The sequence below is a fragment of the Siculibacillus lacustris genome (genome assembly GCF_004328075.1).
GTDB classification, from domain to species: domain Bacteria; phylum Pseudomonadota; class Alphaproteobacteria; order Rhizobiales; family Ancalomicrobiaceae; genus Siculibacillus; species Siculibacillus lacustris.
The window spans coordinates 1-56,115 of record NZ_SJFN01000024.1 but is presented as its reverse complement, the minus strand read 5'-3'; the positions used below and the strand labels follow the sequence as shown (position 1 = coordinate 56,115).

The window sequence follows — 56,115 nt, the reverse complement described above, 5'->3', positions numbered from 1 at the left end:
CTTGGCGGTCATCGACGTCCGCCTCGCCGGCGGCGGGCTCGGCATCGACATTCCCGAGCGCTGGGCCGATCTCGATCGGATCGGCATCCTCTATGCCACCGGCAATCCGATCTTCCTCATGCAGTCCGGCGCGGTCGGCGACGCCTGCCTGACCAAACCCTACAACGGCGCCGATCTTCAGCGCAGCCTCGCGATCGTCACGGCGCTGGTCGCCGGCGGCACCGCGACCGCACCCTTTCCCCGCGGCTTCCAACTGCTGCACGGCGAGGCCCGCGCGAACGCCGCGCACGGCGGCTGACACGCCGTCGCGCGTCGCCGGACCCGGGTGCGACCGCGGCGGCACCGCTCAGGCGGCCGCCGAGCGGATCGGAAAGCGGATCGTCCACAGCGTTCCGGGCGTGAAGTCGACGGTCACCGATCCGCCGAGCTGTTCGACCAGGCGCCGGACCAGACCGAGCCCGTGGCGTCTGCCCTCCGGATCGACGGTGAAGCCCGGGCCGTCGTCGCGCACCGTCAGGATCCCGGTCTCCGGATCGCCCGGCACTTCGTGCACCGCGACCGCGATCGTGCCCCGGCCGCCGGGATAGGCGTGATCGAAACTGTTGGCGGCCAGCTCGGTGACGATCAGGCCCAGCGCCGTCACCGCATCGAGATCGATGAGGATCGTCTCGCTTTCGCAGGTCAGGGCGATCGACCCGCCCGTCGTCGCCTGGATCTCCCCCAGGCTGACACAGAGCGACGTCACATAGGCGCCGAAGTCGGTGGTTCGGGTCATTTCGCTGCCGAGCAGATGATCGTAGACCTGCGCCAGCGTCGAGACCCGGCGGGCGATCGCCTTCAGCCCGCGCCGGCCGTCGACGTCTTGCGTGTCGTAGAGCTGTTTGTACAACATCCCATAGATCAGCTGGAGATTGTTGCGCACCCTGTGCTGCAATTCCTCCGCCAGAACGTTCTTCTGATCGAGCAACCGGTCCTTCTCGTCGACCGCCGTGGTCATCACCGCGAGGGTCGAGCGCAACAGATCGGTGCGCGCCGAGGTCGCCACCGCCTCGGCGATGACGTTGGCGAAACCGGTGAGAAAGTCGATGTCGTGCTGGTCGTAGTCGGACTGGTGGTCGTTGTCGATTTCGAGCACGCCGAAGGGTTCGCCGTTGCCCTTGATGATCACGTCGACCGTCGAGATGACGCCGTGCTCGGCGTAGAATCCCGGGAGGACGAACTCGCCGTCGGCGCGCAGATCGCGGCAGATCGACGGTCGGCCGGTGCTGAACGCCCGGCCTTGCGGCGAACTGGCGTCGGCGCGCGACACCACGTTGCCGATGACGCCGTTCTTCCATCCGTATCCGGCTTCGACCAGCAGATCGTTTTCGTCCGGACGGTAGCGGCAGACCTTGGAGAAGGGCACGTCCATGCAGTGCGCGCACACTTCGGCGGCTTCGGTCAGGACCTTCAACAGATCGCTCTGCCGCAGGGCGAAACTGCCGAATCCCGCCAGCGCCGCCTGTTGTCGCCGGAGTTTGCGCACCGTCGCTTCGGAATCGTCCATGGCCGGGTTCCCTTCGGTCGTCGTATCGCGGGCCGCGATCGGATCCGACGGGACCGCAGATCGAACGCACTCCACCGCGCTCGACTGCGGCCGCACGAAAGAGAACCGCGCATCAGCCTAGCCCCCCCACCGGCGAGCGAAAGCTTCGGATTCTACCCAGATGCACTCGATGGTCCGACGCCACCGATGGCACGGCACACGCCAAGAGCCCCCCGTCGATTCTGCGGGAGAACAGCAACGCTTTGATTTAATTGATGAAATGGTGCCGCGGAAGGGATTCGAACCCCCGACCCTCGCATTACGAATGCGATGCTCTACCAGCTGAGCTACCGCGGCACGCCTGCGTTCTCGCGTCGGGCGGGGCGCGACGACGCGCCGGCCCGCGGCGCGATCACGCCGGAACGCACGCTGGATACCGACATTCCCGCGCGATGGCAAGCGTCACGGCCCTTTCACTGCGGCCCCAACTGTTCTAAATGACCCGTCTCTCTTCCCTCGTCGACCAAGGACGCACCGATGGCCCCGCGTACGCTCTACGACAAGATCTGGGACGATCATCTCGTCGCCACTCAGCCCGACGGGACCTGCCTCCTCTACATCGACCGTCATCTCGTCCACGAGGTCACCAGCCCCCAGGCCTTCGAAGGCCTGCGGCTCGCCCACCGCGCGGTCCGGGCGCCGGGCAAGACCCTGCTGGTCGTCGATCACAACGTTCAGACCACCGATCGCTCGGTCGGCATCGCCGATCCCGAATCGGCGCTGCAGGTCGCCACCCTCGCCCGCAACGCCGCCGATTTCGGCCTCGAATATTACAATGAACACGACAAGCGCCAGGGCGTGGTCCACGTCATCGGCCCCGAGCAGGGCTTCACCTTGCCCGGCACCACCATCGTCTGCGGCGACAGCCACACCTCGACCCACGGCGCCTTCGGGGCGCTGGCCCACGGCATCGGCACCTCGGAAGTCGAGCACGTGCTCGCCACCCAGACCCTGGTCCAGTCCAAGGCCAAGAACATGCGGGTGGTGGTCGACGGCGAACTGCCCGACGGCGTCACCGCCAAGGACGTCGTGCTGGCGATCATCGGCGAGCTCGGCACCGCCGGCGGCACCGGCTACGTCATCGAATACACCGGCTCGGCGATCCGCGCCCTGTCGATCGAAGGCCGCATGACGGTGTGCAACATGTCGATCGAAGCCGGCGCCCGCGCCGGTCTGATCGCCCCCGACGACAAGACCATCGCCTATTTCCAGGGCCGCCCCAAGGCGCCGACCGGCGCCGCCTGGGACGCCGCGGTGGCCTATTGGCAGACCCTGCGCTCCGACGACGACGCCCATTTCGACGCCGAGGTCCGTCTCGACGCCGCCCGCCTGACGCCGATCGTCACCTGGGGCACCAGCCCCGAGGACGTCGTCGCGGTGACCGGCGTGGTCCCCGACCCCGACCTGATCGCCGACGAGGGCAAGCGCGCCTCCAAGTGGCGGGCGCTCGACTACATGGGGCTGAAGCCCGGCCAGAAGATCACCGACATCGCCATCGATACGGTGTTCATCGGCTCCTGCACCAACGGCCGCATCGAGGACTTCCGCGCCGCCGCCAAGGTGGTCGAGGGCCGCACCGTCAAGGCGGGCGTGCGCGCCCTCGCCGTGCCCGGTTCGGGTCTGGTCAAGGACCAGGCGGAAGCCGAAGGCCTCGACAAGATCTTCGTCGCCGCCGGCTTCGAATGGCGCGAGCCCGGCTGTTCGATGTGCCTGGCGATGAACGCCGACCGGCTGTCGCCCGGCGAACGCTCGGCCTCGACCTCGAACCGCAACTTCGAAGGTCGTCAGGGCTTCAAGGGCCGCACCCATCTGGTCAGCCCGGCCATGGCCGCCGCCGCCGCGATCGCCGGCCATTTCGTCGACATCCGCGACCTCGTCTGAGGCCGGCGTCGCCGTCCCTCGTCCGACCGAACGACGAGCCGGGGTGCATCGCACTCCGGCTCTTTCGTCGATGCCGGCCCGCGGCAGGCCCTACCGGGCCAGACGCCGGCGTGTCGCTCACACGGCTCGGGTCTTCCCTCGGGGAATCGGCACGCCCGTCGCGCTGAATCGAACCGGAGACGTCTCGGTTCGGCCAGGAACGAAGAGTATCCGCTCGAATGCCCCGTCAGATACTTCGAAGCCTGGTTTTTGAGGGTCCCATCATCGTCATAAAACGTAGTGACCTTGCGTCAATACATGTAATGTCAGCCGATCGTAACGATTGATTAACAGATTCGCATTCTCCTTGCGTCACGAAAAACGAGAACAGCTCTCGTTCGGATTCGCGAGGACGGGACATGCGCATCAGCGATCTGAAGATCAAGACCAAGCTGCTGTTGATCATCGTCTGTATGAGTTGTGTGACGGCCATCGTCGCCGCCGTCGGCGTTTCGCGCCTCAAATCGATCTCCGCGGATCTCGCGACCATCGACGAACTGGGCGACGTCTCGTTGCTCGGCGCCCGCATGAACCAGAACCTGATCATCCTCAATCGTTCCGAATACCGCGTCGCCGCCGATCCCTCGCCCGAAAACGTTCGCGGCGCCCGCGAGGTCTGGCAGACCAACGCCAAGACCTTCGAAGACCGCTTGGCCAAATCGCGCGCGCTCGCCTTGCCGGAAGACCGGGCGACGCTCGATCGGATCGAGGCCGATTACCGGACCTATGCCGACAGCATTCGCAAGACCTACGAAGTCGCCGAGCGCACCGGCGCGTCGATCGAGTTGCAGAAGGCGCAGCACGACATCTACGCCACCGTCGTCGCCAGCCGCGCGATCGCCGACAAGCTCCAGGCGACGGTCAAGGACTATGTCGACGCGCTCGACAAGAAGGGCCAGACGATCAGCGACGGCTCGAAGGACGCCGCCGCCTTCGCCGTCACTCTGATGATCGCGGTCGCCGCCGCCGGCACGGTCCTGGGCATGATCTTCGGCTGGCTGTTCGCCACCTATGCGGTGTCGAAGCCGCTCGGCCGCTCGGTCGACGAGCTGAACCGTCTGGCCGCCGGCGATCTCGGCTTCGCGGTCACCGGCGCGACCCGCGGCGACGAATGCGGCGACGTCGCCAAGGGCCTCGCGGTGTTCAAGGAGAATGCCCTGAACACCCGTCGCCTCGAGGCGGAAGCCTCGGAAGCCAAGACCCGCGCCGAGGCCGAACGGCGCCGCGCCATGCTCGGTCTCGCCGACCAGCTCGAACGGGCGGTCGGCGGCATCGTCGACACCCTGGCGGCGTCCGCCACCCAGTTGCAGTCCGCCGCCCAGACCACCAGCGCCGCGGCCGAGGAGACCTCGCGCCAGTCGGTCGCCGTCGCCGCGGCCTCCGAACAGGCCTCCGGCAACGTCCAGACCGTCGCCGCGGCGTCCGAAGAACTGTCGGCGTCGATCGTCGAGATCGCCCGCCAAGTGTCGCAGTCGACCGACATGGCCGACAAGGCCACCCGCGACGCCGAGACCTCGTCGACCACCGTCGGCCGGCTCGCCGTCGCCGCCGAAAAGATCGGCTCGATCGTCGGGTTGATCAACGACATCGCCGGCCAGACCAACCTTCTCGCCCTCAACGCCACCATCGAGGCGGCGCGGGCGGGGGAAGCCGGCCGCGGCTTCGCGGTGGTCGCCGCCGAGGTCAAGAACCTCGCCGAGCAGACCTCCAAGGCGACCCAGGAGATCTCCTCGCACATCTCCGACATCCAGGGCGCCACCCATGCCTCGACCGAGGCGATCGGCGAGATCGCCGACACCATCACCCGGATGAGCGGCCTGTCCGGGGCGATCGCCGCCGCCGTCGAAGAACAGGGCGCGGCGACCACCGAAATCGCCCGCAACGTCCAGCAGGCGGCGCGCGGCACGTCGGAAGTCTCGGCCAACATCAACGGCGTCACTCACGCCGCCCACGACTCCAGCGAAGCCTCCAACGAGATCATGTCCCACGCCTCCGAACTGGCGCGCCAGTCGAACCAGCTGCGCAGCGAGATGCGCGACTTCCTGCGCACCATCCGCGCCGCCTGAGGCCGTCGGCCGCGACGATCGGTTCGGCGTCGGGTTCCCCGGCCTGGGGCAACCGCCGTCGCTCGCGATGGATCGCACATATATCGTCAGCCCGGCCGTAGCCGATGCCATCCCTAACTGAGCATAAAGCAAAAGGACGCTGCACTCTCAAGGCATCGAGTATGAAAATATGACGCAAAAATTGAAACCGAGAATATTCATAACGTTAGAAAGTTGCCTAGGCATGACATTTAGTCACGCACCACTCGGCGTAGATCTGTATCGAAGGTATAATACTTCGTTCCTCTTCTTATCCCACGAGTCTTCAACTCCGAATTAATCATCATTGACTTTATAATTGACTGAACGATCGCTTTATCTTCATTTATGCTATCAGCAATTTCTCCGAGACGAAGACCAGGCGTTTCGATTAGGGATTGAAGAATACGTTCTTTTCCGCGAGCGTAAGCGGATTCGGATTTCTCAGTCTCTGCGGGAAGTTCTTGCTTAATAAGTAGCATTAACTTCGACTCTAGCTCGCTGTTTGATGCATATTGGATTCGGTCCAGACCGCGAATATCAGACGGCGCATCTTTATTGCCGTCCATTCTAGGATTAAATAGGATAAAATATTTCTTTCCAAGACCAACAGCAATGCCGAGCTCCAATGCGACATTTGGATTCCAACCAGTTATGTCAAATAGAGAAAATTCATTATCTCTGATGTAATTCGATACTTTCACCAAAATATGGTTATTAGTTATACGTTCATCGGCAAATCGGAAATCCACCGGATATGCTTTAGAAACGGTCTCGTAAACCTTTCTATAGTCATCCTGCGGGATCGATAAATACGGGCACGCAACGAAAACACTCAGGCGAGCCATGTCTGATTTCCCCCAGAACCCATTGATCGCGTTAGTGTAGCCCAACGGTATCACAACGCTAGGGCAAACCTCTCGCCTCTTGAAACGTTGGGCATATTCCCCGATATCACGGTCAGCTCGGCGGACGGCGGCGCGCCGCCGCCTCGTCCCCGAACGACCACCCCGGTGAGATTCCCGATGACCGACACGCTCGATCGCCCGACCGAAACCCATGCCTTCCAGGCCGAGGTCTCGCGCCTCCTGCATCTCATGGTGCATTCGGTCTATTCCAACCGCGACATCTTCCTGCGCGAACTGATCTCCAACGCCGCCGACGCCTGCGAGAAGCTGCGCTATCTGGCGCTGGAGACCCCGGCACTGCTCGGCGACGACGGCAATCTCGCCATCACGCTCGCCGCCGACCCCGCCGCCAAGACCCTCACCGTCGCCGACAACGGCATCGGCATGACCCGCGACGAGCTGATCGAGAACCTCGGCACCATCGCCAAGTCGGGCACCAAGGCCTTCCTCAAGGCGGTCGGCGAGGGCGCCAAGTCGTCGAACCTGATCGGCCAGTTCGGCGTCGGCTTCTATTCGGCCTTCATGGTGGCGAGCCGCGTCGTCGTCACCTCGCGCCGCGCCGGCTCCGACCAGGCCTGGACCTGGATCTCCGACGGCATCAACGGCTACGACATCCGCCCGGCCGAAGGCGACGAAGCGCCGGCCCGCGGCACCGTCATCCGCCTCGAGCTCAACGACGAGAGCACCACCTACGCCGACGAGGCGACGGTGGAGCGGATCGTCGAGACCTATTCGGCCCATGTCCCGGTGCCGGTGACCTTCGTCAAGGCCGGCGAGGACGCCAAGGCGCTGTCCGACGGCTCGGCGTTGTGGGCCAAGCCGAAGTCGGAGATCACCAAGGAAGCCTACAAGGAGTTCTACGGCAACGTCTCCGGCCAGTGGGACGAGCCGGCGATGACCATCCACTACAAGGCCGAAGGCCGCCACGAGTACAGCGTGCTGCTGTTCGTGCCGTCGATGAAGCCGTTCGATCTGTTCGATCCGGCGCGCAAAGGCCATCTCAAGCTCTACGTCCGCCGGGTGTTCATCGCCGACGACGTCGATCTTCTGCCCCATTGGCTGCGCTTCGCCCGCGGCGTCGTCGACAGCGAAGATCTGCCGCTCAACCTGTCGCGCGAAATGCTGCAGCACAATCCGGTGCTGGAGGCGATCCGCAAGAACGTCACCTCGCGGCTCTTGTCCGAACTCGCCAAGCTCGCCGAATCCGATGCCGCCAAGTTCGCCGAGATTTGGGAGGCCTTCGGCCCGGTGCTCAAGGAAGGCCTCTACGAGGACGCCGAGCGGCGCGACGAATTGTTCAAGATCGTCCGCTTCCGCACCACCGCGAGCGGCGAGGCGACCCGCACCCTCGCCGACTACGTCGCCGGCCTCAAGGAGAACCAGACCAAGATCTACTATCTCCTCGCCGACGACCCGGCCCGCGCCGCCGCCAGCCCCCATCTCGAGGGCTTCGCCGGCCGCGGCGTCGAAGTGCTGCTCTTGACCGACCCGGTCGACGCCTTCTGGGTGCGCACTGCCCTCGGCTTCGAGGGCAAGCCCTTCCAGTCGGTGACCCAAGGGGCGAGCGATCTCGACGCCATTCCGCTGGTCGACGCCGCGGAGCCCACCCCCGACGCCGAGACCGCGACCGGCACCGTCGCGCTGGTCGCCCGGCTGAAGGAACTGCTCGGCGACAAGGTCTCCGACGTGCGCACCTCCAACCGCCTGGCCTCCAGCCCGTCCTGCCTGGTCGCGCCGGAATACGGGCCCGACAAGCAGTTCGAGAAGATCATGGCCCGCCATCAGGGCGCCGCGCCCTTCGGCAAGCCGGTGCTCGAGATCAATCCGCGCCATCCGCTGATCCTGGCGGTGGTGGCCAAGCTCGGCGGTGACGAATCCCTGGTCGAAGACGCCGCGGTACTGCTGCTCGGTCAGGCCCGGGTCGCCGACGGCGAAGCCCCCGACGATCCCGCCGACTTCGGCCGCCGCCTCGCCCACGTCCTGGAAAAGGCGCTGGGGGCCTGAGGCGACCCCGCCTTCGCAACGAATGCACGACCGCCGTCCTCGCGAGGGGGCGGCGGTCGTTCCACATCCGGCGGGAAAGGAGTCAGTCGCGGTCGATCGCCGCGAGATCGGCGCCGATCCGCCCGACCACCGGCGACAGCGAGGTCAGCCGCTCGGCGATGCGGTCGTGCAGGGTCACGGCGATCGAGGGATATTCCTCGAGCATCCGCCGGAACAGCGAGCGGCGCACCGCCAGCACCCGCGAGCGGCCGTTCGACAGCGCCGCCACCGATCGCGTGGTCTCGACGATCAGCGCCAGTTCGCCGATCAGGGCGCCCGGCCCCAGCCGCTCGATCACCCGCGGCGGGTTCTCGCGCTCGTCGAGGAGGTCGATCCACCCGTCGATCACGATCGCCCCGCCCTCGGCGACGTCGCCGGCCGAGAACAGCCGCGCGCCGTCGCCGTAGTCGCGCGGATCGGCGCTGAAGGCGAGCAGACGCAGCGCTTCCGACGGGATCCCGTCGAAGAACGGCACGTTGCGGAGGAGATCGATGTCGCGCTCGAGGGACATGGCGGCGGAAACGGCTCCAGGGCGCCGGCGGGAAGCCGACGCGGGCGTCAGGGAACCAGCTTGTAGCCGCCGGCCTCGGTGACGAGAAGTTCGGCGTTCGACGGATCGCGTTCGATCTTCTGCCGCAGCCGATAGATGTGGGTCTCGAGCGTGTGGGTGGTCACGCCGGAATTGTAGCCCCACACCTCGTGCAGCAGCACCTCGCGCGACACCGGCCGTTCGCCGGCCCGGTAGAGATATTTGAGGATGCCGGTTTCCTTCTCGGTCAGGCGCACCTTGGCGCCCTTGTCGTCGACCAGCAGCTTGGCCGAGGGCCGGAAGGAATAGCGGCCGATGGTGAACACCGCGTCTTCCGTTTGCTCGTGCTGGCGCAGGTGGGCGCGCAGCCGGGCGAGCAGCACGGCGAACTTGAACGGCTTGACGACATAGTCGTTGGCGCCCGCCTCCAGGCCGAGGATCGTGTCGGATTCGGTGTCGTGGCCGGTCAGCATGATGATCGGCGCCTTGAAGCCGCCCTTGCGCAGCAGCTTGACCGCCTCGCGCCCGTCCATCTCGGGCAGGCCGACGTCCATGATCAGCAGATCGACCGGCTCGGTGCGGGCGATCTGGATGGCGCGGGTCGCGCCGTCGGCGGCCTGCGTCTCGAATTCCTCGTAGAGCGACAATTGCTCGACCAGCGCCTCGCGCAGATCGGCATCGTCGTCGCAGATGAGGATCTTGCGGGCCGCCATGGTCACCTCTCGTCTCGTCCCTCGGGCGCTCCGGCGACGACTCGCGCCGAAAGGCACGGATCCCGCCGCCGACGCGGCGCACGGGCCGCCGCCAACAGACCACCCTTCCGAAGTGGACGCAAGGCGCCGATCGGGCGCGCCCACGACACCACACCGGAATCGGGTCATACTGCGGTCGTCCACCGGTCTCGAGCCCGGATTCGGCATCGGAAGGCGACGTGTCGACGGAAACCATGGCGAGAATTGGATGACCGCAGCCTTCTTCGCGCCCGCCTCCCGCCCCGCCCGACGCCCGACCCGCATCCGCGTCCACCGCCGCCCCGGCACGCTCCATCTCGGCGTGATCACCGTCGCGGGCCTCCGCCTGCCCTGCGCCCTCGGCCGCACCGGCATCACCCGCTTCAAGCGCGAGGGCGACGGCGCCACCCCGGCGGGACGGCTCCAGCTGCTCTCGGCCCTGTGGCGCGCCGACCGCGCCCTGCCACCACGCGCCGCCCTGACGCTGACACCGATCCGCGCCGACGCCGGCTGGAGCGACGACCCGAGCGACGGCCGCTACAACCGGCCGGTCCGCCTGCCCTTCGCCGGATCGCACGAAGGCCTTCGACGCGACGACGCGCTCTACGACCGGATCGGCATTCTCGACTGGAACGTTCGCCGCCGCCGGCTCGGCGCCGGCAGCGCGATCTTCCTGCATCAGGCCCGACCCGACTACGCGCCGACCGCCGGCTGCATCGCGCTGGCCGCGCCCGATCTCACGCGCCTCCTCGGCCGGCTCGGGCGTCGGGCCGCCTTCGTGGTCGTCTGAACGCCCGCGCGCCCGGTGACGGCGTCGTTTCGCCGGTGCCGTTCCGCCTGCGAATCGACGTCGCCGCCAAGGCCCTCCGCAGCCCCGCCGACGGCCGCGAGACGCGGCCGCACCATGAGCCGGACCACCTCCGAAACGCCTGCCGGTGAGTCTGCAAACGAGCCGGTCGTTTCGTATTCGAAATCAATTCTCGGACGAATCGAATCCGCCGACTCGCTCAGGCTGCAGACGGCGCCGGCGCGGTCCGTGTCCCGAACAGCGCGCTGCCGACCCGTACGTGGGTCGCCCCGAAATCGATCGCCGTCTCGAAGTCCGCCGACATGCCCATCGACAACGCCGCCAGTCCCGCCTCCTCGGCGAGCTTGCGCAGCAGCGCGAAATGCGGCCCCGGCGACTCCTCGACCGGCGGGATGCACATCAGCCCGGCGATCGCCAAACCATGGACCTCGCGGCAGCGCGCCGCGAAACCCACCGCCTCGCGGGCGTCGACCCCGGCCTTCTGCGGCTCGGCCCCGGTGTTGACCTGGACGAAGCACCGCGGCGCCCGTCCCTGGCGCGCTGCTTCCGCGGCGATCGCCCCGGCGATCTTGTCGCGGTCGATGGTGTGGATCACGTCGAACAGCGCCACCGCCTCCGCCGCCTTGTTCGACTGCAACGGACCGATCAGATGCAGCACGATCCCCGGCGTCGCCTCCTTGAGCGCCGGCCACTTGCGCGCCGCCTCCTGCACCCGGTTCTCGCCGAACTGCCGTTGGCCGGCGGCGATCAGCGGCGCGATGTCCGGCGCGTCGAAGGTCTTGGAGACCGCGACCAGGGTCACCGCTCCCGTCGCTCGGCCGGCGATGCGCTCGGCCCGTTCGATGCGTTTGCGGATCTCGGCCAGACGGTCGGCGGCGGTCATCGGCTCACTCTCTCTCGCTCCGGGGAGCCCCGGCCATAGCACGTTCGCCCGCCCCTCGCGACACCACGGGCGTCGGCGGGACCTCGGAAATCCGCCGCGGCCATTGACCCACCGGCTGCTTTCTGGTGAAGGTCGCCCCGGAGTCCCGTGACGCGCGTCGCCGCCCCGACCGGCCGCCCCGCGCGCTCTCCCCCGCCTTCAACTGCGACGAGATCCATGGCAGCCGAGCGCTACAATCCCCGCGAAGCCGAACCGAAGTGGCAGACGATCTGGGCCCAAGGTGACGTCTTCTCGACCCGCAACGACGATCCCCGCCCCAAGTACTACGTCCTCGAGATGTTCCCCTATCCTTCCGGGCGCATCCACATGGGCCACGTGCGCAACTACACGATGGGCGACGTCGTCGCGCGTTACAAGCGCGCCAAGGGTTTCGCCGTGCTCCATCCCATGGGCTGGGACGCCTTCGGCCTGCCGGCCGAGAACGCCGCCATGGAAAAGAAGGTCCATCCCGCCAAGTGGACCTATGAGAACATCGACTACATGCGCGGACAGCTCAAGGTTATGGGCCTTTCGCTCGATTGGAAGCGCGAGATCGCCACCTGCGATCCGAGCTACTATCGTCATCAGCAGAAGATGTTCGTCGATTTCTTCAAGGCCGGGCTCGCCTATCGCCGCACCTCCAAGGTCAACTGGGATCCGGTCGACATGACCGTGCTCGCCAACGAGCAGGTCGTCGACGGCCGCGGCTGGCGCTCCGGCGCCCTGGTCGAACAGCGCGAGCTGGTGCAGTGGAATTTCCGCATCACCGCCTTCTCCGACGAGTTGCTCACCTCCCTCGACAGCCTCGACCGCTGGCCCGACAAGGTCCGGCTGATGCAGCGCAACTGGATCGGCAAGTCGGTCGGGCTCGAAGTGCGCTTCGAATTCGCCGGGCCGACCCCGGCCAGCGACACCACGCTGGAGATCTTCACCACCCGTCCGGACACCCTGTTCGGCGCGTCCTTCCTGGCGATCGCCGCCGATCACCCGCTGGCCCGCGCGGTCGGCGCCGTCGATCCCGCCGCCGCCGCCTTCCAGGACGACTGCCGGCGCATGGGCACCTCGGTCGCGGTACTGGAGACCGCCGAGAAGCTCGGCTACGACACCGGCCTGCGGGTGAAACACCCCTTCGTGGCCGGCAAGACTCTGCCGGTGTTCATCGCCAACTTCATCCTGATGGACTACGGCACCGGCGCGATCTTCGGCTGCCCGGCCCATGACCAGCGCGACCTCGACTTCGCCCGCAAATACGGCCTCGAAGTCACGCCCGTCGTGCTGCCGACCGGCGCCGATCCGGCGACCTTCACGGTCGCCGACGTCGCCTTCGACGGCGAGGGCACGCTGTTCAATTCCGACTTCCTCGATGGACTGGCGGTCGACGCCGCCTTCGAGACCGTCGCCGCGCGACTCGAATCGACGACCGTCGCGGGCCACCCCCAGGGTCGGCGCCGGGTGAACTTCCGCCTGCGCGATTGGCTGATCTCGCGCCAGCGCTACTGGGGTTGCCCGATCCCGATGATCCACTGCGACGACTGCGGTACCGTTCCGGTCCCGGTCGAGCAACTGCCGGTGCTGCTGCCCGACGATGCCACCTTCGACCGGCCGGGCAATCCCCTCGACCACCATCCGACCTGGAAACACGTCGCCTGTCCGGTCTGCGGCAAGCCGGCGCGGCGCGAAACCGACACCATGGACACCTTCGTCGATTCGTCCTGGTACTACACCCGCTTCACCGACCCGTGGAACACCGAGGCGCCGACCACCCGTGCCGCCGCCGACCGCTGGCTGCCGGTCGATCAGTACATCGGCGGCATCGAGCACGCGATTCTGCACCTGCTCTATTCGCGCTTCTTCACCCGCGCCATGAAGGCCACCGGCCACGTCGGCCTCGACGAGCCCTTCGCCGGCCTGTTCACGCAAGGCATGGTGGTCCACGAGACCTACAAGAACGCCGAAGGCCATTGGGTCTCGCCGGCCGAATGCGTCGTCGACGACGTCGACGGCGTGCGCACCGCCCGCCTCAAGGCCGACGGCAGCCCGGTGGCGATCGGCTCGATCGAGAAGATGTCGAAGTCGAAGAAGAACACCGTCGACCCCTCGGACATCATCGCCACCTGGGGGGCCGACACCGCCCGCTGGTTCGTGCTCTCCGACAGCCCGCCCGATCGCGACGTGATCTGGACCGAGGCCGGCGTCGAAGGCGCCCATCGCTTCGTCCAGCGCGTCTGGCGACTGATCGGCGACGGCGCCGAGCTGATCGCCGGGGCTCATACCGGCGCCGATCGCTCGCCCGCCGCCCTGGCGCTCGCCAAGATCACCCACAAGACCATCGCCGCGGTCGGCGACGACGTCGAAAAGCTCGGCTTCAACCGCGCGGTCGCCCGCCTCTACGAATTCGCCAATGCCATCGGCCGCACCATCGCCACGCCCGAGCCGGTCGCCGCCGACGCGACCCTCACCGCGGCTCTGGCCGAGGCCCTCGACGCCCTGGTGCGGCTGGTGGCGCCGATGATGCCGCATCTCGCCGAAGAGTGCTGGACAGTGCTCGGCCGGGATGGTCTGGTCTCCGAGACCCCATGGCCGGTCGCCGACCCGGCCCTGGTGGTCGACGACACCGTGACCTTGCCGGTGCAGATCAACGGCAAGAAGCGGGCGGAACTGACCATCGCCCGCGCGGCGAGCGAGGCGGAGGTGCGCGAGGCGACCCTCGCCCTCGACGCCGTCCGCGCCGCGCTCGACGGGCGTCCGCCGAAGAAGATCATCGTCGTGCCGCAGAGGATCGTCAATGTCGTCGCCTGACCGCTCCGGCCGCCGCGCCCTCGCCCGCCTTCTGCCCTGCGCCGCCCTCGTGCTCGGTCTCGGCGCCTGCGGCGCCGACATCCGGCCGCTCTACGGCTCGCTCCAGGGCGGCGCCACCGTCGAGGCGATCCGCCATGTCGACATCGGTCCGGGGCCGGACCGCATCGGCCAGCAGATCCGCAACGAGCTGGTCTTCGCCTTCTACGGCGGCGCCGGCGATGTCACGACCCCGGCGACCCACCGGTTGGAACTGACCGTGACCTCGAGCGCCAACGCCATCGGCGTAGTGCGCAACCAGAATCTGCCCTCGGCCTATGTCGAGCAGATCTCCGCCACCTTCGTCCTGACCGAGATCTCGAGCGGCCACACCGTCGCCACCGGCTCCGCCTTCGCCAACGCCTCCTACGACTATTCCCAGCAGCGTTTCGCCGACATCCGCGCCCATCGCGACGCCGAGAACCGCGCCGCCGGGGTGATCGCCGGCGACATTCGCAACAAGATCTCGCTCTACTTCGCCAACCGCCGTTGACCGGCGCCGATCCGGCCCCCGTCGGCGCGATCGGTGTCGTTTCGGAGTCGAATCCATGGTCGCGCTGAAGGGTTCGGAGATCGACGGCTTCCTGCGCCGCCCCGGGGATCGGGCCAGTCTGGTGCTGATCTACGGCCCCGACGACGGTCTCGTCGCCGAACGCGGGGTCCAATTGGTCGCCGCCGCCGGCGGCCGCAGCGACGATCCCTTCTCCCTCGTCCGCCTCGACGGCGCCACCCTGGTGGACGATCCCTCCCGGCTGATCGACGAGGCCTCGACCGTGTCGCTGTTCGGCGCCCGCCGCATCGTCTGGATCCGCGATGCCGGCAGCCGCAATATCCTTTCCGCCGTCCAGCCCCTGCTCGACCGCCCCGATACCGCCAGCCTGGTGGTGATCGAAGCCGGCGACCTCAAGAAGGGCACGGGCCTGCGCAAGCGCGTCGAGGACCATCCGAACGCCATCGCCCTGCCCTGCTATTCCGACGGCGCCGAGGAGCTGTCGCGACTGATCGACCGCGAGCTCGCCGAGTTCCGCATGACCATCGATCGCGACGCCCGCGAGGTGCTCGAGGCCCATCTCGGCGCCGACCGCCTCGCCTCGCGCGGCGAGATCCGCAAGCTCTGCCTCTATGCCCACGGCCGCGCACGGATCGGCCTCGCCGACGTCACTGCCGTGGTCGGCGACGCCTCGGCCTTCGCCGTCGACGAATTGCTCGACGCCGCGGCCGGCGGCGACCTCGCGGCCGCCGACATGGTGCTGCGCAAGCTCGCCGCCGCCGGCACCAACGCCTCGGTCGCCGGTACCATGCTGATCCGCCATTTCCAGCTGTTGCAGCGCATCCGCGCCGAGGTCGGCCCCGGCCGTTCGGCCTCCGACGTGGTCGGCGCTCTGCAGCCGCCGATCTTCTTCCGCCGCCGCCCCGAGATCGTCCGCCAACTCGGCCTGTGGACTCGCGAACGCCTCGGCCGCGCCCTCGATCTCCTCGACGAGGCGATGCTGCGCTCTCGCCGCATGCCGCTGCTCGCCGACGCGGTGATCGCCGACGCGGTCGTCACCCTCGCCCGGGTCGCCCGCGCCGCCGCGCGACGCTGAGAAATCGTTGCGGTCGCGAATCGGATTGCCGAAACGGAGCCCGGCGCGGAGCTGGAAATGCCGAAGGCGGGCCGTTGCCGACCCGCCTCCGTTGTCTCCTCGATGGCTCGAGCCCGGATCAGCCGCGCTGCAGGCGCCGGCACAGGTCGTCGAGCTGTTCCAGGGTGCGATAGCGCAGCCGCAATTCACCCGATCCGTCGGGGCGATGCTCGATCGTCGCCACCAGCCCGAGAATGTCGGACAGCGACTTCTCCAGCGCCATCGTATCGGCGTCCTTGACCTTGCCGCGCGCCGGCTTGGCCGGCTCGCTGGCCTTCGGCGCCGCGGCGAGCGCCTCGGCGTCGCGCACCGTCAGGCCTTTGTCGACGATCGTCGCCGCCAAGCCTTCCGGATCCTCGGTGCCGACCAGCGCGCGAGCATGGCCGGCGGTCAGCCGACCCTCGCGCAGGTGCTCCTTGACAGCCTCCGGCAGCTTCAACAGGCGCAGCGTGTTGGCGACATGGGACCGGCTCTTGCCGATCACCTGCCCCAGGTCCTGCTGGGTGTAACCGAATTCGGCGATCAGCTGGTCGTAGCCGAAGGCCTCTTCGATCGGATTGAGGTCGGAACGCTGGACGTTCTCGATGATCGCCAGCTCCAGCGCCTCCTTGTCGGAGACGTCCTGGACGATCACCGGGATCTCGTGCTGCCCGGCCCGCTGCGAGGCCCGCCAGCGCCGCTCGCCCGCGATGATCTCATAGTGGTTAGGGGCGTTCTTGGCCGGTCGCACCAGGATCGGCTGAACCACGCCCTTCTCGCGGATCGACTGGGCGAGATCGGCGAGATCCTGCTCGCCGAACTGCCGCCGCGGATTGCGCGGATTGGGGTGGATCAGCTCGATCGGCACGCGCTTCTGCCCACCCGAGCGATCGGCGCCCACCAGCTCCGGCTCGGCCACGTCGCCGAGCAGAGCCGCCAGTCCTCGTCCCAGACGCCTGCGTTCTTCCACCTTCGCCTCCCACACTTCGATGATCGGCCTTCGCGAGCGGCGATCGGAATTGGTTGTCGCCCGGTCGCCCGGGCTGCGCGTCACGCCGCCGCGGCTGCCCGCAGGCGCCGTTCGCGCTGGATGATTTCGGAAGCGAGACGGAGATAGGCCTGGCTGCCCGCCGACTTGAGATCATAGAGCAGCACCGGCTTGCCGTAGGACGGCGCCTCCGACACGCGGACATTTCGCGGGATGATCGTGTCGTAGACCGTGTCGCCCATGTGCTGGCGCACGTCGGCGACCACCTGGCCCGAGAGATTGTTGCGCGCGTCGTACATGGTCAGCACGATGCCGTGGATCGACAGTTCCGGGTTCAGCGCCCCCTTGACCTGCTCGACCGTCGACAGAAGCTGCGACAGGCCCTCCAGCGCGAAGAACTCGCACTGCAGCGGCACCAGCACCGAATGCGACGCGCTCATCGCGTTGATCGTCAGGAGATTGAGCGACGGCGGGCAATCGACGAGCACATAGGTGAACTGCGGCCGATCGGGCCCGGCGATCTCGCCATAGTGCTGCAGCGCCTTGCGCAGCCGGAAGGCGCGGTCGGCGGTCGCGGCGATCTCCAGCTCGACCCCGAGCAGATCGAGGGTCGACGGCGCCACCCACAGGCGCGGCACGGCGGTTTCGATCAGCACCTCGTCGAGGCCGCTGTCGCCGACCAGTACGTCATAGGTCGAGAGCCTGCGCGACCGGCGGTCGATGCCGAGGCCGGTCGAGGCATTGCCCTGCGGATCGAGATCGACGATCAGCACCTCTTCGCCGATCGCCGCCAGCGCCGTGCCGAGGTTGATGGCGGTCGTCGTCTTGCCAACGCCGCCCTTCTGGTTGGCGAGCGACAGGACGCGAGGCAATTTCGGTAGCGAGGCCATTGAACGACGCTCCATCAGGTCGGGGCGCGCGGCGCGATCCCGCGGATTTCCACCAGACGGCTTCCCGGTTCGATCCGACTGGGATGTTCTACCAGATTCAGGTCCCAAGATGCAGTGGCATCCGCCAGCTCGGACGCAAAATCTTGACCCTTGTGGAAAACCGCGACGGCGCCGCGGCCAACCAACGGCGCCACCATCGGGATCAAGCGCACCAATGGCGCCAGCGCTCGGGCGGAAATCGCCTCGATCGGCTCGGCGAAATCGGCGACGAACTCCTCGATCCGCACCGTATGAACGATCGCTGCGACGCCGGTCTCCCGCGCCACGGTGCGCAGGAAGGCCGCTTTGCCGTGGTTGCTCTCGACCAGATGAACCACCGCACCCGGCCGGTCGGCATTGACGATCGCCGTCACCAGGCCGGGAAAACCCGCTCCCGATCCGAGATCGAGCCAGCGCGTCGCCTCCGGCCGGATCGCCGCCACCTGGACCGAATCGGCGACATGGCGCCGCCAGATCTGCGGCAAGGTTCCCGGCGCCACCAGATTCTGGCTCTTCTGCCACTTCACGACGAGGTCGACATAGATCGTCAGGCGCTCGGCCGTTTCACGTGAAACAGGGTAAATATCGCTCACGCAGCGGAGGTCGTCGGTCGTCACGTCGGATCGCTTTCGAATCGATCGTCGGCGGTGCGACGACATCTCGGCGAGAGTCTACCGAGACCCCGTCCGCGCATCAATCCGCATCCGCCGTCCGCGCGTCGGCGGCGCGCAGATCGGCCTTGCGGGCATGGGCGAGCAGCAGCGTCAGCGCCGCCGGGGTCATGCCGTCGATGCGCCCCGCTCGGCCGAGGGTCTCCGGCCGCACCCGATCGAGCTTCTGGCGCAGCTCGTTGGACAACCCCGGCACCGTCGCATAGTCGAGCCCGTCGTCCAGCCGCACCGCCTCATCGCGCCGCAGGATCTCGACGTCGGACGCCTGTCGGTCGAGATAGACCGCGTAGAGCCCGTCGGTCTCCACCTGCTCGGCGACGTCGGCGCGCCACATGCCGATCTCCGGCCAGATCGCCGCGAGCCTCTTCAGATCGATGTCGGGCTGCCGCAGCAGGTCGAACAGGCTGCGCCGCACCCCGTCGCGATTGACCGTCAGCCCGAGCCGCCCCGCCTCGTTCGGGCTGACCGAGATCGACTGCGCCCAGGCGAGCGCGCCGTCGATCGCCGCAGTCTTGGCCGCGAACGCCGTCGCTCGCCGGGCGCCGATCAGCCCGAGCGTCTCACCCATCGGAGTCAGCCGCCGATCGGCATTGTCGGCGCGCAGCGACAGGCGATATTCCGCCCGCGACGTGAACATCCGGTAGGGCTCGGAGATCCCTTGGGTGGTCAGGTCGTCGATCATCACCCCGATGTAACTGGTCTCTCGCGCGAACACCGCCGGACTCGTTCCGGAGGCGAATCGGGCGGCGTTGAGCCCGGCGACCAGCCCTTGCGCCGCCGCCTCCTCGTAGCCGGTGGTGCCGTTGATCTGACCGGCGAGATAGAGCCCTTCGGCCCGCCGCAATGCCAGATCCGGCGTCAGCTCGCGCGGATCGATGTGGTCGTATTCGATGGCATAGCCGGGGCGGATCATCTCCACCCGTTCGAGCCCGGGGATCGAGCGCAGCATCGCCTCTTGGGCATCGGCGGGCAGCGACGTCGACAAGCCGTTGGGATAGACCGTCGGATCGTCGAGTCCTTCCGGCTCGAGAAAGATCTGGTGGCCATCGCGATCGCCGAAGCGGACGATCTTGTCCTCGATCGACGGACAATAGCGCGGACCGCGGCTGTCGATATGGCCGCCGTACATCGCCGAGCGACCGAGATTGTCGCGGATGATCCGGTGGGTCTCCGGCGTCGTCCGGGTCACGCCACAGGCGATCTGCGGGTTGGGTAGACCCTCGGTCAGAGTCGAGAAGGGCACCGGCTCGGCGTCGCCCTCCTGGCGCTCCACCGCCGCCCAGTCGATGGTCCGTCCATCGAGCCGCGCCGGCGTCCCGGTCTTGAGCCGGCCGAGCTGCAGACCGAGGTCCGCGAGGCTCGACGACAGACGCAGCGCCGCCGGATCGCCGACCCGCCCGCCGACGCTGCGCTGGTCGCCGATGTGCATCAGCCCGTTGAGAAAAGTGCCGGTGGCGATCACCACGGCACCGCAGGCGAGCGACCGGCCGTCGCCGAGTTCCACCCCGACCACCCGCCGGCCGTCGCACACCAGCCGCGCCGCTTCGCCTTCGACGACCGTCAGACCGGCAATCGCCGCCAGTTCCTGCTGCATCGCCGCCGCATAGAGCCGGCGGTCGGCCTGGGCCCGCGGGCCCCGCACCGCCGGCCCCTTGCGGCGGTTGAGCAATCGAAACTGAATTCCGCCCTGATCGGCCACCCGCCCCATCAACCCGTCCAGCGCGTCGATCTCGCGCACCAGGTGGCCCTTGCCGAGCCCGCCGATCGCCGGATTGCACGACATCGCCCCGATCGTCGACCGTTTGTGGGTGAGCAGGACGACGCGCGCGCCGACCCGCGCCGCCGCCGCCGCGGCTTCGCAGCCGGCGTGTCCGCCACCGATCACCACCACGTCGATCGTCGAATCTGATGTCGTCACCGAATCGTCCCCATGGGATTTGCGTCTTCCTCGATCGATCCGGAGTCGAATCAATGTTTCACGTGAAACACTGTTCCGAGTCCGAATCGAGTCATTTGCCGATGCAGAACTCGCCGAAGATCACGTCGAGCAGGTCGTCGACGCCGATCGCCCCGGTCAGCCGACCGAGCCGATCGGCGGCAGTCCGCAGGTCCTCCGCACGCAGTTCCGCCGGCAGATCCGCTCTCAGCGCTGCCGAATCGAGCGCCGCCGCAGTTCCTGCGAGTTCGATCCGGTGCCGCTCCCGGGTCGGACCGAGATCCGCCCCGCCGCCGGCACCCGATTCCGCCTCCGCCGCCATCGCCGTCACGAGAGCATCGACCCCGGCTCCGGTCCGCACCGAGACCGCGAATCGCCGATCATACCGTTCCGGACCCGACTCGGTCACCACGGCGCCGAGATCGGTCTTGGCATCCACGCGCCACAGCAACGCCGTCCCGACGTCCCCCGGCTCGGACGCCGCGACGTCCGGCGCGCTCATCCACAGCACGAGATCCGCCGCCGCCCCGCGCGCTCGCGCCCGCCGCATCCCCTCGGCTTCGATCGGACCGGACCCGTCGCTCCGCAGTCCGGCGGTGTCGATCACCGTCACCGGAACCCCGGCGAGATCGAGGTGCACCTCGATCGGATCGCGGGTGGTGCCCGGCTCGGCGGTGACAATCGCCGCTTCGCGCCGGGCAAGAGCGTTCAGCAGGCTCGACTTGCCGACATTGGGCGGCCCCATCAACACCACCTGATAGCCGGAGCGCAGCCGTTCGCCCCGCCGGCCGTCGTCGAGATGCCGTCGGATCGCCGCCGCGAGCGCACCGGCGATGCCCCAGGCCGCCTCCGCCGTGTCGCCGGGAATGTCCTCTTCATCCGAAAAATCGAATTGCGCCTCGACCAGCGCCCGGGCCCGGATCACTTGCGCCCGCCAGCTTTCGTAGAGCCGCCGCAAGTCCCCGTCGGCCTGGCGCAACGCCTGGCGATGCTGAGCCTCGGTCTCGGCCGCCAGGAGATCGGCGAGGCCCTCGACCTGGGTGAGGTCCATCCGCCCGGCGATCAACGCCCGCCGGGTGAATTCGCCGGCCACCGCCGGCCGCACCCCGTCGAAGCTCCCGAGCCGGCGCAGCACCGCCGCGACCACCGCCCGGCCACCATGCACCTGCAACTCGGCGAGATCTTCGCCGGTGGCGCTGCCCGGGCCCGGGAACCACAGAACCAGACCGCGGTCGAGCACGCGGCCGTTCCCGTCGACCAGCGACCGCAGCACCGCCCGGCGCGGCACCGGCACGCCGCCGACGAGGCCGACGAGCACCGTCCGGCAGGCCGGGCCGGAGACCCGGATCACCGCGATCGCCGCCGGCAGGCCGCCGCTCGAAAGTGCATAGATCGTGTCCATTCCGCTCGAGACCCGGCCTTTCCTCGCGCGCTCGTCGCGCTACTGTGGGTGTCGTGTGCGTCGCCGACCGACGCGAGGAGCGCTCCGTGACCCACCCCGCCGCCAATCTGCTCGCCGACGCCACCAGCCCCTACCTGCTCCAGCATGCCGCCAACCCGGTCCACTGGCGCCCCTGGGGGCCGGAAGCCCTCGCCGAAGCGCAGGCCACCGGCAAACCGATCCTGCTCTCGGTCGGCTACGCCGCCTGCCACTGGTGCCATGTCATGGCCCACGAATCCTTCGAGGACCCTGACGTCGCGGCGGTGATGAACGCCCTGTTCGTCAACATCAAGGTCGATCGCGAGGAGCGTCCCGACATCGATCAGATCTACATGGCCGCGCTCCACGCCTTCGGCGAACAGGGCGGCTGGCCGATGACTCTGTTCCTCGATAGCACCGGCGGGCCGTTCTGGGGAGGCACCTATTTCCCCAAGGAGCCGAAGTGGGGTCGCCCCGGCTTCGTCCAGGTGCTCCACGAGATGGCTCGCATCCACGCCGAGGAGCCGCAGAAGGTCGCCAAGAACGCCGCGGCGATCCGCCGGCGTCTCGAACAACAGGCCGGCGCCGGCCCCGGGGTGCTCGGCCGCGACTTCCTCGACGCCGCCGCCGAGCGTCTGCTGGAACTGGTCGACCCGCGTCACGGCGGCACCCGCGGCGCACCGAAGTTCCCCCAGACCAACCTGCTCGAACTGTTCTGGCGCGCCGGGCGCCGCGGCCCGTCCGAGGACGGCGTCGCCGCCACCTTGCTGACCCTCGAGCGGATGAGCCGTGGCGGCATCTGGGACCACCTCGGCGGCGGCTTCGCCCGCTATTCCACCGACGAGGTGTGGTTGGTCCCGCATTTCGAAAAGATGCTCTACGACAATGCCCAGATCCTCGAGCTTCTCGGGCGGGCCTGGGGCACCGCCGGCCTGCCACTGTTCCGGGAGCGAATCGAAGGCATCGTGACCTGGCTTTCCGACGAGATGACCTTGCCCGGCGGCGCCTTCGCCTCGGCCATCGACGCCGACAGCGAACACGAAGAGGGCCGTTTCTACGTCTGGAGCGCGGAGGAGATCGTCGAGGTGCTGGGGCCGGCCTTCGACGAGTTCGCCGCCGCCTACGACGTGCGGCCGGGCGGCAACTGGGAAGGCAAGACCATCCTCAACCGCAGCGCCGACGATCGGCCCTGGGACCGCGCCCGCGAGGCCCGCCTCGCCGCCTCGCGCGCCGCTCTGCTCGCCCGCCGCGCCGGCCGCATCCGCCCGGCCACCGACGACAAGGTGCTCGCCGACTGGAACGGCGCGATGATCCATGCGCTGGCGCTCGCCGCCCGCCGGCTCGATCGGCCGGACTGGCTGGATCGGGCGACCGCGGCCTATCGTTTCATCGCCGAATCGATGACCCGCGGCGATCGCCTCGGCCATTGCTGGCGCGCCGGCCGGCTGCTGTACCCCGGCCTGTCGGGCGACCACGCTCACATGATCCGCGCCGCCCTCACCCTCTACGAGACCACCCGCGCCGCCGGCTATCTCGACGACGCCCTGCGCTGGGCCCGCGCCCTCGAGCGCCATCATGCCGATCCGAGCGGTGGCTGGTTCGTCACCGCCGACGATGCCGAGGCGCTGATCGTCCGGCCGCGCTCGGCCAAGGACGACGCGGTGCCCAATCCCAATGCGGTGGCCGTCGATGCCCTGGTGCGCCTGGCGGTGTTCACCGGCGACGCCACTTGGACGGCCCGCGCCGAGGCCGCTCTCGACGGCCTGTCGGGCGCCATGCTCGCCGACATCTACGCCACCGCCGGGCTCGGCGCGGCGCTCGACACCCTGCTGGGTCTGATCGAGGTGGTGCTGATCGTACCCGCCGGCACCGACGGCGAGGCCCTGCGTCGTGTCGTGTTCGAATCGAACGACCCGCGCGTCGTTCTGTTCGAAACCGAATCGACCGCCGGCCTCGCCGCCGATCATCCCGCCGCCGGCAAACCGGCGGTCCAGGGCCTGCCCACCGCCTGGGTCTGCCGCGACGGTGCCTGCGGCCTGCCGGTCACCGAACCGAGCCCGCTGCGCACGCTGCTGGAGACCGGTCGGCCGGTATGAGCGAAAACGAAACGACCCGCCGGGACGAGTGTCCGGGCGGGTCGACCGATCGGTTCGGATCCGAATCGCCGGATCGGCAGCTCAGGTGTTCATCGAATCGAAGAAGTCGGCGTTGCGCTTGGTCTGGCGCAGCTTGTCGAGCAGGAACTCGATCGCGTCGACGGTGCCCATCGGTGTGAGGATGCGGCGCAGGACGTACATCTTCTTGAGCACGTCGGGCGGCACCAGGAGCTCTTCCTTGCGGGTGCCCGAGCGGGTGATGTCGATCGACGGGAACACCCGCTTGTCGGCCACCTTGCGGTCGAGGATGATTTCCGAGTTGCCGGTGCCCTTGAACTCTTCGAAGATCACCTCGTCCATGCGGCTGCCGGTTTCGATCAGCGCCGTGGCGATGATCGTCAGCGAGCCGCCGTTCTCGATGTTGCGGGCCGCGCCGAAGAAGCGCTTCGGCCGCTGCAGGGCGTTGGCGTCGACGCCGCCGGTCAGCACCTTGCCGGACGACGGCACCACAGTGTTGTAGGCGCGCCCGAGACGAGTGATCGAATCGAGCAGGATGACCACGTCGCGGCCGTGTTCGACCAGGCGCTTGGCCTTCTCGATGACCATTTCGGCGACCGCAACGTGACGCGAGGCCGGCTCGTCGAAGGTCGAGGACACCACCTCGCCCTTCACCGTGCGCTGCATGTCGGTGACTTCCTCGGGCCGCTCGTCGATCAACAGGACGATCAGGAAACAGTCCGGGTGATTCGAGGTGATCGACTTGGCGATGTTCTGCAGCAACACCGTCTTGCCGGTGCGCGGCGGGGCGACGATCAGCGCGCGCTGACCCTTGCCGAGCGGCGTGACGATGTCGATGACGCGGGCGGAGTTGTCCTTGGAGGTCGGCTCCTCGGGCTCCATCTTGAAGCGCTCGTCGGGATAGAGCGGCGTCAGATTGTCGAAGTGGACCTTGTGACGGGTCTTCTCCGGATCCTCGAAATTGATCGTGTTGACCTTCAGCAGCGCGAAATAGCGCTCGCCCTCCTTGGGGCTGCGGATGTGGCCTTCGACCGTGTCGCCGGTCCTGAGCGAGAACCGCCGGATCTGCGACGGCGACACGTAGATGTCGTCAGGACCCGCCAGGTAGTTGGCGTCCGGCGACCGCAGGAAGCCGAACCCGTCCTGCAGGACCTCGACCACACCCTCGCCGATGATCTCGACGTCGCGCGCCGCGAGCTGCTTGAGAATCGCGAACATCAGCTCCTGCTTGCGCATGGTGCTGGCGTTCTCGACCTCGAGCTCCTCGGCGAAGGCGAGCAGATCGGTCGGCGACTTGCCCTTGAGGTCCTGGAGTTTCAATTGCTGCATGAGAAGCGGTCTCTCGAGTATGAGCACGTGACCGCCCGACTCGGAGTCGGCGGTCGAGACGTCGGAAGGGGGGTGAACCTTCGCGCGGTACGGAAGTCTGTCGCGCGACGTTCGAGAAGGGAGGGAGCGGACGTGCAGAGCGGCTCGGGCGGCCGGGCCTCTTGTCCGATTCGGTCGCCCCGGAAGGGCGCATTCGATTCCGAATACGGGGTCGTCTGCTTCGGGAGAGCACGGGGAAAATAGTCTGCTGCGCGGCGCTCGACAAGACCCCCCGACAGAGATTGCTGCGAGATCGCTCGAACGGGCTTTCGAGACCTCAGAACGGCTGGACCACCACCAGGATCACGATCACGATCATCAGCAGGGTCGGCACTTCGTTCATCAGCCGCCAGTGCCGTGCCACCCGTCGGCCCTGATCGCGGGCGAAGTCGGCGACCGCCTTGGCGAAGTAGCCGTGCACCCCCGACAGGATCACCACGCCGGCCAGTTTGGCGTGCAGCCAAGCGCCTTGAAACTCATGGATCTTCCAGGCGAGCCAGAGACCGGCGACCCAGGCCACGACCATCGCCGGATTGATGATGCCGCGCAGCAGGCGCCGCTCCATCACCTTGAACGTCTCCGACTGGACCGAGCCGATCTCGGCGCCACAATGGTAGACGAACAGCCGCGGCAGATAGAGCATCCCGGCCATCCACGAGATCACCGCCAGGATGTGCAGCACCTTGATCCAGGCATAGGACGACGAGGTCACCGGCACGTAGATCGCGAGGCCTGCGAAGGCGAGACCGGCCGTGACCAGCCAGATCAGCGTCCGGCGCAGGCGATTCGGCACGTCGGCGTTCATGCGGTCGCCCTCGTCCCGGCGCTGCGCACCCGCTCGACCATCCGCGCCACATGGGCCGGATCGGCGTCGGGCGTGATGCCGTGACCGAGGTTGAAGATCAGCCGGCCGTCACCGAGTTCGGCGAGCACCCGGTCGACACCCTCGTCGAGCGCCCGACCGCCGATCACCACCCGCATCGGATCGAGATTGCCCTGGACCGCAACTCGCGGCTGGACCTCGGCGCGAACGAAGGCCGAGGGAATCGTCCAATCGAGACCGACCGCATCGACTCCGGTGGATGTGACGAAATCGACCAGACCCGCCTGCACGCCCTTCGGAAAGCCGATCACCCGGATACCGGGATGCTGCGCCCGGAGCCCGGCGACGATCCGCGCCGTCGGGTCGATCACCCAGCGCCGCAGTTCGGACGGATCGAGGACCCCGGCCCAGGTGTCGAAGATCTGCACCGCATCGACGCCGGCCGAAACCTGCGCCGAGAGATACGCGATCGAGGCGGCGACCAGCACATCGATCAACTGCGCGAAGCCCTCCGGGTCGGTCAGAGCGGCGCGGCGGGCCGGCGCCTGATCGGGGGTTCCCCGTCCGGCGATCATATAGGTCGCCACGGTCCAGGGCGCCCCGCAGAAGCCGAGCAGGGTGGTCTCGTAGGGCAACCCCGCCCGGATCAGTTCGATCGCCTCGTAGACCGGTCCCAGGCGCCGGGCGATGCCGTCGAGATCGAGTCGACCGACCTCCGAGAGATCGAGCGGCTCGAGCCGTGGCCCTTCGCCTTCGACGAAAGCCACTTTACGACCGAGCGCGTCGGGCACCACCAGGATGTCGGAGAACAGGATCGCCGCATCGAAGCCGTAGCGCCGGATCGGCTGCAGCGTGACCTCGGTCGCGAGCTTCGGCGAATAGCACAGATCGAGGAATCCGCCGGCCTGAGCCCGGGTCGCCCGATACTCCGGGAGATAGCGCCCAGCCTGCCGCATCATCCAGATCGGCGGCGGGAACATCCGTTCGCCCGCCAACACCGCCAGCACCTTGCGCTCACCCACCGAACTCACCCACAGCCCTCCCTCTTACAGATCTTCTTCGAAGGAAGAATTTCTATGACTCTTAGTCGGTGGATTACCGGGATCAAGCGCCGTCCACAATGACTCACGTGAAACACCCGCTCTCGAGGTCGTGTCGACGCCGATTCGACGGGTTGTCCACCGCCCGCCTCGTTAACCATTCGTTAACGAAGGTTACCAAGCCCTTAACGAGATCCCTCGGATACCGCGGGCTGTGGACGAGGAGTCGATGACGCCCGCGCCGCCGATCTTCTCCACCGACCCCTCGCGGACCGGCCCGTTCGGCCCCGGACGATCGGATCTGTTGATCGTTTTGGTCGAACGGGAGAGAGTGACCCTCGGCCGCCGGAATCGAGGAGTTGTTCCGGTCCGGTCCGGGTGCTGGGGACAAACCTGTGAAGACCTCGTCCAACTTCTTCCATCTCCATCTGATTTCGGATTCGACCGGCGAGACTCTGATCACCGTCGCCCGCGCCGCCGCGGCCCAGTACGAAGCGATCGAACCGATCGAACACGTCCACCCGCTGGTGCGCACCGACCGCCACCTCGACAAGGCGCTGGTCGAGATCGAGCAGTTCCCCGGCATCGTCCTCTACACCCTGGTCTCGGCCGACCTCGCCACCCGGCTCGAGCGTTTCTGCCTCGAGCAGGGCCTGCCTTGCGTCTCGGTGCTGGCGCCGGTGCTCGACATCTTCCAGTCGTTCCTGAACCTCACCCAGACCCACCGGGCCGGCGCCCAGCACGCCCTCGATGCCGACTACTTCAAGCGAATCGAGGCGATGAACTTCACCATGGCCCATGACGACGGCCAGTTGCCCGCCGATCTCGACGAAGCCGACATCGTCGTCCTCGGCATTTCGCGAACCTCCAAGACCCCGACCTCGATCTATCTCGCCAATCGCGGCCTCAAGGTCGCGAATGTGCCGATCGTCCTCGACATTCCGCCGCCGCCGACCCTGTTCTCGGTGTCGCGACCGCTGGTCGTCGGACTGGTCGCCAGCCCCGACCGCATCGCCCATATTCGCGAGAACCGCATCCTGACGCTGGGCTCCAAGAGCTTCGACCACGCCTATGTCGATCGCGCCTCGATCGCCGCCGAGCTGACTCTGATGCGGCGGATCTGTACCGACAACGAATGGCCGGTGATCGACGTCAGCCGCCGCTCGATCGAAGAGACCGCCGCCGCCATCATCGCCCTGCTGCGCACCCGGCGGCACGGCTGACCCGACCCCAGTCCGCCCCGGCCTCCCCCGCGACCTCCCATCCGAGATCCCATGACCCGTCTGATCCTCGCCTCCAAGAGCCCGTCGCGCGCCGCCCTTCTCGCCGGCGCCGGCCTCGATTTCGCGCTCGAACCCTCCGACGTCGACGAACGCGCGGTCGAGGCGCCGTTGCTCGCCGCCGGCGCCGATCCCGGCACGCTGGCCCTCCATCTCGCCGAAGCCAAGGCGCTGGCCGTCGCGGCGCGGTTTCCCGACGCCCTGGTGCTCGGCTGCGACCAGACCCTCGGCCTCGACGGCGAACGTTTCGTCAAGCCGGAGAGTGCCGCCGACGCTCGCCGCCAGCTCGAACGCCTGCGCGGCCGCCGCCATACGCTGCATTCGGCTCTGGCCCTGGCGGAGGGCGACAGCGTGGTGTGGCGCACCGTCGAGGTCGCCGGCCTGACCATGCGGGCCTTCGGCGACGCCTTCCTCGACGACTATCTCGCCCGGGTCGGCGACGCGGTGCGGGCGAGCGTCGGCTGCTATCAGCTCGAAGGCCTCGGCATCACCCTGTTCGAGGTGATCGACGGCGACTATTTCACCATCCTCGGCCTGCCGCTCCTGCCGCTGCTCGCCGAACTGCGCCGCCGCGGAGGACTGCCGTCGTGACCCATTCCCCGCGCGCCTTCGTGATCGGCTGGCCGATCGCCCATTCCCGCTCGCCGCTGATCCACGGCCACTGGCTCGCCGAACATGGCCTCGCCGGCTCCTACGAGCGCATCGCCGTGGCGCCCGATTCGATCGACGCTTTCCTGCGCGATCTGCCGACCTCGGGCTTCGTCGGCGGCAACGTCACCGTGCCGCACAAGGAGGCGGCTTTTCGGATCGCCGCCGAAAGGGACGCGGTCGCCACCGCCACCGGCGCGGTGAACACCCTATGGATCGACGGTGGACGACTGTGCGGCGGCAACACCGACGGTCCCGGCTTTCTCGCCAATCTCGATGCCGAGAGCCCGGGTTGGGACCGCTCGCCCGGACCGGTCGTGGTGCTCGGCGCCGGCGGCGCGGCCAGCGCCGTCGCCTGGGGATTGGCGGCCCGCGGCTTCGCCGTCCGCCTGGTCAATCGCACCGCCGCCCGCGCCGAAGCCCTCGCCGCCCGGCTCGGGTCGGGCGTCGCCGCCCACCCCTGGGCCGACCTGCCGAAACTCCTCTCCGAGGCCCGGCTGCTGGTCAACACCACCTCGCTCGGCATGGTCGGCAAGGAGCCGCTCGACCTCGATCTGGCGCCGCTTCCCCGCGATGCCCTGGTCACCGACATCGTCTATGTGCCGCTCGAGACGCCACTGCTCGCCGCCGCGCGCGCCCGCGGACTGGCCACCGTCGACGGTCTCGGCATGTTGCTGCATCAGGCGGTGCCGGGCTTCGAACGCTGGTTCGGGGTCCGCCCGGCGGTGACCCCGGCGCTGCGCGCGGTGATCCTCGCCGACATGGCGAGGGCGGGATGATCGTCCTCGGTCTGACCGGCTCGATCGGCATGGGCAAGACGACCACCGCCGGCTTCCTGCGCGCCGAGGGCGTGCCGGTCCACGACGCCGATGCCGCCGTCCACGCCCTCTATCGCGGCGCCGCGGTGGCGCCGATCGAGGCGGCCTTTCCCGGCACCACCCGCACCGGGGTCGTCGACCGCGCCGCGCTGGCCGCCCGCGTCCTCGGGGACGCCGCCGCCGTGGCCCGCCTCGAGGGGATCGTCCATCCGCTGGTGCGTACGGCGGAAGACGCCTTCCGTGCCGCCGCCCGCCGCGCCGGCTGCCGCATCGTCGCCCTCGACGTGCCGCTGCTCCTCGAGATCGGCGGCGCCGCCCGGGTCGACGTGGTGCTGACCGTCACCGCCCGACCTGAGATTCAACGCGCCCGCGTCCTCGCCCGCCCCGGCATGACAGAGGAGCGCTTCGCCCAGATCCTCGCCCGCCAGATGCCCGACGCCGAGAAACGCCGCCGCGCCCACGGGGTGATCGACACCTCCGACGGCCTCGAGGCCGCGCGCCGTCAGGTGGCCGGCTGGCTGCGCGCTTTTCAGGGGATGAGCCGCTGACCGCCGTCCGCCGCCCGATCGACACCCTTGCGCGAGCGGCTCACCCCTGATTCGATCGGTCGGTCCGCGAACGGACGACGGGAGTCTGTCTCTTGCGCGAAATCGTCTTCGATACCGAGACCACCGGCCTCGATCCCCGTCAGGGTGATCGGGTGGTCGAGATCGGCTGCGTCGAGCTGGTCAATCACATCGTCACCGGCCAGACCTTCCACGTCTATCTCAACCCCGAGCGGACCATGCCGCGCGGCGCCTTCGACGTGCACGGCCTGTCCGATGCCTTCCTCGCCGACAAGCCGAAATTCGCCGAGATCGTCGACGACTTCGTCGCCTTCATCGACGGCGCCCGCCTGGTCGCCCACAACGCCGACTTCGACATCCGCTTCCTCAACGCCGAGCTCGCCCGGGTCGGTCGGCCGCCGATCGGCTCCGACCGGGTGGTCGACACCCTGGCGCTGGCCCGCCGCCGCCATCCCGCCGGACCCAATTCCCTCGACGCCCTGTGCAATCGCTACGGCATCGACAACACCCGCCGCGACTTCCACGGCGCGCTGCTCGACAGCGAGCTCTTGGCCGAGGTCTATGTCGAGCTGATCGGCGGCCGTCAGGCGGCGCTGACCCTGGTCACCGACGCCAGCCCCCGGGAGACCGACGCCTCGGGTGGCTTCGTCGAGACGGCCGGCCACCCGCGCCGCCGCCCGTCGCCGCTGCCGTCGCGCCTCCATCCCGAGGAGCTCGCCGCCCACCGCGCCTTCCTCGCCGAACTCGGCGAGCGCGCCCTGTGGCACCAATGGGCCGAAGACTGAGGCCGAGATCCGGCCCCTGAAACGACGAAGTCCCGATCCGGTCCGTGAGGACCCGCATCGGGACTTCGCATCGTCTGGGGACGTCGGTACGGGCGATCAGTTGACCGCGCCGGCCGCCGCCGTCTGGGCCGCGTTCTGCTGATAGAGCGCGACGAAATCGATCGGGTCGAGCATCAGCGGCGGGAAGCCGCCGTTGCGGGTCGCATCGGCCAGGATCGCCCGGGCGAAGGGGAACAGCAGCCGCGGGCATTCGATCAGCACAAAGGGGTGCAGATGCTGCTCGGGCACGTTCTGGATCCGGAACAGGCCGGCGTAGAGCAGTTCGACGTTGAACAGCACCGATTCGGCGGCGCCGCCGGCCTGCGCCGTGATCTTCAGCTCGACCTCGAACTCGGTCGCCGACAGCGGCTGCGCGCCGACGTTGACGTTGATCGTGATCTGCGGACCTTCGGGCTGGGGAGCGAGCGAATTGGGGGCGTTGGGATTCTCGAAGGAGAGATCCTTCACGTATTGGGCGAGGACGTTGAGCGACGGGGCTTCGGTCGGAGGCGTCGCATTGGAGGCGTCGGTCATCGATGGTTCTCCGGGTGCTCGCGCGTCGCGCGAGCGACGGGCCGGCGTTTCGCTAGCATGGGAAGCCGCGGCGGCACAAGCAGTCGGACGTCGTCGACGCCGCGCCCCTCGCACCGCGGCCTCGGAGTTGCTAAATAAGGGGCGACGACGATCCGGCCGCCGGCCGGACGCACTTCGCGCATCCGTGACCCGCCTCCGACGGCGGACGGAGTCGGTACGGGACGGGCCCAGAATGAACGTCGACATCTACACCATCGTCTTCTTCGCCATCGCGGTGGTGATCTTCGTCCGCCTCTACCGCGTGCTCGGCACCAAGACCGGCGCGGAGAAGCCGCCCTTCGTCCCCGACGATCATCGCGACCGGGTCGACGACGGATCGGCCGGCAACGACAACGTCATCTCGCTGCCGCGTCAGGTCGACGCCGCGCCGCGCCGCGAGCCCGCCGACCCGGCGACCGTCGATCCGCTCGCCGTGCCGGGTTCCTCGCTCGCCGCGGCGCTGCGCACCGTCGTCGCTGCCGACCGCAACTTCGAGCCGACCCATTTCGTCACCGGCGCCAAGGCGGCCTACGAGATGATCGTCACCGCCTATGCCGCCGGCGACCGCAAGACCCTCAAGACCCTCCTCTCCAAGGAGGTGATGGACAGCTTCGGTCGCGGCATCGACGAGCGCGAAAAGAAGGGCGAGAAGGTCGAGTTCACCTTCGTCGGTCTCGACAAGGCCGACATCGTCGAAGCCGCCCTGGTCGACGGCTTCGCCCGGATCACCGTGCGCTTCGCCGCCAAGGTGATCTCGCTGACCCGCGCCGCCGACGGCACCATCGTCGACGGCGACGCCGGCCGCCTGTCCGATCTGCTCGACGTCTGGACCTTCGCCCGCGAGGCCGCATCCTCCGATCCCAACTGGCGTCTGGTCGAGACCCGGGCGGTCGCCTGACGCGGTCCGCCCCCGACGGTGGCGGCGAGGGGAGGGGAGACGACGATGAGCGAGCCGAGCGCCGATCTGCGGCGCCTCTCCTTCGCCGATCTCCCCGGCTGGGGTGAGGCCGCACTCGAGGCGAGCCTCGTCGCGCTGCGCCGCCACGCCCGCGCCGCCGACGCACCGCCGCCCGCGACCGGCGCCCTGGGCGTCGACGGAGTTGCGCTCGCCGCGGTCGCTCGCGCCGCCGCCGACCTGCCGGCGGGATACGATCGCGCCGCCGCCCGCGCCTTCTTCGAAGCCCGATTCGTCCCCTTCGCCGTCGAACCGCGTGATCCGCCGGCCTTCCTGACCGGCTATTTCGAGCCCGATCTGCCGGGTTCGCGCCAGCCCTCCGCGCGGTTCCGCGTGCCCCTCCTCGCCCCCCCCGACGACCTCGTGGCGATCGATCCGGCCGCGCCGCCGCCGGGACTCGCCCCCGGCTTCGCCTTCGCCCGAAGCACGAGGCACGGCCTCGAACCGTGCCCCGACCGGCCGGCGATCGCCGACGGGGCGCTCGCGGCCCGCGGTCTCGAACTGGTCTGGCTGGAGGATCCGGTCGACGCCTATTTCGTCCACGTCCAGGGCTCGGCGCGGATCCGCCTCGCCGAAGGCGGCGAGTTGCGCCTCGCCTATGCCGCCAAATCCGGCCATCCCTATACTTCGATCGGCCGCCTCGCCGTGGCGCGCGGCCTGATCGCCGCCGAGGCGATGACCGCGGAAACCCTGCGGGCCTGGCTGAAGGCCCACCCGGACGCGGCCGAGGCGCTGATGCGCGAGAACCGCTCCTTCGTGTTCTTCCGCCAACAGTCCGGTCTCGACCCCTCCCTCGGCGCCCTCGGGGCCGCCGGCGTGCCGCTGACCCCCGGGTTTTCGCTCGCCGTCGACCACCGGCTGCACACCTGGGGCACGCCGATTTTCGTCGCCGCCGACCTGCCGCTCGACGCGGACGGCCCGGAGCAGCCCTTCGCCCGATTGATGATCGCCGACGACACCGGCTCGGCGATCGTCGGTGCCGCCCGCGGCGACGTCTTCGTCGGTCTCGGGGCAGATGCCGGGGTGATCGCCGGGCGCCTGCGCCACGCGCCGCGCTGCTTCGTGGTGCTGGCGCCGCGCGACCCGGCGACGGGAGGGGCGCGATGATCCCGACCTTTCGCCGCCGCCGTCCCCGCGCCCTCGGCGACGACGAACGCCGCCTGTGGGACAAGGTCACCGAGACCATCGATCCGCTCGGCGATGCCCGGCCCCACCGCCGTTCGCGCCGCCCGCCCGTGGAGAGCCATCCCGCGCCCGAATCGCCGCCGGTCGTCGAAGCCGCGGTACCGCCGCCGCCGGCCGCGCCCGAGCCGCCGAAGGAAAAGCGCGTGCCGCGGATCGTCCGGCCGACCGGCCCGACCCGGCGGGAACCCGCGCGCGCGGCGGCGACGATTCACGTGAAACACACCCCGACGCCGGAAGGTCTGGCGCCGCCGGTGGCCGCGCCGCCGTCGCTCGCCGCCCTCGACGACCGCACCCGCCGCCGCCTCGCCCGCGGTCTGGTGGCGATCGACGCCCGCCTCGATCTCCACGGCATGACCCAGGAGGCCGCCCATTCGGCGCTGCGCCACTTCCTCGTGCGGGCGCGGGGCGCCGGTGCCCGCATCGTCCTGGTGATTACCGGCAAGGGCCGCGGCGGCCCGGGCGAATCGCCCTGGGACCGCGGCGTGTTGCGCCGTGCGGTGCCCCATTGGCTCGCAGACAGCGACGTCCGCGATCTGGTGATCGGCTTCGAGGAGGCCCATCTCGCCCATGGTGGCGCCGGGGCGATCTATGTCCGCTTGCGTCGCCCGCGTGGCGGGAGGCCGGCATGACGCCGTTCGGGGCCAAGATCCGCCTGCTGCGCCAGGAGCGCGGCGCCACCCTGAAGGACATGGCCGCGGCGCTGGGCTGCTCGCCGGCCTATCTCTCGGCGCTCGAACACGGCAAGCGCGGCCGCCCGACCTGGTACATGGTCCAGCGCATCATCGCCTATTTCAACGTGATCTGGGACGAGGCCGAGGAATTGCAGCGCCTCGCCGAATTGTCCGACCCGCGCGTCGTGGTCGACACCGCCGGCCTCGATCCGGAGGCGACCGAACTCGCCAATCTGCTCGCCCAGCGCGTCCGCACCCTGTCGAAGGCGTCGCTCAAGGATCTGGTGTTGCGCCTGCGCGCCGCCTCGGTCCGCTCCCGGCCCTGATCCCTTCTCTCCGTCCGAATGTGCCCGAGACGGCCGCCCTGCCGCGGCCGTCTCCGGCGGCCGTCACAGGATGAAGCGGCTGAGGTCGGTGTTCTTGGCGAGATCGCCGATGTTGGTGCGCACCAGCGCCGCGTCGATGACGATGGTCTCGCCGGAGCGATCCGGGGCGGTGAACGAGATCTCGTCGAGGATCCGCTCCATCACCGTCTGCAGCCGCCGCGCGCCGATGTTCTCGACCGACGAATTGATGTCGACGGCGATCTGGGCGATCTCGCCGATCGCGTCGGCGGTGACCTCCAGCGTCACCCCCTCGGTGGCCATCAGCGCCACGTACTGCTTGATCAGGCTCGCTTCGGTGTCGACCAGGATGCGCTCGAAGTCGGAGCGGTCGAGCGGCTTCAGTTCGACCCGGATCGGCAGACGGCCCTGGAGCTCCGGCAGGAGATCGGCCGGGGTGGCGACGTGGAAGGCGCCCGACGCGATGAACAGCACGTGGTCGGTCTTGACCGGCCCGTATTTGGTCGAGACCGTGGTGCCCTCGATCAGCGGCAAGAGATCGCGCTGAACGCCCTCGCGGCTGACGTCGGCGCCGCGGCCCTCGCGGCCGCAGATCTTGTCGATCTCGTCGAGGAACACGATGCCGTTCTCCTCGACCGCGCGCAGCGCTTCCTGGACCAGCTGGTCCTGGTCGAGCAGCTTGTCGGATTCCTCGCCGATCAACAGGTCGTAGCTGTCGGCGACCGTCACCTTGCGGGTCTTCTTGGCGCCGCCGAAGGCCTTGCCGAGCATGTCGCCGAGGTTCATCACGCCGATCGTCGCGCCGGGCATGCCCGGCATCTCGAAGTTCGGCATCTGCGGCCCGCCGCTGACCTCGATCTCGATCTCCTTGGTGGCGAGATCGCCGGCCCGGAGCTTGGTGCGGAAGCTCTCGCGGGTGGCGGGCGAGGCCGACTTGCCGACCAGCGCGTCGAGCACCCGCTCTTCCGCCCCGAGCTCGGCCTTGGCCTTGACCTGGGCGCGCTTGGCGGTGCGCACCTGGCCGATGCCGATCTCGACCAGATCGCGCACGATGCTCTCGACGTCGCGGCCGACATAGCCGACCTCGGTGAACTTGGTCGCCTCGACCTTGAGGAACGGCGCATTGGCGAGGCGGGCGAGCCGCCGCGAGATCTCGGTCTTGCCGACACCCGTGGGCCCGATCATCAGGATGTTCTTGGGCAGCACCTCGTCGCGCAGCGGCCCTTCGAGCTGCTGCCGGCGCCAGCGGTTGCGGAGCGCGATCGCCACGGCGCGCTTGGCGTCCTTCTGGCCGACGATGTGGCGATCGAGTTCCGAGACGATCTCGCGCGGGGAGAAATTGGTCATGGGGTCCGTCCGTGAAGAGAGCGGGGTTCGGGCACCAGGGCCCGGAGCGAGGCCGGAACCAGCCGCAGCGCAAGAGCGCGCAAGGGCGTCCAGCCGATGGCGAGCACCAGCACGACGGCCCCGACGGCGCCGGCCGCCAGGGGACCGCTCGACGCGGCCGCCCAACCGAGCCGTTCGATCAAGGTGCCGATGGTGGCGCCGAGATAGATCAGACCCGAGACGAGCAGAGCTCGGCGGTCGACCACCAGGGCGACGAAGGCGAGGCCGGCGAACAGGGCGAGGATGATCGCCGCCCCGTCCGGACGGATGTCGCCCAAGGCCGTTCCTGTGGCCGAGACCAGCGGATGGACGATCAGCGGTGCCGCCAGGATATGGAGCCAGAACGCGACGTCGGTGCGCCGCGTCCGCCGTTGGCGATCGGAGGAGTCCCAGCGCATCGCCAAGGCGAAGACCGCGAGCCCGACGACCAGCATCACCGGCGACGGGTGGCGATCGACCAGCGTCGGGACGGTGGCGTGGAGGACGGCGAACAGGGTCGTCGCCGCACCGGCCACCGCTGCGGCGACGGATATCGGCACGCCGAACCGCCGCCAATGGGCGAAGCCGAGCGCGACGGCGGTCACCCCTGCCGCGATGCCGCCACCGCCGTGCCCGAGGCCGACCGCTTCCGCCGCCTGCGCACCGGCGATGCCGCCGGCGCCGACCAGTCCGGCGGTCAGCACGATGCTCGGAAAGGCCATCCGCCAATGCCGCGAGAAGACTTCCGACAGGGCCCAGACGACGACGACCGAGGCCGTCGCCGCGACCAGCAGCGAGGTCTTGGCCCCGAGAAAGGCCACGGCACCGACCAGCAGCAGAATACCCAAAGTGACGAAGACGTCGTTGAACGAGGTGACGAAGCGCACGTTTTCTTCGTCGGCGGACGGATCGGCCGGCATCGGCACCGAGTCGGACCCCCGACGCCGTTCGGCGAAGAACACACCCAGCCGGCGCGCCTGATCGGCCGAGACGATACCGGCCGCCACCGCCGCGTCGAGATCGGCGGTCGTCGCATCGGATCGGTCGGCGCCGTCGCCCGGCCGCACGTCGCTCATGCGCCCAGGCTCTCCACCACGACGTTGGTGTTGGTGTAGATGCAGATCTCGGCGGCGATCTTCATGGCGCGCCGGGCGATCGCCTCGGCGTCGAGGTCCTGATCCATCAGGGCGCGGGCCGCGGCCAGCGCATAGGTCCCGCCCGAACCGATGCCGGCGACGCCTTCTTCCGGCTCCAGCACATCGCCGTTGCCGGTCAGCACCAGCGTGGTGGTGCGGTCGGCGACGATCATCATCGCCTCCAGCCGGCGCAGGTAGCGGTCGGTGCGCCAGTCCTTGGCCAGTTCGACGCAGGCCCGGGTCAGTTGCGCGGGATATTGCTCGAGCTTCTTCTCCAGCCGCTCGAACAGGGTGAAGGCGTCGGCGGTCGCCCCGGCGAAGCCGCCGATCACGTCGCCCTTGCCGATCGGGCGCACCTTGCGCGCCGTCGACTTGATCACCGTCGCGCCGAGCGTCACCTGCCCGTCGCCGGCGACCACCACGCGCCCGCCCTTGCGCACCGCGAGAATGGTGGTGCCGTGCCAGGATGCGGGGCCGGAACCGTCGGCGGCGGGAGAATCGGACATGGCAAGCGCTCCGGATCGTGGGGACGAGAACGACGGCGGCGCCGGGCGCCCCGTCGGTCGACCACATGTAGGAACTCCAACGCGGGATGCAAATGACGGCAGCCCCTTACGAGTGGACCTCAAACCGTTCGCGGGACCTGAAGTCGCGAAACAAAGCCAAATCGCGATTTACATATTTCAAAATATCTATCCAAATAGCGAAGAAAGGAATTGGAATAAAAAGCCGGCAGCAATAAGTATTATTCCACGATTATAATACAGATGTTGAGAGGTCGGCATTGATTTGTATTCACCATCTTTCGACGCAAATATTTCTGGATCGTCGTCAATAAATATCTCGCGAGTTATATAAGAAGGAGGACCAAAAGGATATTTATTTTCATCGGTGTAATTTCCTATAATATCATCCCATTCGTCGCTTATAAATATTCTTGAGATGCCCGCAAAATCAAGAAGAAGGCCTGACATATTCATGAATCGGGGAGATCTCAAAAGTACGCTTACTATTAAAAATACAATAGATAAAAGAATGGAAAACTTAATGATATATCTAGCGCGTCGAATTATCTGCAATCGATCGCTAACTATCAGCGGCAAGAATTTCTGATACAGCAGCTTTTTTGCTCTGAATGAAATTGGGTCGTACAGTATATCTATAATATTCTTCATTTTAAGCCCACTGAATATTATGGAGCACCCATCCTCACCCCAGCAGTCGCCCGACCAGCTTGGCGGTGTAGTCGACCATCGGGATGATGCGGCCGTAGTTGAGGCGGGTCGGGCCGATCACCCCGATCACCCCGACGATCCGCGCCTCCTTGTCGTGGTAGGGCGAGACCACCAGCGACGACCCCGACAGCGAGAACAGCTTGGATTCCGAGCCGATGAAGATGCGCACGCCGTGGCCGCGCTCGGCGTCTCCGAGCAGCTCGATCAGGTCGCGGTTGCGCTCCAGGTCGTCGAACAGCGAGCGGATCCGTTCGAGATCGTCGACCGCCCGCAGATCCTCGAGCAGATTGGCGCGGCCGCGCACGATCAGTTGGGTCGGCCGGCCCTCGGTCGCTCCGGCCCAGGTGGCGAGCCCCGCCTCGACCACCCGCGCGGTCAGCCGGTCGAGCTCGGCCTGGCGTTCGCCCTGCAGCCGCTCGAGCTCGGCCCGCGCCTCGGCCAGCGTGCGGCCGCGGATATGGGCGTTGAGGAAATTGGTCGCCTCGATCAGCGCCGACGGCGGCAGGCCGAGCGGCAGATCGATCACCCGGTTCTCCACCGTGCCGTCCTCGCCGACCAGCACCACCAGACCCTTGGTCGGCTCCAGGCGGACGAACTCGATGTGCTTGAGGCGCAGATCGGCGCTGTGCGACAGCACCACCCCGGCGCCGCGCGACAGGCCCGACAGCATCTGGCTGGCCTCGGTCAGCACCTGTTCGGGGCTGCGCGCCGAGGCCCGCACCTCCGCCTCGATGCGGCGGCGCTCGTCGTCGCCGAGGTCGCCGATCTCGAGCAGCGCGTCGACGAAGAAGCGCAGGCCGACCTCGGTCGGCAGGCGCCCGGCCGAGGTGTGCGGCGCATAGATCAGCCCGGCCTGCTCGAGATCGGCCATGACGTTGCGGATCGACGCCGGCGACAGCGCCATCGGCAGCAGCTTGGACAGATTGCGCGAGCCGACCGGTTCGCCGGTGTCGAGATAGGTTTCGACGATCTGGCGGAAGATCTCGCGCGATCGCTCGTCGATCTGCGCCAGACTCGAACCGGTGGGCAAGGGCGGGGTCGGCATGGGCGTCGACGGATCCTCGGGATGAGAGAGGGCGATGCCGATGGAACCACGCCGCCGCGGTCCTGGCAAATCCCCGACGTCCGGCCGGCACCCGCTCTCGGCAAATCGTCCCGCGGCGGCCGCCGCCCTTTACGCCCGGCCGCGGCCGGGCTAGGTGATCGGGACCAACTCCCGAAAAGTACCGAGGTCCCGCCCCCATGCGTCCGTCGAAGCGTGCCGCCGATGAACTGAGACCCGTCAGCCTCGAGCGCGGCTTCTCCAAACACGCCGAAGGGTCCTGCCTCGTCCGCTTCGGCGACACCCACGTGCTGTGCACCGCCAGCCTCGAGGAGAACGTCCCCGGCTGGCTGCGCGGCCAGCGCCGCGGCTGGGTCACCGCCGAATACGGCATGCTGCCGCGCGCCACCCACGAGCGCATGCGCCGCGAGTCGACCTCCGGCAAGCCCTCGGGCCGCACCCAGGAGATCCAGCGGCTGATCGGCCGCAGCCTGCGGGCGGTGGTCGACCTGCAGGCGCTCGGCGAGCGCCAGATCTCGATCGACTGCGACGTCATCCAGGCCGACGGCGGCACCCGCACCGCGGCGATCACCGGCGCCTGGATCGCCCTGCGCGACTGCCTCACCTGGATGCGCACCCGCGAGATGATCAAGACCGAGGTCCTGAAAGACCACGTGGCGGCGATTTCCTGCGGCATCGTCAAGGGCGAGGCGGTGCTCGATCTCGACTACGTCGAGGATTCCGCCGCCGAGACCGACGCCAACTTCGTGATGACCGGCTCCGGCGGAATCGTCGAGATCCAGGGCACCGCCGAGGGCAAGCCCTTCACCGAAGCCGAACTCGGCACCCTGCTCGGCCTCGCCAAGGGCGGCATCGCCCGGCTCGTCGACTTGCAGAAACAGGCGATCGCCTGAAGGCGGGGAGGGAGGAGCGCATGACCCGACGTCGTCTCGAAGGTGGGAAACTCGTCGTCGCCACCCACAACGCCGGCAAACTGGCCGAGATCCGCGATCTCCTCGCGCCATACGGGATCGAGGCGACCTCGGCCGGCGAGCTCGCGCTGCCCGAGCCGGACGAGACCGGCACGACCTTCGAGGCCAATGCCGCGATCAAGGCGCTGGCCGCGGCGATCGCCTCCGGCCTGCCGGCGCTGGCCGACGATTCCGGCCTCTGCGTCGCCGCGCTCGGCGGCCAGCCCGGCGTCCTGTCGGCACGCTGGGCCGGCGAAGACAAGGACTTCGCCCGCGCCATGCGCTCGATCGAGGAACTGCTGCAGCAGGACGGATCGGGCGATCGCCGCGCCCATTTCGTCGCCGCCCTGTGCCTCGCCTGGCCCGACGGTCACGTCGAGACGGTGCGCGGCGAGGTCCACGGCGAGCTGGTGTGGCCGCCCCGCGGCACCGCCGGTTTCGGCTATGATCCAATGTTCCGTCCGGAAGGCCACGACCGCACCTTCGGCGAGATGACCGCCGAGGAGAAACACGGCTTGAGACCCGGCGAAGAGGGCCTGTCCCACCGCGCCCGGGCCTTCGCCCGCTTCGCCGCGCGCTGTCTGTGAGCGATCGCCGGCGCGTCCGACGAGCGCCGGTCATGCGGATCGGGCAATCTGGGAGATGGGCGATTCGCGCCGCCGGACGACCTCGGTCGTCGCGACAGGGAAGGTGGATCCATGAGTGCCGGTGAGCCGGGTTTCGGCGTTTACATCCATTGGCCGTTCTGCGCGTCCAAATGTCCCTACTGCGATTTCAACAGCCACGTCCGGCTGACCCCGATCGATCAGGCCCGCTACGCCCGCGCCCTGGTCGCCGAACTCACCCACGACGCGGCGCGCACCCCCGGCCGCACCGTCTCGTCGATCTTCTTCGGCGGCGGCACGCCGTCGCTGATGGAACCCGAGACGGTCGCCACCGTGCTAGACGCCATCGGCGGGCTGTGGTCGGTCGATCGCAACGTCGAGGTCAGCCTCGAGGCCAATCCGTCGAGCGTCGACGCCGCCCGCTTCACCGGCTACCGCGCCGCCGGCGTCAACCGCGTGTCGCTCGGCGTCCAGGCGCTGAACGACCGCGATCTCAAGCGCCTCGGCCGCCTCCACGACGTCGCCGAGGCACTCGACGCGATTCGCCTGGCGCGTGCGACCTTTCCGCGCATGTCCTTCGACATGATCTACGCCCGCCCCGACCAGACCGTCGCCGACTGGCGCGCGGAGCTGAAGACCGCGGTCGATCTCGCCGCCGATCACCTGTCGGTCTACCAGCTGACCATCGAGGAGGAGACCCGCTTCGCCGATCTCCACCGCGCCGGCAAGCTGATCGTCCCCGACATGGACGCCGCCGCCGACCTCTGGGACGCCACCCACGACGTTCTCGACGCGGCGGGCCTGCGCGCCTACGAGATCTCCAACCACGCCGCGCCCGGCGCCGAATGCCGGCACAATCTGGTCTATTGGCGCTACGGCGAATATGTCGGGGTCGGCGCCGGCGCCCACGGCCGCCTCGCGCTGGCCGAAGGCCGCCGCGCCACCGCCGACGAGAAGAACCCGGAAGCCTGGCTGCGCGCCGTCGAGAGCCGCGGCCACGCCCGGGTCGCCGACGATCTCCTCACCTTCGAGGAACAGGGCGACGAATATCTGCTGATGGGCCTGCGTCTCGACGAAGGCATCGATCTCGACCGCTGGGAGGTGATCTCCGGCCGCGTTCTCGATCCCGCCCGCCTCGCCGATCTGGTCCACCACGGCATGGTCGAGGTGGTGATCGACGAGAACGGCCGCCGCCGCGTCCGCGCCACGCCGGGCGGTTTCGTGGTGCTCGACGCGGTGGTCGCCGACCTCGCGGCGTGAGCGACGGCGACCGCTTCGCCGCATCAGGCCGTGCGCGCCGCTGCCGTTCGCCCGGGAGCCGTGAAGTCGACCTGCTCGCTCGCCGGCGCCGCGGTGCCGCGCACCACGATCGTCGCGAACAGCACCATCGCGGCGAGCGTCAAGAGCGACCCGATTCCGGCCAGCGGCTCGCCCCAGGGCAGGCCGAGATGGACCCCGGCGATGCCCGGCGCCAGGATCGTCAGGCCGACGATCGCCGTGCCGAGATGCCAGCGCGCGGCGCGGCCCTCCGAGGCCGGATGGGTCCGGTAGAACAGCCCGGCCAGGAACATCCCGACCCAGCCGATCAGATTGACATGGGCGTGGACCGGCGACAGCCGGTGGTCGGCCGCCGCCGCCATGAAGATGCCGAGCCCCATGCCGGCGAGCGCGAACAGCACCGCGACGCGCAGAAACCACTTCGAAACCATGAAATCCCCTCCTCGTTTCATGTGAAACCCTCGGATCGGTCGATCCGCGTCCAGCCTTCGAACACCTGTTCGCGGGCGATCGCGCCGTCGCGCATGTGGAAGACGTGCAGGAGCCGCAGCTCCACCAGACTGCCGATCGGCAGCGGCGCGCCGTCGAATCCCTCGCCGACCAGCCGGAATCGCGCCCGGCTGTCGTCGACCACCCGGGTCGGCGTGGCGAAACGCTCGAGGGTCTCGATCTCCAGGAGCTCGATCGCCCCGAACATCCGCCGATAATTGGCCTCGATCGCCGGTTTGCCTTCGAAGCGCAGGCCGCGCGTCGGCATCTCCAACACCACGTCGTCGGTGTAGAGATCCAGGATCGACGCCGGATCGCGGGCCTCGCCGCGGATGTGGGCATCGACGATCGCCAGATTGGTCGCCGTCGGGTCTTCCGTCACGCCCCGTCTCCCTATATAGACAGACGAACTGTCTACAAATGGACAGAACGTCTGTCAATAGGGACTGCGATGACGGAAGCGACGATTTCAGAGGCCCAGGCGACCCTCGGGGCGCTGCTGCGGCGGCCCTATGAACGGCTGCAGGCGCGGGTCTATGCCGGCCTCGCGGCGCGCGGCTTCGCCGACGTGCGGCCGGCCCATTCCGCGGTTCTGCGCTACATCCTGCCGGGCGGCTCGCGGGTCGTCGATCTCGCCGAACGCGCCGGCATGACCAAGCAGAGCATGGCCTATCTCGCCCAGGCGCTCGCCGATCTCGGCTATGTGACGATCGCCGGCGACCCCGACGACCGCCGCGCCAAGCGGGTCCGCCTGACCGACCGCGGCCACGCGGTGTGGGCGGCGCTGATCGACCTCAGCGAACGCGAAGAATCCCGCGCCGCCGCCCGCCTCGGCCGCGCGCGTCTCGACGCCCTGCGCGCGACGCTGCGGGACCTGGCGGAGGTGATCGACGAGAATGCGTGAGGCCGGCTCGTCTCACGTCCCCGCGGGGAACTGCTTCGGCGCCGGCGAAATCGTCCGGGCCGTGCCGCCGCCGATCTCGAACACCGCGAGGCCGCGTTCCGAGGTGCCGTCGGGCTTGAACCGGAACAGGCCGGTGACCCCGAGGAAGCCGTTGCGTGACAAGAGCGATTCGTCGCGGAACGGCCGCGCTCCGGCGTTGCGCACCAGACCCGCCGACAGGAACACCGCCTCGTAGCCGAGCACCGCCAGGGGACCGGCCTCGGACTGGAAGCTGGCGCGATAGCGGGCGCGGAACCCGTCGATGCCGGTCGAATCGGCGCCGGGGAACCAGCCGCCGGCCAGAACCGGCGAGGCGAAGGCGGTCGGATCGTTCCACCGGCCCGAACCGAGCAGCTTGACCCGGGTGCGGTCGAGCCCGGCCGAGAACATCGCCTGGACCACCGCCTGAGCGTTCTGCGGCGCATCCGGCACGAACACCGAATCGATCTGCGCGCCGAACTTGGCGATCGCCGCCGCCTTGGTCTGCATGTCGACGGGATCGCCCTTGTAGCGTTCGACCCCCATCACCCGCATGCCGTAGCGCGCCGCCGCTTCGCGGAACGCCGCCTCGATCACCAGCCCGTAGGCGTCGTCGGGAACGATCGCCGCCACCGACTTGCGGTTCTGCGAGGCCGCGTAGGAGACGATGCGCTCGGCATCGACCGCCGGCAGGAAGCCGATCAGATAGACCCCGCGCGTCGCCACCGAGGTGTCGGTGGTGAAGGCCACCACCGGCAGGCCGGCCGCGCGCGCCGGCCCGGCGACGCCGCGCGCCGACACCGCGTTGAGCGGTCCGATGATCAGCTGCGCGCCCTCGGCCACCGCCTGCGACGCCGCCGCCTGACCGCCTTCGGTGGTGCCGGCGTCGTCGAGCACGGTGATCTGGATGTCGGCGTTGGGGAAGTCCTTCAGCGCCAATTCCGCGGCATTGCGCAACTGCGCGGCGATCTGGGCCGACTGCCCGCCCGCCGACTTGGGCAACACCAGCCCGACCCGCACCGAACCGGCGCCGATCGTGTCGCCACTGGCGAGGGGCGGGGTGGTCGGTGTAGGCTCGGGGAAGGCATCACCGCCGCTCGACAGGCCACCGGAGCCGAAGTTGCTGCCGCAGCCGGCAAGGACCAGGCTGCCGCCGAGCGCGAGAGCGACGAACCGGCGACGGCCGGTGAGGGGGCGTTCGGTGCGGACCACGGGAGGACGACCTCTTCTCGACGATACGGAAAATCCGATGCGTTTGTTGCCGACGATCTTGGCCCCAGCAAGACCCCGAGTCAAAACGCCCTTCGACTGAAACGCGCCTTTCCCCGGGCTTCTCGTCGCGCCCGAACCGCGTGAAAGCCTTCTCCCACCTCCCGGATACCCCGATGACCGACGATCTGCCGACCCCCGACGACCGCGACGATCTCGAGGACTCCGGCGGCGACGAAGGCCGGCACGGTTTCCGCATCGGTGCCGCCGCCTTTCCCGCCCACCGTCTCGATCCCGGCCTCCACGTCGTCGCCACACCGATCGGCCATCTCGGCGACGTCTCGCTGCGGGCGCTGGAGACGCTGGCCGCCGCCGACCTCGTCGCCTGCGAGGACACCCGCACCACCCGCGTCCTGCTCGACCGCTACGGCATCCGCAATCGCCTGATCTCCTACAACGACCACAATGCCGGCGAGCGTCGGCCGCGACTTCTCGCCGCGCTGGCCGAGGGCAAGGTGGTCGCGCTGGTCTCCGACGCCGGCACGCCGCTGGTCTCCGATCCCGGCTACCGCCTGGTCGCCGACTGCGTCGCCGCCGGCCATCGGGTGATCCCGGTGCCCGGCGCCTCGGCGATGCTCGCAGCACTCGTCCTGTCCGGCCTGCCCACCGACGCCTTCCTGTTCGCCGGTTTCCTCTCCGCCCGCGCCGAGGCCCGTCGCCGCCGCATCGAGGAACTGGCCCGCGTCCCGGCCACCCTGATCTTCTACGAATCGCCCCATCGCCTCGCCGAGAGCCTCGCCGATCTGGTCGCGGTGCTCGGCGCCGACCGTCCGGCGGTGGTCGCCCGCGAACTCACCAAGACCTTCGAGGAAACGGTGCGCGGCACCCTCGGCGAACTCGCGGGGATCTTTGCCACCCGCACCGTCAAGGGCGAGGTGGTGCTGATGGTCGGCGCGCCGGCCGAGATCGCCACCAGCGAAGCCGACGTCGACGCCATGCTGCGCGCCGCGCTCGCCCGGCTCGCCCCCGGTCCGGCGGTGGCCGAAGTCGCCCGCCTGACCGGCGCCGACCGCCGCACGCTCTATGCCCGATCGCTGGAACTGCGCGCCGAACGCGGGGGCGGCCGGTGACCCGCCGCGACGCCTCCGAGCGGCGTCGCGCCGAAGCCCACGGCCTCGCCGCCGAGACCTGGGCGGCCTGGGCCCTGCGGCTGAAGGCCCATGCCATCCTCGAACGACGTTTCCGCTGCCCGGCCGGCGAGATCGATCTGATCGCCCGGCGCGGCCGCACCCTGGTGTTCGTCGAGGTCAAGGCGCGGGCGACGCCCGAAGCGGCGCTCGATGCGGTGACCGCCCGCAGCCGCGCCCGCATCCTCGCCGCCGCCGACGTCTGGGTCGCCCGCCATCCGCGCTGGGCCGACTGCGATCGCCGCTTCGACGTGGTGCTGGTGGTGCCCGGCCGCTGGCCGATTCATCGCCGCGACGCCTTCCGCGGCGACGACCTCGATCTGCCCTTCGCCGCCCGGCGCTGAGCGGCTGCGCTCCGGCCCCGTTGTCGGCTCCGGCATCCCGGGATAGAACGGGCGCTCAACAACCCGAAGGATCGGTCATGTCGCTCGCCGTCGCCGTTCAGATGGACCACATCGCCTCGATCCGCGTCGCCGGGGATTCGACCTTCGCCCTGCTGCTCGAGGCTCAGGCCCGCGGCCACCGCCTGTGGCATTACACCCCCGATCGGCTGGCGCTGGCCGGCGGCCGGGTCTTCGCCGCGGTCGAGACCCTGACGGTGCGCGACGTCGCCGGCGATCACTTCACTCTCGGTGCCCGCGAGCGGGTCGATCTGACGCGCTTCGATGCGGTGCTGCTGCGCCAGGACCCGCCCTTCGACCTCAATTATGTGACGACCACTCATCTGCTCGAGCGGATCCATCCCAAGACCCTGGTGGTCAACGATCCGGCCCAGGTCCGCAACGCGCCCGAGAAGATCTTCGTCACCGAATTCCCCGACCTGATGCCGCCGACCCTGATCTCCCGCGATGCCGACGAGATCCGCGCCTTCCGCGCCGAGCAGCGCGACATCGTGATGAAGCCGCTCTACGGCCACGGCGGCGCCGCGGTGTTCCGGGTGCGCTCCGAGGACGAGAACTTCGGCTCGCTGATGGACATGTTCTCGACCACCTGGCGCGAGCCCTGGGTGATCCAGCGCTACCTGCCGGAGGTGCGCGAGGGCGACAAGCGCATCATCCTGGTCGACGGCGTCTTCGCCGGCGCGGTCAACCGGGTGCCGGCCGCCGACGATCTGCGCTCCAACATGGTGCGCGGCGGTCAGGCGGCGGCCACCGACCTGACCCCGCGCGAACGCGAGATCTGCGAGCGGATCGGCCCGGCCCTGCGGGCCCGCGGCCTGCTGTTCGTCGGCATCGACGTGATCGGCGACTTCCTCACCGAGATCAACGTCACCTCGCCGACCGGCATCCGCGCCATCCGCCGCCTCGGCGGTCCCGACGTCGCCGCGGTGATCTGGGACGCCATCGAGGCCAAGATCGCCGCGACCCGCGCCGGCTGATGCAGGCTCGACCGACCGGGGAGGGGACCATGGCAGCGCGTGACGTCCGGTGGTCGGCGACGGCCGCGATCGGCTTCGCTCTCGCCCTCTTCGCCGGTGCGGCTTCGGCCGAGACCCGTTTCGCGGTGGTCGCGCCGGTCGCCGGCAATGCCTTCTACGATGCGGTCGGCGAGGGCTGCCGGGCCCGCGCCGTCGCTCGCGGCGGCATCACCTGCGTGTTGTTCGGCCCCGGCGGCGAGGAGAAGCGCAATCAGGGCGAGATCGTCGCCGCGTTGGTCGCCGACAAGATCGACGGGCTCGCCGTCTCGCCGGCCCTGATCTCCGAGGTGGGACCGGCGCTCACCGCGGCCCGCGCCGCCGGCATTCCGGTGGTCGCCTTCGACGCCGACCTGCCCGGGGAGCTGCGCCGTAGCTTCATCGGCACCAACGCCCGCGATTTCGGCCGGGCGCTCGGCGCCTCGCTGCGACGGTGGAAGCCGGCCGGCGGCCGCTTCGCGGTGCTGACCGGCGCCGCCACAACTCCGAGCCTCGCCGACCGGGTCGAGGGGGTGCGCGACGCCCTCGGCAGCGGCTGGACCGAGATCGCCGGCTCGCCGGTCGCCACCACCGGCGAGGCCCGCGAGGCCGCCGGTCTGGTCGATCGCCTGCTCCTCGACCATCCCGATCTCGACGCGGTGATCTCGGTCGGCGCCTGGCCGTTCCTCGCCGAGGACGCTTGGCGCGAGATCGCCCGCCGCCACAAGGAGCGCTTCGACCGCGCCCGCACCGTGGTGGTGGTCGCCGACGCCCTGCCGGTCGAGCGCCGATTGGTGCGCGACGGCCTCGGCCACGTCCTGGTCGGCCAGCGCCCCGGCGACATGGGCGCGCGCATCGTCGACACCCTCGACGCCCTCGCCCACGGCCGTCCGGCGCCGGAGATCGTCTATGTCGGCTTCGACGTGGTCACCCGCGCCGATCTGATCCGCACCACCGACTGAGCGCCGGCGTTCCCGCCCCGTTCGCGGTGATGCAACCCGATGCAACCGGTTTCGAGAATCCAGGTTGCAATTGTTCCCTTAATGTTCCATGATCGAGCGTCCATCGACGATCGAGGCGAACATGGTGGCGCGGGTGACGACGGTCGCGTTTCAGGGGATCGAAGCGGTCCCCGTCGACGTGCAGGTGCAGATCACCGCCGGCAACCCGGTCTTCGCGGTGGTCGGCCTGCCCGACAAGACGGTCGGCGAGAGCCGCGAGCGGATCCGCGCCGCGCTGTTCGCCGCCGGCCTCGCCCTGCCGCAGCGGCGGATCACCGTCAATCTGGCGCCGGCCGACCTGCCCAAGGAGGGCAGCCACTACGATCTGCCGATCGCGCTCGCCATCCTCGCGGCGATCGGCGCCATGCCCGGCGACCAGTTGCTCGACTATGTCGCGCTCGGCGAATTGTCGCTCGACGGCACCATCGCCGCGGTCGCCGGCGTGCTGCCCGCCGCGGTCGCCGCCGCCGCCCTCGACAAGGGCCTGATCTGCCCCGCCGATTCCGGCTCGGAGGCCGCCTGGGCCAGCCCCGACCTCGCCATCGTCGCCGGCCGCAGCCTCGTCCAGCTCGCCAACCACTTCAAGGGCACCCAGGTCGTCGCCCGGCCGACCCCGAAGATCCGCGAGGCGGTCGCCGGCCTGCCCGATCTGCGCGACGTCAAGGGCCAGGAGACCGCCAAGCGCGCTCTGGAGATCGCCGCCGCCGGCGGCCACCACCTCCTGATGGTCGGCCCGCCCGGCTCCGGCAAGTCGATGCTCGCCGCCCGCCTGCCGTCGATCCTGCCGCCGCTCGAGCCGCGCGAACTGCTCGAAGTCTCGATGATCGCCTCGATCGCCGGCGAGCTCGCCGACGGCAAGCTGTCCGATCGGCGGCCGTTCCGCAGCCCGCACCATTCCGCCTCGATGGCGGCGCTGGTCGGCGGCGGCCTGCGCGCCCGCCCCGGCGAGGTCTCGCTCGCCCACAATGGCGTGCTGTTCCTCGACGAGCTGCCGGAATTCGTGCCCCAGGTGCTCGATTCGCTGCGCCAGCCGCTGGAGAGCGGCGAGGTGGTGATCGCCCGCGCCAACCATCGGGTCAGCTACCCGGCCCGCATCCAGCTGATCGCCGCGATGAACCCCTGTCGCTGCGGCCATGCCGGCACGCCCGGCTTCGTCTGTCGCCGCGGCCGCCGCTGCGCCGACGAATATCAGGCCCGCCTGTCCGGCCCGCTGCTCGACCGCATCGATCTGCGCATCGAGGTCGCCGCCGTCTCCGCCCAGGATCTGATCCTGCCGCCGCCGACCGAAGGCTCGGCCGAGGTCGCCGCCCGGGTGGCGCGCGCTCGACTGGTCCAGCGCCGCCGCTTCGCCGCCCTCGGCCTCGACGGGGTGCGCACCAACGCCGACATGCCGGCGGCCCTGGTCGAGGAGGTGGCACGGCCCGATGCCGCCGGTGCCGATCTGCTCGCCGCCGCGGCCACCGCCATGCGCCTGTCGGCCCGCGCCTATCACCGCGTCCTCAAGGTCGCCCGCACGCTGGCCGATCTCGACGACCGCCCGACCGTCGGCCGCATCCACCTCGCCGAAGCCCTCGGCGCCCGCGGCGCCGACCCGCTGTCGCAGGCCGCCTGAGCGGCGGTCGCCGCGGCCTTTCCGGTCGCCCGAGGTCGCAACGGGTGCGATCTCCGGCGCGCCGATCCCTCCCGCCGATCGGGTTTCGTAAAATCTTTCGCAACTCCCGGCGCGGTACAAGGAGAGCGGTGTCGGGCGCCGTCTCCCACGGCCGCCGATCGCCCGGGTCGTCCGCATCGGACCGGCCCGCCCCCGTCTTCGTGAGCCCCGATGGCCGCAGCGCCCGAACCCGTCCCCCCCGTCGACCTCGGCCGCGACCCCGCGCGCCGCGCCCATCGGCTGCGGGTCGTCGGCGCCGCGGGGATCGGCCTCGCCGCCGCCGGCATCTGCGTCCTCGGGATCGAGGGCGAGATCGGTCGCCTCGCCGCCGCCGCGCTGATCGGCGCCTGCGCCGTCGGCCTCGCCGTGGCGCTGCGCCGCCCGGCAACCGTCGCCGCGATCCCGGTCGGCCAGGCGGACGATCCCGCTGCCGCCCGCCGCATCGCCGTCGCCGCCCACGAGTTGCGCACCCCCTTGAACGGCATCCTGGGTTTCACCGATCTCCTCGCCCGTACCGGCCTGACCCCCGAACAACAGGCCTATGTCGGCGCGATGCGGCGCTCCGGCACCGCCCTGCTCGGGCTGGTCGACGACGTGCTCGATCTCGGCCGCCTCGAGGCCGGTCGCGACGCCCATCCGCCCGAAGCGGTCGCCCTCGACGCCCTGGTCGAGGACGTCGTCGAGTTGCTGGCGCCGCGGGCCCATGCCAAGGGCCTCGAGCTCGCCGCCTTCGTCGCCCCCGGCCTGCCCGTCCGCGTCGTCGCCGACCCCCTGCTGTTGCGCCAGGTTCTGCTCAATCTCGGCGGCAACGCCGTCAAGTTCACCCAAGAAGGCGGCGTCGCCGTCGAGGTCGAACCGGCGCCGCGCGGCCGCATCGCCTTCCGCATCCGCGACACCGGCATCGGCATCGCCCCGGCCGACGCCGAACGCATCTTCGCCGAATTCGAGCGCGTCGCCGAACCCGCCGGCGACCGCGGTGGTTCCGGCCTCGGCCTCGCCATCGCCCGCGCCATCGTCGAGCGCCTGGGCGGCGAGATCCGCCTCGACAGCCGGCTCGGGGCCGGCGCCTGTTTCGCCTTCGATCTGGCGCTCGCCGCCGCAGAACCGTCGCCACCGCTGCTGCGCCCGCTGGCCGGGCGCCGCGTGCTGATCCTCGCCCAGGGCCGGATCGAGCCGCCGCTGCTGCTGCGCCGCCTGCATGCGCTCGGCGCCGGCGCCACGCTCGCCGCGAGCCCCGACTGCCTCGCCCCGGACGAACCCTTCGACGTGGTGCTGATCGATCATCGCCCCGGCGCCGATGCCGCCGACGCCCTCGTCCGCGCTCGCGCCCATCTCGCCGCAGTGCCGCGCGCCGTGGTGTTGATCGCCCCCGCCGATCGCGACAACCTCGAGCGGCTGAAGGTCGCCGGCTTCGACGGCCACCTGGTCCGACCGATCCGCGTCGCCTCGCTGGTCCGCGTGCTCGACGGCGCGACCGCGAGCGAAGCCGCCGCCGCCCCGATCGCCGCCGCTCCGGCCGGCCGAATCCACGACGTGCTGCTGGTCGACGACAACGAGATCAACGCCCTGCTCGGCCGCGCCCTGCTCGACCATCTCGGCCATCGTGCCCGCGTCGCCGCCGACGGTCCGTCCGCCCTCGCCGAGATCGCCGCCGCCGAGGCCGCCGGCCGGCCCTTCGCGGTGGTGCTGATGGACCTGCACATGCCCGGCATGGACGGCTTCGCCACCATTCGTGCCCTGCGCGCCCGCGACGGCGGCGCCACGCCCTTCGTGGTCGCGGTCACCGCCGACGCCACCCCGGCCGCCGCCGCCCGGGCCGTGGCCTGCGGCGCCGACGCCACCCTGGTCAAGCCGATCGATCGCGACCGCCTCGCCGCCCTGCTCGCCGCGGTCCCGCGCTCCGCCGCTCCACCGGCCGCGGATCGCTCCGCCGCCGGCTGATTCGCCCGCAACCGCGTCTTCACGCCAGCGAATCGATCCCTCCGCCCCCTTCGCCGGCGCCGAGCCGGGGTTTTGCCCCTCTTTGGTCGAAGGTCGCGGCGGCGCGGCGGCCGGGTGTCACTTCGTCACATTCCCGTCGTCTTCGTGTCATGGACTTGTCAGCGGAGCGTGATCTGACGAAGGGACGTTCGGAGCCGACTTCGAGTCGCCGTCGCGGGGTCTCCCGCACCTTCGGGGCTCGAACGACCGGCCACACGAGTGGGAACGAGGTCCGAGAAGTCCATGGCCAACGCTGCTCTGTCGCCCCGTCGTCTGTTCGGCCGCTTCGTGCCGCAGCGCCACCTTCCCACCGGCCGCATCAACGTGCTGCCCGGCATCGGCGTTCCGATGCCGGTCGGCCGTCTGGTCGGCTCCTCGCTCGACGCCAGCCTCGGCCGCATCGGCTCGCTCGAGGTCCGCCTCGCCCGCACCGTCGGCGAGGTCAAGCGCGCCCAGGAGCTGCGCTACCGGGTGTTCTACGAGGAGATGTCGGCGATCGCCGACGCCCGCACCCTGATGACCCGGCGCGACGCCGACGCCTGGGACGCGATCTGCGACCACATCCTGGTGATCGACCACGCCAATCCGGAAGTGAAGCCCTTCGGCAAGACCCGCCCGCGCATCGTCGGCACCTACCGGGTGCTGCGCCAGTCGGTCGCCGAACGCCACGACGGTTTCTACACCGCCGGCGAATACGACCTCCAGCCGCTGATCGATTCCAAGCCCGGCCTGGAGTTCCTCGAACTCGGCCGCTCCTGCGTGTTGCCCGCCTATCGCGGCAAGCGCACCGTCGAGCTGCTGTGGCAGGGTATCTGGGCCTATGTGCTGCGCCACCGCATCGACGTGATGATCGGCTGCGCCAGCCTCGAGGGCACCGACCCGCGCCGCCTCGCCCTGCCGCTGTCCTTCCTCCACCACAACTGCCCGGCCCCCGAAGGCTGGCGGGTCCGCGCCCTGCCGCACCGTTTCACCGACATGAACCGGCTGAGCCGCGAGGCGGTCGACGCCCGCGCGGCGATCCAGGCACTGCCGCCGCTGATCAAGGGCTACCTGCGGCTGGGTGCCTACATCGGCGACGGCGCGGTGGTCGACCACCAGTTCGGCACTACCGACGTCTGCATCGTCATGCCGGTCGCCAACATCTCCGAGCGCTACATCGCCTTCTACGGCGCCGACGCCGGCCGCCGGGCGAGCTGAGGCCGTCTTTGTGGCGGCAGGCGGTCGCCCTCGCTCATCGCGGCCAGTCTTGCAGACGCCATTCGCCGTCCGCATCCTTCACGAGATCCACGGCTACGCTCTCGCCCGGATCGGCCATCGGGTTGCTCGGCGCGACGGAGAGCGCAATGTGGTCTTCGTCCAGCCAGGACATGAGAGACCAGGTTTCATCGCGTGGCGGTGTGAAGTCAGAACTATTGTATTCGAAGACTTCTTTCACATGCCCGCCTTCGATTTGAAACACTGCGAGATCGACAGGGCGTTCATTCATAATGTCTCGGCTTATGACGATGAATTGATCTCCGGCCGGTGAAAATTCAGGTCTTTCGTAGATTGTTGTTCTGCTTCCATCATCGAGATTTATGAATTCGTAGTTCTGCATTTCGTAGTAGCCGACGTTCACGATCACGAATCGGCGAATCGGGTCGAAGCAATCGACGCTCGCGAACCGGCAGAGCGCCTCGTCGCCGGCGTCACACGCCGCGAGGTCGCCCTTCAGCACCAACGGCGCAGAACCGGCGATGCGAATTTCGAGATCATCGCCCGTCCGCTTCAGGAGACCTTCGCCGGTCGCGAAACAAGCCGCTTCGTCGGCCTGGAAATTCTCTCCCTCGATGTCCTTGGTGCGCATCAGATCGAGGCAAGCGATCCGCGATCCGTGTCGTTCGACGGGGGCGGCGACGTTGCCGCCCTGAGCGCGGCCGACCAGCAGCGAAGCGGTCGCCAGGACGATGAGGCCGAAACGGAAGAATCGATCCATCGACAACCCCCACCGAACGAGACTCGAGCATCGTCGGCCGCCGTTTGCCGGGTCGACGATCCCCTAGTCGGATGAATGCAGTATGGCGGCGGCCCGCGCCTTGAGCCGGTAGAGCGCGTCCAGGGCCTCGCGCGGGGTCAGATCGTCGGGGGCGAGCGCCGCGATCTCGGCGGTCAGGAGACCGAGGCGCGGGTCTTCGACCGGCGCCGCCGGCTCGGGCCGCACCGGCCGGGCGGCCGAGAACAGCGGCAGATCGTCGATCGTCGTTTCGGTCGGCCGCCGCCGATCCTGTTCCTCGAGCTGCCGCAGCACTTGGCGCGCCCGCTCCACCACCTTGGCCGGCAGGCCCGCGAGGCGGGCCACCTGGATGCCGTAGGAGCGATCGGCGGCGCCGGCGACGATCTCGTGCAGGAACACCACGTCGCCCTTCCATTCGCGCACCGTCGAGGTGACGTTGGCGACCCGCGGCAGGCGGTCGGCCAGCCGCGTCAGCTCGTGGTAGTGGGTGGCGAACAGCGCCCGACAACGATTGACCGCGACCAGATGTTCGATCGTCGCCCAGGCGATCGACAGGCCGTCGAAGGTGGCGGTGCCACGGCCGATCTCGTCGAGGATCACCAGCGCCGCCGGCCCCGCCTGATTGAGGATCGCCGCGGTCTCGACCATCTCGACCATGAAGGTCGAGCGCCCGCGGGCGAGGTCGTCGGCCGCCCCGACGCGGCTGAACAGCCGATCGACGACGCCGATCGTCGCCGAACGCGCCGGCACGAAGGCGCCGATCTGGGCGAGCAGGACGATCAGCGCGTTCTGGCGCAGATAGGTCGATTTGCCGCCCATGTTGGGGCCGGTGACGATGGTCAGCCGCCCGTCGACCTCGCCGGCGCGCGGACCGAGATCGCAGTCGTTGGCGACGAAGGCCTCGCCCGACCCCTCGCGCAGCGCCTGCTCGACCACCGGATGGCGCCCACCGACGATGCGGAAGGCGTGACCGGCCTCGACCGTCGGCCGCACCCAGGCCTCGCGGTCGGCGAGTTCGGCGAGCCCGGCGGCGACGTCGATCACCGCGAAGGCCTGGGCCGCGGCGCGAATCGCCGATTCCTCGGCGAGGATCTGCGCGGCGAGGTCGTCGAAGATCTCGCCCTCGAGCCCGAGCGCCCGCTCGCCGGCCGAGGCGATCCGCGCCTCGAGGTCGGACAGTTCGACGGTGCCGAAGCGCACCGCCCCGGCCAGCGTCTGGCGATGGAAGAAACGCCCGGCGAGCGCCGGGGTCTGCAGCTTCTCGGCATGGGCCGGCGTGGTGTCGACGAAGAAGCCGAGGACGTTGTTGTGGCGGATCTTCAGCGAGCGGATGCCGGTCTCGAGCGCGTAGTCGGCCTCGAGCCGGGCGATCAGCCGGCGGCTGTCGGCGGAGAGCTCGCGCGCCTCGTCGAGCGGCGCCGAAAAGCCGGCGCGCACGAAGCCGCCGTCGCGGCGGATCGGCGGTGGTTCGTCGACCAGCGCCGCGCCGAGGCGGTCGCGCAAGGCCGGCGGCGCCGCGACCAGGGCGTCGCGGGC

General features: G+C 69.2%; 52 protein-coding genes and 1 tRNA gene (1 of these 53 only partly in view). 29 read left to right on the top strand and 24 right to left on the bottom strand.

Annotated features, from left to right (window positions below; genetic code table 11):
• Positions 1 to 298, top strand: partial view of a response regulator gene (locus EYW49_RS15620; protein WP_131310520.1) — the 3' portion only. 143 nt of this gene lie to the left of the window's left edge; 298 of the gene's 441 nt are visible here — the last part of the coding sequence; its start codon lies off the left edge, out of view; the stop codon is at positions 296 to 298.
• Between the two features lie 48 nt (positions 299 to 346).
• Here EYW49_RS15620 and EYW49_RS15615 read toward each other — a convergent pair whose 3' ends face one another.
• Together EYW49_RS15615 and EYW49_RS15610 are read right to left on the bottom strand one after the other, a co-directional pair.
• Entirely contained in the window at positions 347 to 1,546 is a 1,200-nt protein-coding gene (locus EYW49_RS15615; protein ID WP_131310519.1) for a histidine kinase dimerization/phosphoacceptor domain -containing protein, read from the bottom strand.
• 260 nt (positions 1,547 to 1,806) lie between these two features.
• Positions 1,807 to 1,882: transfer RNA gene (locus tag EYW49_RS15610), tRNA-Thr, on the bottom strand.
• A 180-nt stretch (positions 1,883 to 2,062) separates the two neighbouring features.
• Here EYW49_RS15610 and leuC point away from each other — a divergent pair.
• Positions 2,063 to 3,466, top strand: coding sequence for a 3-isopropylmalate dehydratase large subunit (gene leuC, locus EYW49_RS15605; RefSeq protein WP_131310518.1), 1,404 nt, complete (start codon positions 2,063 to 2,065; stop codon positions 3,464 to 3,466).
• A gap of 398 nt (positions 3,467 to 3,864) precedes the next feature.
• Positions 3,865 to 5,571, top strand: coding sequence for a methyl-accepting chemotaxis protein (locus tag EYW49_RS15600; RefSeq protein ID WP_131310517.1), 1,707 nt, complete (start codon positions 3,865 to 3,867; stop codon positions 5,569 to 5,571).
• A 230-nt stretch (positions 5,572 to 5,801) separates the two neighbouring features.
• Here the strand turns inward: EYW49_RS15600 and EYW49_RS15595 are convergent, their stop codons facing one another.
• On the bottom strand, positions 5,802 to 6,437 hold the full coding sequence (locus EYW49_RS15595; protein WP_131310516.1) for a hypothetical protein: 636 nt from the start codon (positions 6,435 to 6,437) through the stop codon (positions 5,802 to 5,804).
• Between the two features lie 177 nt (positions 6,438 to 6,614).
• Here EYW49_RS15595 and htpG point away from each other — a divergent pair, with 177 nt between their 5' ends.
• Positions 6,615 to 8,501 carry a molecular chaperone HtpG gene (gene htpG / locus EYW49_RS15590; RefSeq protein ID WP_131310515.1) on the top strand — a complete coding sequence of 629 codons (1,887 nt, stop codon included), beginning with the start codon at positions 6,615 to 6,617 and terminating at the stop codon, positions 8,499 to 8,501.
• A gap of 82 nt (positions 8,502 to 8,583) precedes the next feature.
• Here the strand turns inward: htpG and EYW49_RS15585 are convergent, their stop codons facing one another.
• Both EYW49_RS15585 and EYW49_RS15580 read right to left on the bottom strand, forming a co-directional pair.
• Entirely contained in the window at positions 8,584 to 9,051 is a 468-nt protein-coding gene (locus EYW49_RS15585; protein WP_131310514.1) for a cyclic nucleotide-binding domain-containing protein, read from the bottom strand.
• 47 nt (positions 9,052 to 9,098) lie between these two features.
• Positions 9,099 to 9,782, bottom strand: coding sequence for a response regulator transcription factor (locus EYW49_RS15580; protein ID WP_131310513.1), 684 nt, complete (start codon positions 9,780 to 9,782; stop codon positions 9,099 to 9,101).
• A gap of 247 nt (positions 9,783 to 10,029) precedes the next feature.
• On the opposite strand from EYW49_RS15580, the gene EYW49_RS15575 reads away from it, so the two are divergent.
• The gene (locus EYW49_RS15575) at positions 10,030 to 10,590 is read left to right on the top strand and encodes a L,D-transpeptidase family protein (RefSeq protein ID WP_131310512.1); all 561 of its coding nucleotides are present in this window, start codon (positions 10,030 to 10,032) and stop codon (positions 10,588 to 10,590) included.
• Positions 10,591 to 10,807: 217 nt separating this feature from the next.
• Here the strand turns inward: EYW49_RS15575 and EYW49_RS15570 are convergent, their stop codons facing one another.
• The gene (locus EYW49_RS15570; protein WP_131310511.1) at positions 10,808 to 11,491 is read right to left on the bottom strand and encodes a YggS family pyridoxal phosphate-dependent enzyme; all 684 of its coding nucleotides are present in this window, start codon (positions 11,489 to 11,491) and stop codon (positions 10,808 to 10,810) included.
• Between the two features lie 216 nt (positions 11,492 to 11,707).
• On the opposite strand from EYW49_RS15570, the gene leuS reads away from it, so the two are divergent.
• Genes leuS through holA form a run of 3 tightly spaced genes read left to right on the top strand, consistent with a single transcriptional unit; the run spans position 11,708 to position 15,951 of the window.
• Entirely contained in the window at positions 11,708 to 14,329 is a 2,622-nt protein-coding gene (gene leuS / locus EYW49_RS15565; protein WP_131310510.1) for a leucine--tRNA ligase, read from the top strand.
• Positions 14,316 to 14,858: an LPS assembly lipoprotein LptE gene (gene lptE / locus EYW49_RS15560; RefSeq protein WP_131310509.1), complete on the top strand. Its 543-nt coding sequence runs from the start codon at positions 14,316 to 14,318 to the stop codon at positions 14,856 to 14,858. Before leuS ends, lptE begins: the two co-directional genes overlap by 14 nt.
• Before the next feature lie 55 nt (positions 14,859 to 14,913).
• Positions 14,914 to 15,951 carry a DNA polymerase III subunit delta gene (gene holA, locus EYW49_RS15555; RefSeq protein ID WP_131310508.1) on the top strand — a complete coding sequence of 346 codons (1,038 nt, stop codon included), beginning with the start codon at positions 14,914 to 14,916 and terminating at the stop codon, positions 15,949 to 15,951.
• A gap of 118 nt (positions 15,952 to 16,069) precedes the next feature.
• Here holA and EYW49_RS15550 read toward each other — a convergent pair whose 3' ends face one another.
• From EYW49_RS15550 to mnmE, 5 genes are all read right to left on the bottom strand, one after another.
• Positions 16,070 to 16,939, bottom strand: a complete 870-nt coding sequence (locus EYW49_RS15550) for a ParB/RepB/Spo0J family partition protein (protein WP_206365486.1) — start codon at positions 16,937 to 16,939, stop codon at positions 16,070 to 16,072.
• A gap of 80 nt (positions 16,940 to 17,019) precedes the next feature.
• Positions 17,020 to 17,847, bottom strand: coding sequence for a ParA family protein (locus EYW49_RS15545; RefSeq protein WP_131310507.1), 828 nt, complete (start codon positions 17,845 to 17,847; stop codon positions 17,020 to 17,022).
• 14 nt (positions 17,848 to 17,861) lie between these two features.
• Positions 17,862 to 18,503 carry a 16S rRNA (guanine(527)-N(7))-methyltransferase RsmG gene (gene rsmG / locus EYW49_RS15540; RefSeq protein WP_228259631.1) on the bottom strand — a complete coding sequence of 214 codons (642 nt, stop codon included), beginning with the start codon at positions 18,501 to 18,503 and terminating at the stop codon, positions 17,862 to 17,864.
• Positions 18,504 to 18,579: 76 nt separating this feature from the next.
• Positions 18,580 to 20,475, bottom strand: a complete 1,896-nt coding sequence (gene mnmG / locus EYW49_RS15535) for a tRNA uridine-5-carboxymethylaminomethyl(34) synthesis enzyme MnmG (protein ID WP_131310505.1) — start codon at positions 20,473 to 20,475, stop codon at positions 18,580 to 18,582.
• Between the two features lie 91 nt (positions 20,476 to 20,566).
• Complete coding sequence (mnmE, locus tag EYW49_RS15530) at positions 20,567 to 21,895, bottom strand: tRNA uridine-5-carboxymethylaminomethyl(34) synthesis GTPase MnmE (RefSeq protein ID WP_131310504.1); 1,329 nt, start codon at positions 21,893 to 21,895, stop codon at positions 20,567 to 20,569.
• An 86-nt stretch (positions 21,896 to 21,981) separates the two neighbouring features.
• Between mnmE and EYW49_RS15525 the strand changes: the two genes are divergently transcribed.
• On the top strand, positions 21,982 to 24,009 hold the full coding sequence (locus tag EYW49_RS15525; RefSeq protein WP_131310503.1) for a thioredoxin domain-containing protein: 2,028 nt from the start codon (positions 21,982 to 21,984) through the stop codon (positions 24,007 to 24,009).
• An 81-nt stretch (positions 24,010 to 24,090) separates the two neighbouring features.
• Here EYW49_RS15525 and rho read toward each other — a convergent pair whose 3' ends face one another.
• The 3 genes from rho to hemE form a co-directional block, all read right to left on the bottom strand.
• Positions 24,091 to 25,356 carry a transcription termination factor Rho gene (gene rho, locus EYW49_RS15520; protein WP_131310502.1) on the bottom strand — a complete coding sequence of 422 codons (1,266 nt, stop codon included), beginning with the start codon at positions 25,354 to 25,356 and terminating at the stop codon, positions 24,091 to 24,093.
• Between the two features lie 316 nt (positions 25,357 to 25,672).
• Complete coding sequence (hemJ, locus tag EYW49_RS15515) at positions 25,673 to 26,200, bottom strand: protoporphyrinogen oxidase HemJ (protein ID WP_131310501.1); 528 nt, start codon at positions 26,198 to 26,200, stop codon at positions 25,673 to 25,675.
• Entirely contained in the window at positions 26,197 to 27,249 is a 1,053-nt protein-coding gene (hemE, locus tag EYW49_RS15510; protein ID WP_228259630.1) for a uroporphyrinogen decarboxylase, read from the bottom strand. The genes hemJ and hemE overlap by 4 nt, the downstream gene beginning before the upstream one ends.
• A 404-nt stretch (positions 27,250 to 27,653) precedes the next feature.
• Here hemE and EYW49_RS15505 point away from each other — a divergent pair, with 404 nt between their 5' ends.
• The 5 genes from EYW49_RS15505 (at position 27,654) to dnaQ (ending at position 31,355) form a co-directional block, all read left to right on the top strand.
• Positions 27,654 to 28,481: a pyruvate, water dikinase regulatory protein gene (locus EYW49_RS15505; protein WP_131310500.1), complete on the top strand. Its 828-nt coding sequence runs from the start codon at positions 27,654 to 27,656 to the stop codon at positions 28,479 to 28,481.
• A gap of 51 nt (positions 28,482 to 28,532) precedes the next feature.
• A complete protein-coding gene (locus tag EYW49_RS23460) occupies positions 28,533 to 29,129 on the top strand; it encodes a Maf family nucleotide pyrophosphatase (RefSeq protein ID WP_131310499.1) in 597 nt (198 codons plus the stop codon).
• Positions 29,126 to 29,965: a shikimate dehydrogenase gene (locus EYW49_RS23455; RefSeq protein WP_131310498.1), complete on the top strand. Its 840-nt coding sequence runs from the start codon at positions 29,126 to 29,128 to the stop codon at positions 29,963 to 29,965. The genes EYW49_RS23460 and EYW49_RS23455 overlap by 4 nt, the downstream gene beginning before the upstream one ends.
• Positions 29,962 to 30,552, top strand: coding sequence for a dephospho-CoA kinase (gene coaE / locus EYW49_RS15490; protein ID WP_131310497.1), 591 nt, complete (start codon positions 29,962 to 29,964; stop codon positions 30,550 to 30,552). The genes EYW49_RS23455 and coaE overlap by 4 nt, the downstream gene beginning before the upstream one ends.
• A gap of 92 nt (positions 30,553 to 30,644) precedes the next feature.
• Positions 30,645 to 31,355: a DNA polymerase III subunit epsilon gene (gene dnaQ, locus EYW49_RS15485; RefSeq protein WP_131310496.1), complete on the top strand. Its 711-nt coding sequence runs from the start codon at positions 30,645 to 30,647 to the stop codon at positions 31,353 to 31,355.
• Positions 31,356 to 31,451: 96 nt separating this feature from the next.
• Here dnaQ and secB read toward each other — a convergent pair whose 3' ends face one another.
• Positions 31,452 to 31,928, bottom strand: coding sequence for a protein-export chaperone SecB (gene secB / locus EYW49_RS15480; RefSeq protein WP_131310495.1), 477 nt, complete (start codon positions 31,926 to 31,928; stop codon positions 31,452 to 31,454).
• A gap of 232 nt (positions 31,929 to 32,160) precedes the next feature.
• Between secB and EYW49_RS15475 the strand changes: the two genes are divergently transcribed.
• The 4 genes from EYW49_RS15475 to EYW49_RS15460 are packed head-to-tail and all read left to right on the top strand — an operon-like array spanning position 32,161 to position 35,104.
• Positions 32,161 to 32,865 (top strand): Tim44/TimA family putative adaptor protein, encoded by a 705-nt coding sequence (locus tag EYW49_RS15475; RefSeq protein WP_131310494.1) that lies wholly within the window; start codon positions 32,161 to 32,163, stop codon positions 32,863 to 32,865.
• 45 nt (positions 32,866 to 32,910) lie between these two features.
• Positions 32,911 to 34,029, top strand: a complete 1,119-nt coding sequence (gene mltA / locus EYW49_RS15470) for a murein transglycosylase A (protein WP_131310493.1) — start codon at positions 32,911 to 32,913, stop codon at positions 34,027 to 34,029.
• Complete coding sequence (locus tag EYW49_RS15465) at positions 34,026 to 34,736, top strand: Smr/MutS family protein (RefSeq protein ID WP_131310492.1); 711 nt, start codon at positions 34,026 to 34,028, stop codon at positions 34,734 to 34,736. The genes mltA and EYW49_RS15465 overlap by 4 nt, the downstream gene beginning before the upstream one ends.
• Positions 34,733 to 35,104, top strand: coding sequence for a helix-turn-helix domain-containing protein (locus tag EYW49_RS15460; RefSeq protein WP_131310491.1), 372 nt, complete (start codon positions 34,733 to 34,735; stop codon positions 35,102 to 35,104). The genes EYW49_RS15465 and EYW49_RS15460 overlap by 4 nt, the downstream gene beginning before the upstream one ends.
• Positions 35,105 to 35,167: 63 nt before the next feature.
• Here EYW49_RS15460 and hslU read toward each other — a convergent pair whose 3' ends face one another.
• From hslU to hrcA, 4 genes are all read right to left on the bottom strand, one after another.
• Positions 35,168 to 36,469 carry an ATP-dependent protease ATPase subunit HslU gene (gene hslU, locus EYW49_RS15455; protein ID WP_131310490.1) on the bottom strand — a complete coding sequence of 434 codons (1,302 nt, stop codon included), beginning with the start codon at positions 36,467 to 36,469 and terminating at the stop codon, positions 35,168 to 35,170.
• A complete protein-coding gene (locus EYW49_RS15450; protein WP_131310489.1) occupies positions 36,466 to 37,563 on the bottom strand; it encodes a hypothetical protein in 1,098 nt (365 codons plus the stop codon). Before EYW49_RS15450 ends, hslU begins: the two co-directional genes overlap by 4 nt.
• Complete coding sequence (gene hslV / locus EYW49_RS15445) at positions 37,560 to 38,129, bottom strand: ATP-dependent protease subunit HslV (RefSeq protein WP_131310488.1); 570 nt, start codon at positions 38,127 to 38,129, stop codon at positions 37,560 to 37,562. Before hslV ends, EYW49_RS15450 begins: the two co-directional genes overlap by 4 nt.
• 703 nt (positions 38,130 to 38,832) lie before the next feature.
• A complete protein-coding gene (gene hrcA, locus EYW49_RS15440) occupies positions 38,833 to 39,903 on the bottom strand; it encodes a heat-inducible transcriptional repressor HrcA (protein WP_131310487.1) in 1,071 nt (356 codons plus the stop codon).
• 197 nt (positions 39,904 to 40,100) lie between these two features.
• On the opposite strand from hrcA, the gene rph reads away from it, so the two are divergent.
• The 3 genes from rph (at position 40,101) to hemW (ending at position 42,736) form a co-directional block, all read left to right on the top strand.
• Positions 40,101 to 40,814: a ribonuclease PH gene (gene rph / locus EYW49_RS15435; protein ID WP_131310486.1), complete on the top strand. Its 714-nt coding sequence runs from the start codon at positions 40,101 to 40,103 to the stop codon at positions 40,812 to 40,814.
• Between the two features lie 20 nt (positions 40,815 to 40,834).
• Complete coding sequence (rdgB, locus tag EYW49_RS15430; protein WP_131310485.1) at positions 40,835 to 41,458, top strand: RdgB/HAM1 family non-canonical purine NTP pyrophosphatase; 624 nt, start codon at positions 40,835 to 40,837, stop codon at positions 41,456 to 41,458.
• A 111-nt stretch (positions 41,459 to 41,569) separates the two neighbouring features.
• Entirely contained in the window at positions 41,570 to 42,736 is a 1,167-nt protein-coding gene (gene hemW / locus EYW49_RS15425) for a radical SAM family heme chaperone HemW (protein WP_131310484.1), read from the top strand.
• Between the two features lie 23 nt (positions 42,737 to 42,759).
• Here the strand turns inward: hemW and EYW49_RS15420 are convergent, their stop codons facing one another.
• Together EYW49_RS15420 and EYW49_RS15415 are read right to left on the bottom strand one after the other, a co-directional pair.
• The gene (locus EYW49_RS15420; protein ID WP_131310483.1) at positions 42,760 to 43,185 is read right to left on the bottom strand and encodes a hypothetical protein; all 426 of its coding nucleotides are present in this window, start codon (positions 43,183 to 43,185) and stop codon (positions 42,760 to 42,762) included.
• A gap of 17 nt (positions 43,186 to 43,202) precedes the next feature.
• Positions 43,203 to 43,625: a nuclear transport factor 2 family protein gene (locus EYW49_RS15415; RefSeq protein ID WP_206365485.1), complete on the bottom strand. Its 423-nt coding sequence runs from the start codon at positions 43,623 to 43,625 to the stop codon at positions 43,203 to 43,205.
• Between the two features lie 69 nt (positions 43,626 to 43,694).
• Here EYW49_RS15415 and EYW49_RS15410 point away from each other — a divergent pair, with 69 nt between their 5' ends.
• Complete coding sequence (locus EYW49_RS15410; protein WP_131310481.1) at positions 43,695 to 44,147, top strand: MarR family winged helix-turn-helix transcriptional regulator; 453 nt, start codon at positions 43,695 to 43,697, stop codon at positions 44,145 to 44,147.
• 12 nt (positions 44,148 to 44,159) lie between these two features.
• On the opposite strand, the gene EYW49_RS15405 is transcribed toward EYW49_RS15410, so the two are convergent.
• Positions 44,160 to 45,377: a penicillin-binding protein activator gene (locus EYW49_RS15405; protein ID WP_165498283.1), complete on the bottom strand. Its 1,218-nt coding sequence runs from the start codon at positions 45,375 to 45,377 to the stop codon at positions 44,160 to 44,162.
• 173 nt (positions 45,378 to 45,550) lie between these two features.
• Here EYW49_RS15405 and rsmI point away from each other — a divergent pair, with 173 nt between their 5' ends.
• The 7 genes from rsmI to EYW49_RS15370 all read left to right on the top strand — a co-directional run bounded on the left by rsmI (position 45,551) and on the right by EYW49_RS15370 (position 53,783).
• On the top strand, positions 45,551 to 46,504 hold the full coding sequence (gene rsmI, locus EYW49_RS15400) for a 16S rRNA (cytidine(1402)-2'-O)-methyltransferase (protein ID WP_131310479.1): 954 nt from the start codon (positions 45,551 to 45,553) through the stop codon (positions 46,502 to 46,504).
• On the top strand, positions 46,501 to 46,905 hold the full coding sequence (locus tag EYW49_RS15395; RefSeq protein ID WP_131310478.1) for a YraN family protein: 405 nt from the start codon (positions 46,501 to 46,503) through the stop codon (positions 46,903 to 46,905). The genes rsmI and EYW49_RS15395 overlap by 4 nt, the downstream gene beginning before the upstream one ends.
• A 77-nt stretch (positions 46,906 to 46,982) precedes the next feature.
• Complete coding sequence (gene gshB, locus EYW49_RS15390; protein ID WP_131310477.1) at positions 46,983 to 47,939, top strand: glutathione synthase; 957 nt, start codon at positions 46,983 to 46,985, stop codon at positions 47,937 to 47,939.
• A gap of 29 nt (positions 47,940 to 47,968) precedes the next feature.
• Complete coding sequence (locus tag EYW49_RS15385; protein ID WP_165498282.1) at positions 47,969 to 48,916, top strand: substrate-binding domain-containing protein; 948 nt, start codon at positions 47,969 to 47,971, stop codon at positions 48,914 to 48,916.
• Positions 48,917 to 49,037: 121 nt separating this feature from the next.
• Positions 49,038 to 50,567 (top strand): YifB family Mg chelatase-like AAA ATPase, encoded by a 1,530-nt coding sequence (locus tag EYW49_RS15380; RefSeq protein ID WP_131310540.1) that lies wholly within the window; start codon positions 49,038 to 49,040, stop codon positions 50,565 to 50,567.
• A 210-nt stretch (positions 50,568 to 50,777) separates the two neighbouring features.
• The gene (locus tag EYW49_RS15375) at positions 50,778 to 52,547 is read left to right on the top strand and encodes a hybrid sensor histidine kinase/response regulator (protein WP_131310475.1); all 1,770 of its coding nucleotides are present in this window, start codon (positions 50,778 to 50,780) and stop codon (positions 52,545 to 52,547) included.
• 387 nt (positions 52,548 to 52,934) lie between these two features.
• On the top strand, positions 52,935 to 53,783 hold the full coding sequence (locus EYW49_RS15370; protein WP_228259633.1) for a GNAT family N-acetyltransferase: 849 nt from the start codon (positions 52,935 to 52,937) through the stop codon (positions 53,781 to 53,783).
• A gap of 34 nt (positions 53,784 to 53,817) precedes the next feature.
• On the opposite strand, the gene EYW49_RS15365 is transcribed toward EYW49_RS15370, so the two are convergent.
• Together EYW49_RS15365 and mutS are read right to left on the bottom strand one after the other, a co-directional pair.
• On the bottom strand, positions 53,818 to 54,561 hold the full coding sequence (locus EYW49_RS15365) for a hypothetical protein (RefSeq protein WP_131310473.1): 744 nt from the start codon (positions 54,559 to 54,561) through the stop codon (positions 53,818 to 53,820).
• Positions 54,562 to 54,624: 63 nt separating this feature from the next.
• Positions 54,625 to 56,115, bottom strand: a 1,491-nt coding sequence (mutS, locus tag EYW49_RS15360) for a DNA mismatch repair protein MutS (RefSeq protein ID WP_131310472.1), incomplete at its 5' end; no start/stop codon positions are given.

What these genes read in the sequence shown, in the direction of transcription:
- EYW49_RS15460 (WP_131310491.1), top strand. Translation starts at nt 34,733, where the DNA reads ATGACGCCGTTCGGGGCCAAGATCCGCCTGCTGCGCCAGGAGCGCGGC.
- mnmE (WP_131310504.1), bottom strand. Translation starts at nt 21,895, where the DNA reads ATGGACACGATCTATGCACTTTCGAGCGGCGGCCTGCCGGCGGCGATC.
- coaE (WP_131310497.1), top strand. Translation starts at nt 29,962, where the DNA reads ATGATCGTCCTCGGTCTGACCGGCTCGATCGGCATGGGCAAGACGACC.
- EYW49_RS15595 (WP_131310516.1), bottom strand. Translation starts at nt 6,437, where the DNA reads ATGGCTCGCCTGAGTGTTTTCGTTGCGTGCCCGTATTTATCGATCCCG.
- hrcA (WP_131310487.1), bottom strand. Translation starts at nt 39,903, where the DNA reads ATGCCGACCCCGCCCTTGCCCACCGGTTCGAGTCTGGCGCAGATCGAC.
- EYW49_RS15410 (WP_131310481.1), top strand. Translation starts at nt 43,695, where the DNA reads ATGACGGAAGCGACGATTTCAGAGGCCCAGGCGACCCTCGGGGCGCTG.
- EYW49_RS15365 (WP_131310473.1), bottom strand. Translation starts at nt 54,561, where the DNA reads ATGGATCGATTCTTCCGTTTCGGCCTCATCGTCCTGGCGACCGCTTCG.
- EYW49_RS15475 (WP_131310494.1), top strand. Translation starts at nt 32,161, where the DNA reads ATGAACGTCGACATCTACACCATCGTCTTCTTCGCCATCGCGGTGGTG.
- EYW49_RS15375 (WP_131310475.1), top strand. Translation starts at nt 50,778, where the DNA reads ATGGCCGCAGCGCCCGAACCCGTCCCCCCCGTCGACCTCGGCCGCGAC.
- EYW49_RS23460 (WP_131310499.1), top strand. Translation starts at nt 28,533, where the DNA reads ATGACCCGTCTGATCCTCGCCTCCAAGAGCCCGTCGCGCGCCGCCCTT.
- EYW49_RS15450 (WP_131310489.1), bottom strand. Translation starts at nt 37,563, where the DNA reads ATGAGCGACGTGCGGCCGGGCGACGGCGCCGACCGATCCGATGCGACG.
- hemJ (WP_131310501.1), bottom strand. Translation starts at nt 26,200, where the DNA reads ATGAACGCCGACGTGCCGAATCGCCTGCGCCGGACGCTGATCTGGCTG.
- holA (WP_131310508.1), top strand. Translation starts at nt 14,914, where the DNA reads ATGGTCGCGCTGAAGGGTTCGGAGATCGACGGCTTCCTGCGCCGCCCC.
- EYW49_RS15580 (WP_131310513.1), bottom strand. Translation starts at nt 9,782, where the DNA reads ATGGCGGCCCGCAAGATCCTCATCTGCGACGACGATGCCGATCTGCGC.
- EYW49_RS15600 (WP_131310517.1), top strand. Translation starts at nt 3,865, where the DNA reads ATGCGCATCAGCGATCTGAAGATCAAGACCAAGCTGCTGTTGATCATC.
- htpG (WP_131310515.1), top strand. Translation starts at nt 6,615, where the DNA reads ATGACCGACACGCTCGATCGCCCGACCGAAACCCATGCCTTCCAGGCC.
- EYW49_RS15575 (WP_131310512.1), top strand. Translation starts at nt 10,030, where the DNA reads ATGACCGCAGCCTTCTTCGCGCCCGCCTCCCGCCCCGCCCGACGCCCG.
- rdgB (WP_131310485.1), top strand. Translation starts at nt 40,835, where the DNA reads ATGACCCGACGTCGTCTCGAAGGTGGGAAACTCGTCGTCGCCACCCAC.
- rho (WP_131310502.1), bottom strand. Translation starts at nt 25,356, where the DNA reads ATGCAGCAATTGAAACTCCAGGACCTCAAGGGCAAGTCGCCGACCGAT.
- EYW49_RS15570 (WP_131310511.1), bottom strand. Translation starts at nt 11,491, where the DNA reads ATGACCGCCGCCGACCGTCTGGCCGAGATCCGCAAACGCATCGAACGG.
- EYW49_RS15615 (WP_131310519.1), bottom strand. Translation starts at nt 1,546, where the DNA reads ATGGACGATTCCGAAGCGACGGTGCGCAAACTCCGGCGACAACAGGCG.
- EYW49_RS15420 (WP_131310483.1), bottom strand. Translation starts at nt 43,185, where the DNA reads ATGGTTTCGAAGTGGTTTCTGCGCGTCGCGGTGCTGTTCGCGCTCGCC.
- mltA (WP_131310493.1), top strand. Translation starts at nt 32,911, where the DNA reads ATGAGCGAGCCGAGCGCCGATCTGCGGCGCCTCTCCTTCGCCGATCTC.
- hslV (WP_131310488.1), bottom strand. Translation starts at nt 38,129, where the DNA reads ATGTCCGATTCTCCCGCCGCCGACGGTTCCGGCCCCGCATCCTGGCAC.
- EYW49_RS15370 (WP_228259633.1), top strand. Translation starts at nt 52,935, where the DNA reads ATGCCGGTCGGCCGTCTGGTCGGCTCCTCGCTCGACGCCAGCCTCGGC.
- EYW49_RS15385 (WP_165498282.1), top strand. Translation starts at nt 47,969, where the DNA reads ATGGCAGCGCGTGACGTCCGGTGGTCGGCGACGGCCGCGATCGGCTTC.
- leuC (WP_131310518.1), top strand. Translation starts at nt 2,063, where the DNA reads ATGGCCCCGCGTACGCTCTACGACAAGATCTGGGACGATCATCTCGTC.
- hemW (WP_131310484.1), top strand. Translation starts at nt 41,570, where the DNA reads ATGAGTGCCGGTGAGCCGGGTTTCGGCGTTTACATCCATTGGCCGTTC.
- EYW49_RS15545 (WP_131310507.1), bottom strand. Translation starts at nt 17,847, where the DNA reads ATGGCCTCGCTACCGAAATTGCCTCGCGTCCTGTCGCTCGCCAACCAG.
- leuS (WP_131310510.1), top strand. Translation starts at nt 11,708, where the DNA reads ATGGCAGCCGAGCGCTACAATCCCCGCGAAGCCGAACCGAAGTGGCAG.
- secB (WP_131310495.1), bottom strand. Translation starts at nt 31,928, where the DNA reads ATGACCGACGCCTCCAATGCGACGCCTCCGACCGAAGCCCCGTCGCTC.
- rsmI (WP_131310479.1), top strand. Translation starts at nt 45,551, where the DNA reads ATGACCGACGATCTGCCGACCCCCGACGACCGCGACGATCTCGAGGAC.
- rph (WP_131310486.1), top strand. Translation starts at nt 40,101, where the DNA reads ATGCGTCCGTCGAAGCGTGCCGCCGATGAACTGAGACCCGTCAGCCTC.
- lptE (WP_131310509.1), top strand. Translation starts at nt 14,316, where the DNA reads ATGTCGTCGCCTGACCGCTCCGGCCGCCGCGCCCTCGCCCGCCTTCTG.
- hslU (WP_131310490.1), bottom strand. Translation starts at nt 36,469, where the DNA reads ATGACCAATTTCTCCCCGCGCGAGATCGTCTCGGAACTCGATCGCCAC.
- EYW49_RS15585 (WP_131310514.1), bottom strand. Translation starts at nt 9,051, where the DNA reads ATGTCCCTCGAGCGCGACATCGATCTCCTCCGCAACGTGCCGTTCTTC.
- gshB (WP_131310477.1), top strand. Translation starts at nt 46,983, where the DNA reads ATGTCGCTCGCCGTCGCCGTTCAGATGGACCACATCGCCTCGATCCGC.
- EYW49_RS15465 (WP_131310492.1), top strand. Translation starts at nt 34,026, where the DNA reads ATGATCCCGACCTTTCGCCGCCGCCGTCCCCGCGCCCTCGGCGACGAC.
- EYW49_RS15380 (WP_131310540.1), top strand. Translation starts at nt 49,038, where the DNA reads ATGGTGGCGCGGGTGACGACGGTCGCGTTTCAGGGGATCGAAGCGGTC.